The 56626-nt window shown below is 71.9% G+C and carries 50 protein-coding genes (2 of these 50 running past the window's edge); 26 read left to right on the forward strand and 24 right to left on the reverse strand.

The window, feature by feature from the left end; all coding sequences use genetic code 11:
* From LQ222_RS06095 to LQ222_RS06110, 4 genes are all read left to right on the forward strand, one after another.
* Nucleotides 1-586: the 3' portion of a tripartite tricarboxylate transporter substrate binding protein gene (locus LQ222_RS06095; protein ID WP_230165150.1), read on the forward strand. It extends 392 nt beyond the left edge of the window; 586 of the gene's 978 nt are visible here — the last part of the coding sequence; its start codon lies off the left edge, out of view; it ends in the stop codon at nt 584-586.
* 174 nt (nt 587-760) lie between these two features.
* On the forward strand, nt 761-1714 hold the full coding sequence (locus tag LQ222_RS06100) for a tripartite tricarboxylate transporter substrate binding protein (RefSeq protein WP_230165151.1): 954 nt from the start codon (nt 761-763) through the stop codon (nt 1712-1714).
* 11 nt (nt 1715-1725) lie between these two features.
* Complete coding sequence (locus LQ222_RS06105) at nt 1726-3402, forward strand: thiamine pyrophosphate-dependent enzyme (protein WP_230165152.1); 1677 nt, start codon at nt 1726-1728, stop codon at nt 3400-3402.
* A gap of 135 nt (nt 3403-3537) precedes the next feature.
* A complete protein-coding gene (locus tag LQ222_RS06110; protein WP_230165153.1) occupies nt 3538-4275 on the forward strand; it encodes a TorF family putative porin in 738 nt (245 codons plus the stop codon).
* Nucleotides 4276-4420: 145 nt separating this feature from the next.
* Here LQ222_RS06110 and LQ222_RS06115 read toward each other — a convergent pair whose 3' ends face one another.
* Nucleotides 4421-5851 (reverse strand): NAD(P)-binding domain-containing protein, encoded by a 1431-nt coding sequence (locus LQ222_RS06115; protein ID WP_230165154.1) that lies wholly within the window; start codon nt 5849-5851, stop codon nt 4421-4423.
* Between the two features lie 248 nt (nt 5852-6099).
* Between LQ222_RS06115 and LQ222_RS06120 the strand changes: the two genes are divergently transcribed.
* On the forward strand, nt 6100-7065 hold the full coding sequence (locus LQ222_RS06120) for a tripartite tricarboxylate transporter substrate binding protein (protein WP_230165155.1): 966 nt from the start codon (nt 6100-6102) through the stop codon (nt 7063-7065).
* Nucleotides 7066-7148: 83 nt separating this feature from the next.
* Nucleotides 7149-8156 carry a glycosyltransferase family 2 protein gene (locus LQ222_RS06125; protein WP_230165156.1) on the forward strand — a complete coding sequence of 336 codons (1008 nt, stop codon included), beginning with the start codon at nt 7149-7151 and terminating at the stop codon, nt 8154-8156.
* On the opposite strand, the gene LQ222_RS06130 is transcribed toward LQ222_RS06125, so the two are convergent.
* Entirely contained in the window at nt 8075-9697 is a 1623-nt protein-coding gene (locus LQ222_RS06130; RefSeq protein ID WP_230165157.1) for a DUF6311 domain-containing protein, read from the reverse strand. The genes LQ222_RS06125 and LQ222_RS06130 overlap by 82 nt on opposite strands.
* Nucleotides 9698-10028: 331 nt before the next feature.
* Between LQ222_RS06130 and LQ222_RS06135 the strand changes: the two genes are divergently transcribed.
* From LQ222_RS06135 to LQ222_RS06175, 9 genes are all read left to right on the forward strand, one after another.
* A complete protein-coding gene (locus tag LQ222_RS06135; protein ID WP_230165158.1) occupies nt 10029-10742 on the forward strand; it encodes a sugar transferase in 714 nt (237 codons plus the stop codon).
* 386 nt (nt 10743-11128) lie between these two features.
* Complete coding sequence (locus LQ222_RS06140) at nt 11129-12565, forward strand: flippase (RefSeq protein ID WP_230165159.1); 1437 nt, start codon at nt 11129-11131, stop codon at nt 12563-12565.
* Complete coding sequence (locus LQ222_RS06145) at nt 12562-13638, forward strand: glycosyltransferase family 1 protein (RefSeq protein WP_230165160.1); 1077 nt, start codon at nt 12562-12564, stop codon at nt 13636-13638. Before LQ222_RS06140 ends, LQ222_RS06145 begins: the two co-directional genes overlap by 4 nt.
* The gene (locus LQ222_RS06150; RefSeq protein WP_230165161.1) at nt 13635-14732 is read left to right on the forward strand and encodes a glycosyltransferase; all 1098 of its coding nucleotides are present in this window, start codon (nt 13635-13637) and stop codon (nt 14730-14732) included. The genes LQ222_RS06145 and LQ222_RS06150 overlap by 4 nt, the downstream gene beginning before the upstream one ends.
* On the forward strand, nt 14729-15604 hold the full coding sequence (locus LQ222_RS06155) for a glycosyltransferase family 2 protein (RefSeq protein ID WP_230165162.1): 876 nt from the start codon (nt 14729-14731) through the stop codon (nt 15602-15604). Before LQ222_RS06150 ends, LQ222_RS06155 begins: the two co-directional genes overlap by 4 nt.
* Nucleotides 15604-16464, forward strand: coding sequence for a glycosyltransferase family 2 protein (locus LQ222_RS06160; RefSeq protein WP_230165163.1), 861 nt, complete (start codon nt 15604-15606; stop codon nt 16462-16464). The genes LQ222_RS06155 and LQ222_RS06160 overlap by 1 nt, the downstream gene beginning before the upstream one ends.
* A 117-nt stretch (nt 16465-16581) precedes the next feature.
* Nucleotides 16582-16998 (forward strand): Zn-ribbon domain-containing OB-fold protein, encoded by a 417-nt coding sequence (locus LQ222_RS06165; protein ID WP_230165164.1) that lies wholly within the window; start codon nt 16582-16584, stop codon nt 16996-16998.
* Nucleotides 16999-17002: 4 nt separating this feature from the next.
* Nucleotides 17003-18154 (forward strand): thiolase C-terminal domain-containing protein, encoded by a 1152-nt coding sequence (locus tag LQ222_RS06170; RefSeq protein ID WP_230165165.1) that lies wholly within the window; start codon nt 17003-17005, stop codon nt 18152-18154.
* A 68-nt stretch (nt 18155-18222) separates the two neighbouring features.
* Entirely contained in the window at nt 18223-19188 is a 966-nt protein-coding gene (locus LQ222_RS06175; protein ID WP_230165166.1) for a tripartite tricarboxylate transporter substrate binding protein, read from the forward strand.
* Nucleotides 19189-19286: 98 nt separating this feature from the next.
* Here LQ222_RS06175 and LQ222_RS06180 read toward each other — a convergent pair whose 3' ends face one another.
* Together LQ222_RS06180 and LQ222_RS06185 are read right to left on the reverse strand one after the other, a co-directional pair.
* The gene (locus LQ222_RS06180; RefSeq protein ID WP_230165167.1) at nt 19287-20492 is read right to left on the reverse strand and encodes an LLM class flavin-dependent oxidoreductase; all 1206 of its coding nucleotides are present in this window, start codon (nt 20490-20492) and stop codon (nt 19287-19289) included.
* A 14-nt stretch (nt 20493-20506) separates the two neighbouring features.
* Nucleotides 20507-21214: an NUDIX domain-containing protein gene (locus LQ222_RS06185; protein WP_230165168.1), complete on the reverse strand. Its 708-nt coding sequence runs from the start codon at nt 21212-21214 to the stop codon at nt 20507-20509.
* Between the two features lie 174 nt (nt 21215-21388).
* On the opposite strand from LQ222_RS06185, the gene LQ222_RS06190 reads away from it, so the two are divergent.
* Entirely contained in the window at nt 21389-22918 is a 1530-nt protein-coding gene (locus tag LQ222_RS06190; RefSeq protein WP_230165169.1) for an AMP-binding protein, read from the forward strand.
* Here the strand turns inward: LQ222_RS06190 and LQ222_RS06195 are convergent.
* The 8 genes from LQ222_RS06195 to LQ222_RS06230 all read right to left on the reverse strand — a co-directional run bounded on the left by LQ222_RS06195 (nt 22905) and on the right by LQ222_RS06230 (nt 32169).
* A complete protein-coding gene (locus LQ222_RS06195; RefSeq protein WP_230165170.1) occupies nt 22905-23873 on the reverse strand; it encodes a tripartite tricarboxylate transporter substrate binding protein in 969 nt (322 codons plus the stop codon). The genes LQ222_RS06190 and LQ222_RS06195 overlap by 14 nt on opposite strands.
* Before the next feature lie 34 nt (nt 23874-23907).
* Nucleotides 23908-25068 carry an acyl-CoA dehydrogenase family protein gene (locus LQ222_RS06200; protein WP_230165171.1) on the reverse strand — a complete coding sequence of 387 codons (1161 nt, stop codon included), beginning with the start codon at nt 25066-25068 and terminating at the stop codon, nt 23908-23910.
* A gap of 29 nt (nt 25069-25097) precedes the next feature.
* Nucleotides 25098-26222 carry a CaiB/BaiF CoA-transferase family protein gene (locus LQ222_RS06205; RefSeq protein WP_230165172.1) on the reverse strand — a complete coding sequence of 375 codons (1125 nt, stop codon included), beginning with the start codon at nt 26220-26222 and terminating at the stop codon, nt 25098-25100.
* Between the two features lie 3 nt (nt 26223-26225).
* Complete coding sequence (locus LQ222_RS06210) at nt 26226-26966, reverse strand: enoyl-CoA hydratase/isomerase family protein (protein WP_230165174.1); 741 nt, start codon at nt 26964-26966, stop codon at nt 26226-26228.
* A 1-nt stretch (nt 26967) separates the two neighbouring features.
* Entirely contained in the window at nt 26968-27936 is a 969-nt protein-coding gene (locus LQ222_RS06215) for a tripartite tricarboxylate transporter substrate binding protein (RefSeq protein WP_230165175.1), read from the reverse strand.
* Nucleotides 27933-30014, reverse strand: a complete 2082-nt coding sequence (locus LQ222_RS06220; protein WP_230165177.1) for an acetate--CoA ligase family protein — start codon at nt 30012-30014, stop codon at nt 27933-27935. Before LQ222_RS06220 ends, LQ222_RS06215 begins: the two co-directional genes overlap by 4 nt.
* A gap of 80 nt (nt 30015-30094) precedes the next feature.
* Nucleotides 30095-30967: an MBL fold metallo-hydrolase gene (locus LQ222_RS06225; protein WP_230165179.1), complete on the reverse strand. Its 873-nt coding sequence runs from the start codon at nt 30965-30967 to the stop codon at nt 30095-30097.
* The gene (locus tag LQ222_RS06230; protein ID WP_230165180.1) at nt 30964-32169 is read right to left on the reverse strand and encodes an MFS transporter; all 1206 of its coding nucleotides are present in this window, start codon (nt 32167-32169) and stop codon (nt 30964-30966) included. Before LQ222_RS06230 ends, LQ222_RS06225 begins: the two co-directional genes overlap by 4 nt.
* A gap of 249 nt (nt 32170-32418) precedes the next feature.
* On the opposite strand from LQ222_RS06230, the gene LQ222_RS06235 reads away from it, so the two are divergent.
* Nucleotides 32419-34695, forward strand: a complete 2277-nt coding sequence (locus LQ222_RS06235) for a heavy metal translocating P-type ATPase (protein WP_230165181.1) — start codon at nt 32419-32421, stop codon at nt 34693-34695.
* Here LQ222_RS06235 and LQ222_RS06240 read toward each other — a convergent pair.
* The gene (locus LQ222_RS06240) at nt 34692-35432 is read right to left on the reverse strand and encodes a dienelactone hydrolase family protein (RefSeq protein WP_230165182.1); all 741 of its coding nucleotides are present in this window, start codon (nt 35430-35432) and stop codon (nt 34692-34694) included. The two genes, LQ222_RS06235 and LQ222_RS06240, sit on opposite strands and share 4 nt — an antisense overlap.
* A gap of 170 nt (nt 35433-35602) precedes the next feature.
* Here LQ222_RS06240 and LQ222_RS06245 point away from each other — a divergent pair, with 170 nt between their 5' ends.
* A complete protein-coding gene (locus LQ222_RS06245) occupies nt 35603-36196 on the forward strand; it encodes a glutathione S-transferase C-terminal domain-containing protein (protein ID WP_230165183.1) in 594 nt (197 codons plus the stop codon).
* Nucleotide 36197: 1 nt separating this feature from the next.
* Here the strand turns inward: LQ222_RS06245 and LQ222_RS06250 are convergent, their stop codons facing one another.
* Nucleotides 36198-36899 (reverse strand): creatininase family protein, encoded by a 702-nt coding sequence (locus tag LQ222_RS06250; RefSeq protein WP_230165184.1) that lies wholly within the window; start codon nt 36897-36899, stop codon nt 36198-36200.
* On the reverse strand, nt 36896-38488 hold the full coding sequence (locus tag LQ222_RS06255) for an ABC transporter substrate-binding protein (protein WP_230165186.1): 1593 nt from the start codon (nt 38486-38488) through the stop codon (nt 36896-36898). Before LQ222_RS06255 ends, LQ222_RS06250 begins: the two co-directional genes overlap by 4 nt.
* A gap of 85 nt (nt 38489-38573) precedes the next feature.
* Here LQ222_RS06255 and LQ222_RS06260 point away from each other — a divergent pair, with 85 nt between their 5' ends.
* From LQ222_RS06260 to LQ222_RS06280, 5 genes are all read left to right on the forward strand, one after another.
* On the forward strand, nt 38574-39548 hold the full coding sequence (locus tag LQ222_RS06260; RefSeq protein ID WP_230165187.1) for an ABC transporter permease: 975 nt from the start codon (nt 38574-38576) through the stop codon (nt 39546-39548).
* Complete coding sequence (locus LQ222_RS06265; RefSeq protein WP_230165189.1) at nt 39545-40405, forward strand: ABC transporter permease; 861 nt, start codon at nt 39545-39547, stop codon at nt 40403-40405. The genes LQ222_RS06260 and LQ222_RS06265 overlap by 4 nt, the downstream gene beginning before the upstream one ends.
* Complete coding sequence (locus LQ222_RS06270) at nt 40402-41361, forward strand: ABC transporter ATP-binding protein (protein ID WP_230165190.1); 960 nt, start codon at nt 40402-40404, stop codon at nt 41359-41361. The genes LQ222_RS06265 and LQ222_RS06270 overlap by 4 nt, the downstream gene beginning before the upstream one ends.
* Nucleotides 41358-42335, forward strand: coding sequence for an ABC transporter ATP-binding protein (locus LQ222_RS06275; RefSeq protein ID WP_230165192.1), 978 nt, complete (start codon nt 41358-41360; stop codon nt 42333-42335). The genes LQ222_RS06270 and LQ222_RS06275 overlap by 4 nt, the downstream gene beginning before the upstream one ends.
* 62 nt (nt 42336-42397) lie before the next feature.
* On the forward strand, nt 42398-44011 hold the full coding sequence (locus LQ222_RS06280) for a GMC family oxidoreductase (RefSeq protein WP_230165194.1): 1614 nt from the start codon (nt 42398-42400) through the stop codon (nt 44009-44011).
* On the opposite strand, the gene LQ222_RS06285 is transcribed toward LQ222_RS06280, so the two are convergent.
* The 3 genes from LQ222_RS06285 to LQ222_RS06295 all read right to left on the reverse strand — a co-directional run bounded on the left by LQ222_RS06285 (nt 43992) and on the right by LQ222_RS06295 (nt 47668).
* A complete protein-coding gene (locus tag LQ222_RS06285) occupies nt 43992-45347 on the reverse strand; it encodes an MFS transporter (RefSeq protein WP_230165196.1) in 1356 nt (451 codons plus the stop codon). The two genes, LQ222_RS06280 and LQ222_RS06285, sit on opposite strands and share 20 nt — an antisense overlap.
* A gap of 66 nt (nt 45348-45413) precedes the next feature.
* Nucleotides 45414-45746: an FKBP-type peptidyl-prolyl cis-trans isomerase gene (locus tag LQ222_RS06290; RefSeq protein WP_230165197.1), complete on the reverse strand. Its 333-nt coding sequence runs from the start codon at nt 45744-45746 to the stop codon at nt 45414-45416.
* A 95-nt stretch (nt 45747-45841) separates the two neighbouring features.
* Nucleotides 45842-47668, reverse strand: coding sequence for an AMP-binding protein (locus LQ222_RS06295; RefSeq protein WP_230165240.1), 1827 nt, complete (start codon nt 47666-47668; stop codon nt 45842-45844).
* Nucleotides 47669-48447: 779 nt separating this feature from the next.
* Between LQ222_RS06295 and LQ222_RS06300 the strand changes: the two genes are divergently transcribed.
* The gene (locus LQ222_RS06300; RefSeq protein ID WP_230165198.1) at nt 48448-48630 is read left to right on the forward strand and encodes a hypothetical protein; all 183 of its coding nucleotides are present in this window, start codon (nt 48448-48450) and stop codon (nt 48628-48630) included.
* A 73-nt stretch (nt 48631-48703) separates the two neighbouring features.
* Here the strand turns inward: LQ222_RS06300 and LQ222_RS06305 are convergent, their stop codons facing one another.
* Both LQ222_RS06305 and LQ222_RS06310 read right to left on the reverse strand, forming a co-directional pair.
* A complete protein-coding gene (locus tag LQ222_RS06305) occupies nt 48704-49801 on the reverse strand; it encodes an isocitrate/isopropylmalate dehydrogenase family protein (RefSeq protein WP_230165199.1) in 1098 nt (365 codons plus the stop codon).
* A 130-nt stretch (nt 49802-49931) separates the two neighbouring features.
* On the reverse strand, nt 49932-50465 hold the full coding sequence (locus tag LQ222_RS06310) for a hypothetical protein (RefSeq protein WP_230165200.1): 534 nt from the start codon (nt 50463-50465) through the stop codon (nt 49932-49934).
* A gap of 133 nt (nt 50466-50598) precedes the next feature.
* On the opposite strand from LQ222_RS06310, the gene LQ222_RS06315 reads away from it, so the two are divergent.
* Nucleotides 50599-50913 (forward strand): hypothetical protein, encoded by a 315-nt coding sequence (locus LQ222_RS06315; protein ID WP_230165201.1) that lies wholly within the window; start codon nt 50599-50601, stop codon nt 50911-50913.
* Nucleotides 50914-50921: 8 nt separating this feature from the next.
* Here LQ222_RS06315 and LQ222_RS06320 read toward each other — a convergent pair whose 3' ends face one another.
* The gene (locus LQ222_RS06320; RefSeq protein WP_230165202.1) at nt 50922-51557 is read right to left on the reverse strand and encodes a cysteine hydrolase family protein; all 636 of its coding nucleotides are present in this window, start codon (nt 51555-51557) and stop codon (nt 50922-50924) included.
* Between the two features lie 290 nt (nt 51558-51847).
* The gene (locus tag LQ222_RS06325; RefSeq protein ID WP_230165204.1) at nt 51848-52069 is read right to left on the reverse strand and encodes a hypothetical protein; all 222 of its coding nucleotides are present in this window, start codon (nt 52067-52069) and stop codon (nt 51848-51850) included.
* A gap of 420 nt (nt 52070-52489) precedes the next feature.
* Here LQ222_RS06325 and LQ222_RS06330 point away from each other — a divergent pair, with 420 nt between their 5' ends.
* The gene (locus tag LQ222_RS06330; RefSeq protein ID WP_230165206.1) at nt 52490-53911 is read left to right on the forward strand and encodes an alkaline phosphatase family protein; all 1422 of its coding nucleotides are present in this window, start codon (nt 52490-52492) and stop codon (nt 53909-53911) included.
* A gap of 71 nt (nt 53912-53982) precedes the next feature.
* Here LQ222_RS06330 and LQ222_RS06335 read toward each other — a convergent pair whose 3' ends face one another.
* Both LQ222_RS06335 and LQ222_RS06340 read right to left on the reverse strand, forming a co-directional pair.
* Nucleotides 53983-55656, reverse strand: a complete 1674-nt coding sequence (locus tag LQ222_RS06335; protein ID WP_230165208.1) for a putative 2-aminoethylphosphonate ABC transporter permease subunit — start codon at nt 55654-55656, stop codon at nt 53983-53985.
* 7 nt (nt 55657-55663) lie between these two features.
* Nucleotides 55664-56626, reverse strand: partial view of a putative 2-aminoethylphosphonate ABC transporter ATP-binding protein gene (locus tag LQ222_RS06340; RefSeq protein ID WP_230165210.1) — the 3' portion only. It continues 150 nt past the right edge of the window; the window shows 963 of its 1113 coding nt (coding positions 151-1113); its start codon lies beyond the right edge, outside the window; the stop codon is at nt 55664-55666.

Here is a 56626-nt window from a genome sequence, read left to right on the forward strand (position 1 = left end):
GCATCCGTCCGTGCAGGCGACGAACCTGCGCGAATTGCAGGCGGTGGCGAAGGCCGCCAACCCGCCGCTGAACTACGCCTCGCCGGGCGTCGGCAGCACCGGGCATGCCGCCGGCGCGCTGATCACGCAGGTGCTGGGCGCCGAGATGGAGCACGTCCCCTATCGCGGCACCGGCCCCGCCATGAACGACGTGGTGGCCGGGCGCATCCAGGTCTTCACCAATGCGCTGGCCCCGATGCAGCCGCAGATCCAGGCCGGCACGGTGCGTGCGCTGGCCATCGCCGGGCCGCGCCGCAACGCCGCGATACCGCACCTGCCGACCACGACTGAGGCCGGCTTCCCCGACATCCAGGCCGCCACCTGGTACGCCATCCTGACCACCGGCGGCACGCCGCCCGACCGCGTGCAGCGGCTGTTCGCCGCGCTGACGGCCGCGATCAACGACCCGACCATCCGCGGGCGCCTGGAAGCCGGTGGCCTCGATGTCGAACCGAGCGAAAGCCCCGCCGCCTTCGCCCGCTTCGTGGCCGAGGACGCGGCGCGCTGGGCACCCGTGGTGCGCCGCGCCGGGGTCAGCGTGGAATAGCGTACGGCACCACCGCGCGGGCGGCCCCGGCGCCTGGCGACCTGGTGAACCGGCGCCGACCATCGCACCGCCTTGCGGCGGTCGGCCGTTGCGCCAGGATGGCCGGCAGGGAATGAGGACCACGTCCATGATCGAACGCCGCCACCGCGCCTCGGCATGCCGCAGACCCGCCGCATGAAGCGCCGCACCGCCTTCGCGCTGGGCCTGCTGCCGCTGGCCGCGCGCGCGCAGGGCGCCTGGCCCACGCGCCCCATCCGCCTGGTGGTGCCCTTCGCCCCCGGCGGCACCACCGACGTGGTCGGGCGCATCGTGGCGGAACGGCTCGGCGCACGGCTCGGCCAGCCGGTGGTGGTGGAGAACCGCGCGGGGGCGGGGGCCACCCTCGGCGCGCAGCAGGTCGCGCGGGCGGAACCGGATGGCTATGCGCTCGTGGTGTCGTCCTCCACCTCGCATGGCGTCTCGCCGGCGCTCTATCCGAACATTCCCTATGACGCGCTGCGCGACTTCACGCATGTCGCGATGATCGCGCGCTCGCCCTCGGTGCTGCTGGTCAACCCGAACAGCGCGGTGCGCACGCTGGCCGATTTCTCGGCGGCCGCGCACGCGGCGGGGGAAATCCGCTTCGCCGTCGCCGGCATCGGGACATCGTCGCACCTGGCCGGCGTGCGGCTCGCGGCCGCGCTCGGCGTGCGGACCGAGAGCATCCCCTATCGCGGCGCCGGACCCGCGCTGACCGACCTGATCGGTGGCGTGGTGCCGGCCATGCTCGACAGCCTGCCCTCCGCCGGGGCGCATGTGCGTGCGGGTGCGCTGCGCGCGCTGGCCGTCAGCGGCGCCGAACGCGCGGCCGGCTTCCCCGACCTGCCGACACTGCGCGAGGGCGGGCTCGATGTCGTCTCCTACGCCTGGTTCGGCATCTCCGGCCCCGCCGGCCTGCCCGCAGCCATCACGGACCGCCTGTCGCGCGAGATCCGCGCGGTGCTGACCGACCCCGCGACACGCGCACGGCTGGAAGACCTCGGCGGCGCGCCGCCCGACACCACGCCCGAATCCTACACCGCCTTCGTGCGCGACGAACTCGCCGCCTTCGCCCCGCTGGTGCGCGCCGCCGGCCTTCAACCGCAATAGGAAACGCCCCCATGACCCGCACCGTCGGCCACCTGCTGGCTGAAAGCCTCGCCGCGCACGACGTCGATCTCATCTATTGCGTGCCGGGCGAATCCTACCTCGGCCTGACCGATGCGCTGACCGAATTCCCGCAGATCCGCCTGGTGGTGTGCCGGCACGAAGGGGGTGCGGGCTTCATGGCCGCCGCGGATGGGCGCATGCGCGACGGGCGCGCCGGCGTCGCGCTGGTCTCGCGCGGGCCGGGTGTGACCAACGCGATGATCTCGCTGCACACGGCCTATCACGACGCCACGCCCTTGGTGATCCTGATCGGCCATGTGGAACGCAAGGATGTCGGCCGCCTGGCGCTGCAGGAACAGAACTATTCCCGCCTGCTGTCGGACGTGACCAAGGCGGTCTTCGAAGTCATCCAGCCGATCCAGGCCAGCGAAGTCATCGCCCGCGCCTTCCACCTGGCGCAGACCGGCACGCCCGGCCCCGTGGCTGTCATCCTGCCCGAGGACATCTTCGACGAACCCGCCGAAGGCCCCGTGGTCGCCCCGCGCATCCAGCCCAAGCCCGGCCCGCGCGCCGAGGACCTCGACCAGCTGGCGGAGATGATCGCCAATGCCGAGCGCCCGCTGGTGCTGGTGGGTGGTGCCATGGCCGCGACCGGCGAGCAGGGCCTGGCCGACCTCAAGCGCCTGGCCGAGGCCTGGTCCCTGCCGATCAGCCCGACCCATCGCCGCCCGCATCTGTTCGACGCCGACCATCAGAACTACGGCGGCTACATGGGCATCCGCGTGCCCAAGCCGCTGCTCGACGAGATGAAGAAGTCCGACCTGATGATCTGCCTGGGCGAACGCCTGTCGGACAGCATCAGCCAGTCCTACACCTTCCCCGCCGCGCCCGACCCGCAACTGCCGCTGGTGCAGGTCTGGCCGGATGCCAACGAGATCGGCCGCGTCTGGCGCGTGGACCTGCCGATCGCCGCCGACCCGCATGCCGTCATCCGCGGCCTGCTGGCGCGCAATGCGCCGGAGGCCAGTGCCGCGCGCAAGGCCTGGGTGAAGGGGCTCAACACCATCCATCGCGGCCTGCTGGCGCCGGAATGGGACGCGACGCCGGATGGGGTGAATTTCGCGGCCGTCTGCGCCGCCATGGCGCGGCACATTCCGGCCGATGCGGCGGTGACCTCGGATGCGGGGAACTTCTCATCGTTCCTGCACCGCTACTTCCCGTTCAAGCAGACGCACATGTTCCTTGCCTCGAACGTGGGCGCGATGGGGGCGGCGGTGCCCATGGCGGTGGCAGCCGCGCTGCGCCGGCCCGGCAAGCGCGCGGTCGCCTTCGTGGGCGATGGCGGCATCCTGATGACCGGCAACGAGATCGCCACCGCCATGCGCGAAGGCGTCGCCCCGGTCATCATCCTGTCGGACAATGCCGGCTACGGCACGATCGGCATGCATCACGAAGGCCGCTACCCCGGCCGCCCCTATGACCAGGCCACCAGCCTGGTGAACCCGGACTTCGTCGCCTGGGCGCGGGCCTTCGGTGCCGCCGGCCTGTCCATCACCGCCGAGGACCAGATCGATGCCGTGCTGGCCGAGGCCTTCGCCATCACCGACCGGCCGGTGCTGGTGCATGTGAAGTCCTCGGCGATCCAGGCCTCGGCCTGGAAGAAGCGGACCATGCCCCTGCCGGCCTGATCCGCCACCCCCGTGCCGTGACAGTTTCGCGGCACGGGAGTTGCTGTGCCCCTGATCCAACGGAAGCCGTCCGGGACCGGCGACCGCCCATGGCCGCGCAGCCGCCGGCCCAGGATCAGGATCGGACACGCACGCATGCTGAAGAAGATCGCCGGTTTCGCCCTCGGCCTCGGATTGCTCGCCGCGCCTGCCACCGCGCAGGTCGAACTCGGCAGCGGCTTCACCGCCACCGGGACAGTCATCGGCACCACCGACTACGTGTTCCGCAACATCAGCCAGACGCGCAGCCGGCCGGCCGTGCAGGGTTCGGTCGAGCTCTCGCACGAGATCGGCCTGTATGTCGGCGCCTTCGCGAGCAACGTCACCTTCCCCAACACCAATGCGCGCCAGGAAGTCGACGGCATCGTCGGCTATCGCCGCACGATCGGCGCCTTCACCTTCGACATCAGCGGCGTCTACTACGGCTATCCGGGCTACAGCGCGCAGCCGGGCCAGTATGACATCGACTTCGCCGAGGCCGTGCTCAAGCTGAAATACGACCTGGACCCGGTCACCATCGTCGGCACGGCGGCCTGGTCGCCGGACTATTTCGGGTCCTCCGGCAACAGCGTGTGGCTGGAAGCCGGGATCGACTGGAAGACCCCGGTGCTCGACGCCGTGGTGTCGGGGCGCATCGGCTACCAGTGGATCGACAACAACGCCCGCTTCGGCGCGCCGGACTACCTCGCCTACAGCATCTACCTGACGGTGCCGATCCGCTACGGCTTCTCGGTCGGCGGCGGCTTCTACGGCACCGACATCAGCCAGAGCCAGTGCGGCGGGCTGAAGGTCTGCGACAACCGCTTCATCGCCTTCGCGAGCTGGACTTTTTAGTTTGACCCTCAAGCGGCGGGCGGCGGGCATCCGCCCGCCTTGCCTGCGCGCCACGCACTGCTGCGCCGGGGTCGACTGACGGTCTGGGCGCGGTCGCGCCTTGCGCTCCCGGATCGCGCCGTCGCGCGATCCGAAAGGCGGATCTCTATTCCGCGGCGACGCGCGTCAGGTCGAGCACCACCTGCGGGATCGCATAGGCTTCCAGTTCCGCGTGCAGCCTGGGCAGGTCCGCTTCGAACAGCCCACGCGTGACGCCGGCGGCAAGCCTCGGGGCGGCGATGCTCATGGCATTGATCGACGACCCCGCCGGGCCGAAGGACATGCTGGTGCCGATGCCGAACAGGTGGATGTCGCGCACCCAGGGCGTCTCGCCCGGCCGCTTCTCCACGAAGGACGAATCGGGCGCGAGGTAGGGAAACGCCGCCAGCCTTTCGTTCGCCTCCTCGGTCGGCGGTGCATAGCGGTCGCGCCACAGCGCGATGTTGTCCGCGCAGCTCGCCAGTTCCGGCACCAGCGCCGGGTCCATCCGCACCCCTGTGCCACAGATCGCGAAATCCGCGGCGAAGTCGCCCCGCGCCGTCTCCAGCACCACCCGCCCATGCTCCATCCGCGCCCCGGTCCACGGCCGACCGATATGCATGGTGAAGTTCGGATGCGCGTTGGCGCGGTCGTAGGTGTCCTGCGCGAAGCCCTCCCGCATACCCAGGATCTTCGCCATGAAACGCCAGCGCCAAGCGTCAGGCATCTCGTGCAGGTGGCGCAGGAAGCCGGCGAAGGTCAGCCAGCGATACGGCTGCACGATCATCGGTTCGGCGCGCCGGCAGAACAGGTGGACCTCCGCCGCGCCGGCCTCCAGCGCCACCGCGGCATTGTCGAAGGCCGAGGCCCCCGCCCCCAGCACCGCCACCACGCGCCCGCGCAGCGCGGCGAAAACGATCTCGTCCCAGGCATGGGCGCGCAGCGCCGGCGGCAGGTCGCGCACGAAATCCGGCATCCAGGTGCCGCCCACGCCCTGCTGCCCGGTCGCCATCACCACCTTGCGCGCCAGCCTCGGGCCGTCGCTGGTCTCGACCGAAAGGCAGGGCAGGCCATCATCGGTGCGCGCGGGGGCGATGCGCCCGGCCGTGACACCATTGCGCACCGGCACGCCGGTGACGCGGCGGAACCACAGCAGGTAGTCGTTCCACAATTCCTTCGGGATCCAGCGCATGGCGGTGAAATGCGCGGCGCCGAACTGCGCCTCGTGCCAGGCCTGGTAGGTCAGCGCCGGGATGCGAAGGTCCGGCCCGGTCTGGTCCTTCAGGGACCGCAGGTTGTGCATCCGCGCATAGGTCACCCAGGGCCCTTCGCGGCCGTGATGGGCGCGGTCCAGCACCAGGATATTGTCCACCCTGTCCCGCTTCAGCGCGAAGGCCACCGCGACGCCGCATTGCCCGCCGCCGATCACCAGGCAGTCCAGCACCGGCCTGCCGCCGCTGGTCTTGGCCTCGAGCCAGGGCGCGCGCGGATGCGCTGTCAGTTCCAGGTCGCGACGGACATCGGCTTCGAGCTCAGGCAGGGTGCGCGGTGCGGACATGGGGGTGAGGATAGTGCCGCTTCGCCCCGCGGCAATCCGTGCGCCGACTGGGCAAGGCGAAGGCAGGATGCCGCATCGCGCAGCACCGCGCCGCACGAGCGCGGCGCCACCCCGGCCACCGCCGCGGTCCGCCACCCGCCGGCAGCCCCACCACGCCGGCGCGCACACTGCGCGCCGGCGCCACATCACGGGCGTTCCCGTCGCCGGCCCGCCTGATCTACGATTGTTCCAACGAAAGGGAGGACATCATGATCGATCGCAGGACGCTGCTCGGCCTTGGGGGCGCCATGGCGCTGGCACGGCCGGGAATCGCGCAGTCCTGGCCGGACCGCCCGATTCGCTGGATCGTGCCCTTCCCGCCCGGCGGGTCGACCGACCTGTGGGCGCGGCTGGTGGCGGAACCCATGGCGGCGGATCTCGGCCAGTCGATCGTGATCGACAATCGCGGCGGCGCCGGCGGGCTGATCGGCACCGAGGCCGCGGCGCGCGCCACGCCCGATGGCCACACGATGCTGTTCACCATCACCACGCATGTGACCTCGCCCGTGGTCCTGCGGCGCTTCCCCTACGACCCGGTCGCGGATTTCGCCCCGATCGGCAAGCTGGGCGTGACGCCGCTGGTGCTCTGCGCCTCGCCCTCCACGCAGGGCAATACGGTGCAGGACTTCGCGGCCTGGGCGCGCGGCAAGGATCTCTCCTACGCCTCCTACGCGCCGGGGTCGTCGGGGCATGCCTATGGGCAGATGTTCTCCGACGAGGCGCGGCTGAACATGACGCATGTCGCCTATCGCGGCGAAGGGCCCATGCTGCAGGACATGCTGGCCGGCAACGTCGCCTGCGCCTTCCATTCCATGGCGGCGAGCGGCGGGGCGATCCGCGCCGGGCGCATCCGCCCGCTGGCGTTGTCGGGCACGCTGCGCCTGCCGTCATTGCCGCAGGTGCCGCTGATGCGCGAGAGCGGCTTCTCCGAACGCTTCGCCTTCGCCGGCTTCATCGGGCTGCTCGCCCCTGCCCGCGTGCCGCAGCCGATCCTGGACCGCGCCGTGGCGTCCTTCCGCAAGGTGATGGAGACCCCCGCGACGCTCCAGCGCCTGAACGAGATCGACACCATCCCGCAATACCTCGGCCCCGACGCCTTCCGCGCGGACATCGCCCGTGCGCTGCGCGACTGGACGGCGCTGGCGACCGAGCTGAACCTCCAGGTCACCGGTTGACCGCAACTCCGCCTTGATTTGGCCCGCCGCGTGCTGTTCCTGGCAGGCGACGGGCGGTGGCCGCCCGCCGCCCGGAACCCCCCATGACCGACGCCCCTGCCCTGTCCATCGTCGTGCCTGCCTATAACGAGCAGGAGGTCCTGCCCGAATTCCATCGCCGCCTGGCGGCGGCGCTGGCCGGGATCGGGCTGTCCTGGGAGGTCGTCTATGTGAATGACGGCTCCCGCGACACCACGCTGGAGGTCATGTCCGGCCTGCAGCGCGACGACCCGCGCGCCGCCGTCGTCAACCTGTCGCGCAATTTCGGCAAGGAGATCGCGCTGACCGCCGGGCTCGACCATGCCCGCGGCACCGACGCCGTGGTGGTGATCGACGCCGACCTGCAGGACCCGCCGGAGGTCATCCCGGAGCTGGTCGCCGCCTGGCGGGAAGGCTTCGACGTGGTCTATGCCCAGCGCAACACGCGGCAGGGCGAGACCTGGGTGAAGAAGGCCACCGCCGCCGGCTTCTACCGGGTCATGCAGCGCCTGGGCGGCAAGGTGCAGTTGCCCCCTGACACCGGTGATTTCCGGCTGATGAGCCGCCGCGCCACCGATGCGCTGCTGAAGCTGCGCGAACACCACCGCTTCATGAAGGGGCTGTTCGCCTGGGTCGGCTTTCCCTCGCGCGCGGTGCGCTACGACCGCGCCCCGCGCGCCGCCGGCGAGACCAAGTGGAACTACTGGAAGCTGTGGAATTTCTCGCTGGAGGGCATCACCTCCTTCACCGTGGCACCGCTCAAGGTCGCGACGTATTTCGGCTTCGCCATCGCGGTGCTGGCGTCGTGCTACCTCGCCTTCATCGTCGGCGGCACGCTGCTGCACGGCAATCCAGTGGCGGGCTATCCGTCGCTGCTGGCGGTCACGCTGTTCCTGGGCGGCGTGCAGATGATGATGCTGGGGATCATCGGCGAATACCTCGGGCGCATCTTCAACGAGACCAAGCAGCGCCCGCTGTATTTCACCGAACGCTATTCGCCGAGCCGGCAGGCCATCAGGTCGCCGAGCGGCGCGCAGAGCGACGCGAACCCCGGCATCAGCGCCGCCGCCTGATCCCGCGCGCCGGGCAGGATCACGCGCAGCTCGCCGCGCGCCAGCGGCGTGGTGAGCCTCGTTGCATCCGTGCAGACCGGCCGTTCGCGCCAGCGCGCCACGTACATGGTGTTGGCCGGCACCGGGCGTTCCGCCGCCAGCGACAGCACCTGCAACTGGCGCGCATGGTCGCCGAGCGGATCGCGCGGCGGCACGCAGGGCCAGCTCGGCAGCAGCGTCAGTGTTTCGGCGCGCGCCAACATCCCGCGCAGCGCCGGCGCATCCACCACCCAGCTTGGCCGTTCGCCCGCCCAGGCCGCGATCGCCCGCCGATTCGGCGTGGCATCCGCGAATTGCACCAGGCCCAGCGCCAGCACCGCCAGCGACCCGATATGCGGCGCCCGCGCCAGCAGCGCCGCGACGCCCACCAGCAGCGCGCAGCCCACCGGCCAGAAGAACCGGCCCGAGGCGCGGAACTGCTCGAGGAAGCCCGGCGCGGGCCCGAGGTCGACCAGCAGCGTGCTGCCCGCGCCGACGCGGAAGGACAGCGCCAGCAGCGTCAGCCCCAGCAGCGCCATCGCCAGCCCGCCATGGTGGCGCAGCGCCGCCATCGTCGCGCGGGGCCGCAGCGCCAGCACCGCCACCAGCCCCAGCAACAGCCCCAGCCCGAGCCAGTTGTAGCCTTCCCACCCGCCATGCCCGGTGGCGTCGATCTCGCGCGGCGCCAGGCCGCCCAGCGCCCATGACCGGTAGGGCCAGAAGGGCGAGAGCAGGTTCAGCGCGAATTGCCCGAAGCCGCCATCGCCCTGCGCGCCGATGTAGCCGAAGGCCAGCATCACGCCGCCCACCAGCGCGATCGTCGCCGCCATCCCGGCCGCGGCGCCGACCCAGCGCCCATCGCCGCGCAGCAGCAGCGTCAGCGGCGCGGCCGCCAGCACCGCCAGCGCCATCGCCGCCAGATACGGATGCACCAGCAGCGTCGCGACCATCGCCAGCGCCGCCGCCGCCCACAGCCCGGCCGAGGGCGCGCGCACCAGCCGCAGGTAGAAGCCGAGCGCGATGAACAAGGCGAACTGCCCGGTCAGCGCCGCATGGCCGTAGCGGTTGATGAAGGCGGGCATCGAGACGGCGGCGAGCGCGATGCCGATGGCCGGCAGCAGCCGCGTCTCGCCCGCCGCGCGCAGGCACCACACCGCCGCGACCGGCTGCGCCACCCAGGCGACCGCGTACCACAGCCCGATGCCGTGGAAGCCCGCGGGCAGCCAGGCGCGCAGCGCCTTCAGCAGCATCGCCTGCAAGGGGATGCCGTCGGAGAAGGCGATGTTCAGCCCCTCCGGCGGGATCAGGTTGCGCGCGACCAGCGGCGGCCAGCGCCAGGCATCGCCGATGAAGTACCGCTGCGCGATGGCGTGCTGCGCCGCATCGCCCTGCGGCGCCCAGCCCTGGCCGGCGCGCGGCACCAGGAACTCGACAGGGAAGATGGTGCCCGCCAGCGCCAGGCCGATCGCCAGCGCGAAAAAATAGGGCAGGACCGTGGACAGCCTGGACGACAGGGCGCGCACTCCGCGGGACACCCGCGTCTAGACCAGGATCCGGCCGGGTGAAATGGGCTGTTCGCGCTTCTTGATGCGGCGCCTCAACTGCGGGGCCCGTGCGGTGCGGGGAATTCGCCGTTCGGCCGGGCAGCGATGCGCAATCGTAATGCTGCGCCGCCACAATCCCGCCGCAAGCCGGTCCCACATCCGCCCACGCCAAGGGTCATTGATGCGTTCACCCGAGGATCGGGTCGCCCCCGGCCGCAATCGCGGCGAGGGCCTCACGTTCCAAAGGGACCCCCCTGGCCGCCGCCGGCCCCCCGCCGGCAGCGGTACACCCAGAAGGCCGAACTCGCTCATGTCCAGCGTTCCGGTTGGTCCCCTTCCCCCGCAGGATGCGGCGTCGCGCGCGATCGCCGCGCTGTCGGGCTTCCTTGGTTCCGCCGACCGTGCCGCGGCGCGGCTGCCGATGGCCAAGCGCGCGGCCGACATCGCGATCGCCGGCACCGCGCTGCTGCTGGCCGCGCCCTTCTTCCTGGTGGTCGCGCTGCTGGTGCGCGCCGATGGCGGCGCGGTGTTCTACGCGCATCCGCGCGTCGGCCGGTTCGGGCGCATCTTCGGCTGCCTCAAGTTCCGCTCGATGGTGATGGACAGCCAGGCGCGGCTCGATGCGCTGCTGGCCGCCGACCCCGCGGCGCGCGCCGAATGGGACGCCACCCGCAAGCTGAAGAACGACCCGCGCGTGACCCGCATCGGCGCCTTCCTGCGCGCCACCTCGCTCGATGAGCTGCCGCAGCTGATCAACGTGCTGCGCGGGGAGATGAGCATCGTCGGCCCGCGCCCGGTCACCCAGGCCGAGCTCGACCGTCACTACGGCGCGGCGGCGGCGCATTACGTCACGGTGCGCCCGGGCATCACCGGCCTGTGGCAGGTCAGCGGGCGGTCCGAGACGACCTACGACCAGCGCGTGGCGCTCGACGTGGCCTATGTCTCGCAGCCCTCGATGATGGCGGATGTCCGCATCCTGCTGAAGACGCCGTTGGCCGTGCTGTCGCGCCGCGGCGCGCACTGAGCTTCGGCCTGCAAGGCAGGCCGACGCCCAGTTTGATTCTTCATGACCCTCGGATGGCGGGCGGGCGGCATCCGCCGGCCTTGCCTTCGCGCCGCGCACTGGTGCGCTGGGGGCAACGGACGGTCTGGGCGCGGTCGCGCTGTGCGCTCCCGGATCGCGCCTGGCGCGATCCGCAGGGCCTGCTGGTTGCGAGTGTCGTCGCGGATCGGCAGGGCGAGGCTCGCCTCCGCGCTCCCTGAAGCCTCGCAGCGCCATCGGGCCTAGTGTCTGCCTCCCATGATCTTCCCCGCGCCCCGATTCGGACCCACCCCATGACAGCCACGGCGCCCCGTAGCGCGGAGGAGCGCGCAGACGAGCGAACGGGCGGCCGCAGGCTCGTCTCCGGCGTGCTGTGGAACGCGGTCGGGCGCGGCGTGCCGCTGCTGCTGGCGCTCGCGCTGACGCCGGTGCTGGTCCACCTGATGGGGACGGATCGCTGGGGGTTGTTCACCCTGGCGCTGGCGCTGGTGGGCATTTTCGGGGTGTTCGACCTCGGCCTCGGCATGGCGCTGACGCGCGCGGTGTCGGAGCGCATCGGCGAAGGCCGCGGCGCCGAGGCGCCGGCGCTGGTCGGCGCCACGCTGTGGTCGCTGCTGGGCGTGTCCATCGTGATGGCGGCGCTGGCCTGGGCTGTCATGCCGCTGCTGATCGGCCGCGTGCTGCTGGTGCCCCCCGCCCTGGAAGCCGAGGCGCTGGCCGCCTTCCGCGTGCTGGCGGCGGCCGCGCCGCTGGTGGTCATCAACGCCGCGCTGTGGGGCGTGCTGGCGGCCTGGCAGCGCTTCCGCGCGGCCAACCTGGTGAACATGCCGGTCAGCGTTTTCTACTACCTCGGCCCGGTGATCGCCCTGCTGGCCTTCGACAGCCTGGTCGCGGTGATGGTGGCGCTGGTGTTGGTGCGGCTGGTGAGCGGCATCGCCTATGCCGCGCTGGCCTGGCGCGACGTGCCGGGGCTGGGGCTGGCGCGGCCGGGCTTCGGCCTGCTGCGGCCGCTGCTGCGCCAGGGCGGGTGGATGTCGCTGTCGGGCGCGCTGACGCAGGTGCTGTTGTATGCCGACCGCTTCCTGGTCGGCGCGCTGATCGGGCTGACGGCGGTGGCCTTCTATGCGACACCGCTCGACTTGGTGATGCGCATGTGGATCCTGCCGGTGGCGGTGGCGCAGGCGCTGCTGCCGGCCATCGCTTCCTCGTTCAGGTCCGCGCCGGAGCGCACCGCGCTGCTGCTGCGCCGCGGCGCCTTGATCGTGGCGGGGCTGGTGCTGCCGGCCTGCCTGGTGATCGTGGCCGGCGCCGAATGGCTGCTGTGGCTGTGGCTGGGGCAGGACTTCGCGCAGGGCGGCGGGATGGTGCTGCGCATCCTGGGCGTGGGGATCTTCTTCTCCTGCCTGGCCTTCGTGCCGGGGGTGCTGCTGGATGCGATCGGCCGGCCCGAGGTGGTGGCGACCTTCTCCCTGGTGCAGGCGGCGGTATTCCTGCCGTTGGGCGCGGCGCTGCTGGTGCTGATGGGAATCGAGGGTGCCGCGATCGCCTGGGCCGCACGCGCCGCCACGGATTGCGCCGGGCGCTTCCTGCTGGCGGCGCGCTTCTTCCCGCCGGCGAAGGATGCCGGGCGCGCGCTGCTGCCGCTGCTGGGCGCGGCGGGCGTCGGGCTGGCGCTGATGGTGCCGCTGGGGTTGGGCTGGGCTGTCGCGATCGGCGCGGTGACGCTCGGCGTGGTGGTCGCGCTGGGCTGGCGCATCGCGCCCATGGAGGACCGCGCCATGCTGCTGCGGCGTGTGCGCGCATGACCGGCATTGCGATCAATGGGCGCTTCCTCACGCAGGGGATGACCGGCGTGCAGCGCTTCGCCACCGAGATCACCGCCGCCGCCGATGCGCTGGCCGCGCGCGGCGAATGGCCGGCGGCGCGCGTGCTGCACCCGCCCGGCGCGCGCGATGCCGGGCTTCGCGCCTGGCGTGCCGAGACGGTGGGTTCGCGCGGCGGCCAGGCCTGGGAGCAGGTCGATCTGCCGCGCGCGCTGCGTGGCGATCTGCTGGTGAACCTGGGCAATACCGCGCCGATCCTGGCCGGCGCCCGGCAGGCCGTGGTGATCCACGACGCCGGCGCCTTCGACACGCCCGAGAGCTACTCCTTCGCCTTTCGCAGCTGGTACCGGCTGCTGCAGCGCCTGCTGGCGCGGCGTGGCGCGCGCATCCTGACGGTGTCGGACTTCTCGCGCGGGCGGATCGCGGCCGCGCTCGGCATCGATGCCGCGACCATCGGCGTGCTGCCCGAAGGCGGCGAGCATGTGCTGCGCGCGCCCGCCGATGGCAGCGTGCTGGGCCGGCATGGGCTGGCGCCGGCGCGCTACGCGCTGGTGGTGGGCAATCCGGCGGCGCACAAGAACCTCGCGGCACTGACCGCGGCGGCCGAGGTGCTCGGGCGTCACGGGCTGACGCTGGCGGTGGCGGGCGCCGCCGACCCCGCCGTATTCCGCGCCGGCGGCGGCGTGGCGGCGGACGCCGCGCGCGTGCTGGGCCGCGTCAGCGATGCCGAGCTGCGCGCGCTGTACGAGAACGCGCTCTGCCTGGTATTCCCCTCGCGCTACGAGGGCTTCGGCCTGCCGCCGCTGGAGGCCATGACCTGCGGCTGCGCGGTGGTGGCGGCCCATGCCGGCGCGGTGCCGGAGGTCTGCGGCAGCGCCGCGCTGTATTTCGACCCGGCGCAACCCGCCACGCTGGCCGAGTCGCTGGATCGCCTGGTCACCGAGGACGGTCTGCGCGACGGGTTGCGCGACGCCGGGCTCGCGCGCGCCGCCACCTTCACCTGGGAAGGCGCCGCGCGCGCATTGCTGGCGCTGCTGAAGGACCGCATCGCATGAAGGTCGCCATCGTCCATGAATGGCTGGACAGCTTCGCGGGATCGGAGCGCGTGGTGGAACAGTTGCTCGCCGAATGGCCCGAGGCCGACCTGCACGTGCTGGTGGATTTCATGCCCGAGGCCGAGCGCGGCTGGCTGCGCGGGCGGACGGTGCGGACCAGCTTCCTCCAGCGCCTGCCCTTCGCGCGCCGGCACTTCCGCAAGTATCTCGGGCTGATGCCGCTGGCGGTCGAGCAGTTCGACATGACCGGCTATGATCTGGTGCTGTCGTCGTCGCATGCCGTGGCCAAGGGCGTGATCACCGGGCCGGGGCAGTTGCACGTGTCCTACGTCCACAGCCCCATGCGGTATGCGTGGGATTTGCAGCACCAGTACCTGCGGGAATCCGGCATGGAGCGCGGGCTGAAGGGCCTCTATGCGCGCCGCCTGCTGCACCGGCTGCGGCAATGGGACCGCAGTTCCGCCGCCAGCCCGGACGTGGTGGTGGCGAATTCCACCTACATCGCGCAGCGCATCGCCAAGGCCTGGCGGCGCGAGAGCATCGTGGTGCATCCGCCGGTCGATGTGGAGCGCTTCACCTTGCAGGAGATGAAGCAGGACCACTACCTGACCGCCTCGCGCATGGTGCCCTACAAGCGCATCGAGGTGATCGCCGCCGCCTTCGCGCGCATGCCCGCCCGCCGCCTGGTGATCGTGGGCGACGGCACCAACGAGGCCCGCGTGCGCGAAGCCGCCGCCGGCGCGCCGAACATCGAATTCCGTGGCCGTGTCGGCACGCCGGAGCTGGTGGCGCTGACGCAATCCGCCCGCGCCTGCGTCTTTGCCGCCGAGGAGGACTTTGGCATTGCTACGGTCGAAGCGCTGGCCTGCGGCACGCCGGTCATCGCCTATGGCCGCGGCGGCGCGCGGGACATCGTGACGCCCGACACCGGCCTGTTCTTCGACACCCAAACGCCCGAGGCGATCATCGCCGCCGTGGAGCACTTCGAGACGCTGATGATCAGCCCCGCCGCCTGCCGCGCGCAGGCCGAGCGCTTCTCCCGCGCCGCCTTCCGGTCAGCGATGCGCCGCGTGGTCGAGGAGGCGCGGCGATGAGATTCTCGCTGGTGGTCGCGACACTCGGGCGCGATGCGGAAGTCGGCGAACTGCTCGACAGCCTGCTCGCGCAGGGGCGCTCCGACTTCGAGGTCATCATCGTCGACCAGAACGACGACGACCGCCTCGGCGCGATCGAGGCCGCCTATGCGCCGCGCATCGCGCTGCGGCGGCTGCGGTCTTCCGTGCACAACGCGAACCACGCGCGCAACCTCGGCCTGCGCCACGCGCGCGGGGCGATCGTGACCTTCCCGGATGATGACTGCCTCTATCCGCCCGGCGTGCTGGATCGCGTGGATGCGGCCTTCATGGGCGATGCAACGCTGGCGGTGCTGACCGGGCCGGCGGCCTCGCCCGATGGCGGGCTGGGGTCGGGGCGCTGGCGCGATGCGTCAGGGCCGATCGACCTCGTGACCGTCTGGACCAGCGTGATCGAGTTCAACATCTTCCTGCGCCGCGACGCCGCGCTCGCGCTCGGCGGCTTCGACGAGGGCATGGGGCCGGGCAGCCCCTTCGGCTCGGCCGAGGGCAACGACCTGGTGTGCCGCGCCATGGCGCGCGGGCTGCGCGCGCAGTACGACCATGCGCTGCGGATCATCCATCCCGACAAGCGACTGTCGGATGTCGCGATCGAGCGCGCGGAACGCTACGGGCGTGGGCTTGGCTTCGCGCTGCGGCGCAATGGCGCGCCGCTGTCCATGCGCATGACCTTCCTGGTGCGTCCGCTTGGCGGCGTCGCGGCCAGCCTGCTGCGCGGGCGGATGCACGATGCCGGCTACTACGGGATGACCTTCCGTGGACGGCTCGCCGGCATGCTGGCACCGGAGGCGCGCCGCCCCGCCGCCATCGCGCCGCTGACGGAAGCCGCGTGATGCGGATCGCCATCGGCATCGCCACGCGCGGGCGCCCCGCCATCCTCGCCGGCGTGCTGGCAGACCTGCGCCGACAGACCCGCGCGCCGGATCGCATCATCGTCTGCCACGTCACGCCGGACGACGTGACGGGCTGCAGCGGCGCCGACTTCATCACCGCCCCCGCCGGCCTGCCGCGCCAGCGCAACGCCATCCTGGATACCGCGACCGATTGCGACGTGGTGCTGTTCCTCGACGATGATTTCCTGTGCGCGCCGGACTACCTGCGCGTGCTGGAGGCCGCCTTCGCCGCGCGGGCCGACATGGTGGTCGCGACCGGCACGGTGGTGGCCGATGGCGCGAGTGGCCCGGGCTATTCGCTCAATGAAGGCGCCGCGCTTCTCGCCGCCGACACGCCGCCCGCCGATGCCATGGCGATGGCGCCGCACTTCAACGGCTATGGCTGCAACATGGCCTTCCGCATGGACGTGGTGCGCGCGCACGCCATCCGTGTCGATGAACGCCTGCCGCTCTATGCCTGGTACGAGGATATCGACGTGACGCGCCAGCTCGGCCGCCACGGCAGCATCCTGCGGCTGGCCGGTGCGCGCGGCGTGCACCTCGGGTCGAAGTCGGGGCGCGTGGCGCAGGTGCGGCTGGGCTATTCGCAGGTGGTGAACCCGGTCTACCTGGCGCGCAAGGGGACGTTTCCCTGGAGCCACGCGATCCCCTCCGCGGCGCGGCATTGCCTGGCGAACCTGGTGCGCTCGCTCAGGCCCGAACCCTGGGCTGACCGTTGGGGCCGCTTCCGCGGCAACATGCTGGGACTGTGGGACCTGCTGCGCGGCCGCGCCGCGCCGGAGCGCATCCTGGACCTGTGAGACCGGCGGCGGGCGCGCCAGGACGCCGGCATCGGGTGGTGACGGCATGACGCCCCCTTCCGCCGCGGCCCGCTTCGCGCAACCATGCCGGCAAGCCAAGGCAGGAGGAAGCGCCAGATGACACTCGAACCGGGCCGCGCGCGGCCGGAACCCACGCCCGAGACCAAGCATTTCTGGGACGGCACGCGCGAGGGAAAGCTGCTGCTGCAGCGTTGCGGCGATACCGGCAAGGCGTATTTCCCGCCGCGCCCCTTCAGCCCCTATACCGGCACGCGCAACGTGGAGGTCTTCGAGGCCTCGGGCCGCGGCACGCTGCATTCCTACGTCATCCACCACCGGCCTGTGCCGGGCTTCAAGCCGCCCTACGCCATCGCGGTGGTCGAGCTGGAAGAAGGCCCGCGCATGATGACCAACATCGTCGACTGCCCGCAAACGCCCGAGGCGCTGGTGCTCGACATGAAGCTGGAAGTCGCCTTCACCAGGATGGACGACGACATCACGCTCGCCCTGTTCCGTCCGGCGAAGGAGGGCTGAGCCCATGACCATCAAGCCAGGTGAGATCGCCATCGTCGGCGCCGCCGAGACCACGAAGCTCGGCGCCATCCCCGGCATGGCGCAGATCATGCTGCATGCCGATGCCGCGCTGAACGCGATGGAGGATGCGGGGCTGAAGCCGTCGGACATCGACGGCGTGGCCTGTGTCGGGCCGATGATGCCGCAGCAGATCGCGCATTACCTCGGCATCACGCCGAAATGGGTCGATGGCACGGGTGTGGGCGGCTGTTCCTTCATGCTGCATGTCCGCCACGCGGCGGCCGCCATCCATGCGGGCTATGCCAAGACCATCCTCATCACCCATGGCGAGAGCGGCAAGTCGCGCGTCAACGCCACGCCCCGCCCGCCCGAACCGCAATCGCTGAACGGCCAGTTCGAAGCGCCCTTCGGCCCGATGGGACCGCCCACGCTCTTTCCCATCCCCGTGCTGCGCTACATGAAGACCTACGGCGTCACGCACGAACAGATGGCGATGGTCGCCGTCGTGCAGCGCGAATGGGCGGCGAAGAATCCCCGCGCCGCCTTCCGCGACCCGATCACGGTCGAGGACGTGCTGAACAGCAAGATGATCGCCTACCCGTTCCGGCTGCTGCAATGCTGCCTGGTGACGGATGGCGGTGGCGCGCTGATCCTCACCTCCGCCGACCGCGCCAAGGATTTCCCGACCAAGCCCTGCTACATCCTGGGCAGCGGTGAATCCGTCGAGACCACCATGGTCAGCCAGATGGAGGACTTCACGTCGTCCCGCGCCTTCCGCGTCGCGGGGCCGGAAGCCTTCCGCATGGCCGGCATCAAGCACAGCGATGTCGACCACCTGATGATCTACGACGCCTTCGCGCACCTGCCGATGTACGGGCTGGAAGACCTCGGCTTCGTCGGCCGTGGCGAGGCGAAGGACTTCATCTGGGAGGGCAACACCCGCCCCGGTGCGAAGCTGCCGCTCAACACCAATGGCGGCGGGCTGTCCTACACCCACACCGGCATGTACGGCATGTTCGCCCTGCAGGAGAGCGTGCGCCAGGTGCGCGGCACCGCGCCCGCGCAGGTGCCGGATGTGAAGATCAGCGTCGCGCATGGCGTGGGCGGGATGTTCTCGGCCTCCGGCACCGTGGTGCTGTCCAACCAGCGGCCCTGAGCCGCGAACCCGGCCCCGCGCAACGACGCGGGGCCGGCACGACGAAGAATCGAAGGGAAGAACACGCCATGACGACGACACGCCGCGCCCTGCTGGCCGCCGGAGGCACGCTGCTGGCGGCCCCCACCATCGCGCAGTCCGGCTTTCCGAACCGCCCGATCCGCCTGATCGTTCCCTGGCCGCCGGGCGGGTCCACCGATGGGCAGTTGCGCTCGCTGGCGGAGCTCGCGCAGCGTCATCTCGGACAGGCGGTGATCGTCGAGAACCGCTCCGGCGTGTCGGGCACCATGGCCGCGCAGCTGATGGCGGGCGAGGCGCGCGGCGATGGCTACCTGGTCGGGCAGATGCCGGTCACCGCCTTCCGCGTGCCGATGATGACCTCGCGTCCCGGCTGGGATCCGCTCAAGGACTTCACCTATATCATCCACCTCACCGGCTACCTGTTCGGCGTGGTGGTGCGTGCCGACAGCCCCTGGCAGACCTGGCAGCAGTTCATCGACGACGCGAAGGCCAATCCGGGCAAGATCGCCTATGGCTCGCCGGGTGTCGGCAGCACGCTGCACATCACCATGGAACGCATCGCGGCCGAGCGCGGCATCGACTGGCTGCACGTGCCCTTCCGCGGCGGTGCGGACAATATCCAGGCGGTGCTGGGCGGCCAGACGCAGGCGAATGCCGATTCCACCGGCTGGGCGCCGCTGGTCGAGGCCGGGCAGCTGCGGCTGCTGGTCACCTGGGGGGCCGAGCGCGCACGCCGCTTCCCCAACGTGCCGACCCTGCAGGAGCTCGGCTACAACATCGTCTCGGCCTCGCCCTACGGCGTCGCGACGCCCAAGGGCACCGACCCCGGCGTGGTTCGGGTGCTGCACGATGCCTTCAAACTGGCGCTGCAAAGCCCCGAGCATGCCGAGGTGCTGGCGCGCTACGACATGCCGGTGATCTACAAGAACAGCGCGGACTACACCGCCTATGTCGGGCAGGTGATCGAGGAGGAGGGCGCGATGATCCGGCGGCTGAATCTCCGGATGAACTGACGTCGTTCGCGCGCCCTTGGTCGCTGCAACGGCGCCGGGCCGTTGCCTTCGCGACCATCTTCGCCCGGTCGGATGAACCCATCCGATCGGGATGCTCCCTACACCTTCGGCAGTTCGACCTTCCCGGTGTGCAGTTCCAGGCGCGAGAATTCCGGCGCCTGCTGCCCCGCATCGCGGAAGGCCTGCTTCAGCGCCTGCATGTTCGGCGCGAAGATGCTCTCGCGGTTCGCGCTGACCCAGTCGCGCGACTGCTGCGGCATGGCGAGCGTGCCCTGGAAGCGCGGCATGACCCAGCGGGCGAACAGCTCGAAGGACCGCCAGGTGGCCTCGCGATCGGCCCATTCATGGGCGCGGAACAGGATCCCGCCGGCGCCGCCATCGGTGAAGGACAGCAGCCGCTCGATCCCCGCCGCGACCGTCTCGGGCGAACCGACCAGCGTGGAGCCCATCGCCAGCCCGTCGCGCAGCGGGTCCTCGGAGCGCATCGGCGGGCGGCCAAGCGTCTCGCTGAAATAGGCGAGCGTCTCCTGCACCTCGCCCACGCGCACGTCGCGCAGCGCGCGCTCGTCGTCCTCGGCGCAGTGCAGGTTCACCACCAGGCGCCAGTTGCGGCGGTCCATCGCCTTGCCGTGCTTCGCGGCTTCCGCTTCCGCCATGCGCCATTGCTCCGCCAGCGCCTTCGGCCCGCCATGCAGCCCGGCCCCCAGCGAGAGCAGCCCCAGCCCATGCTTCGCCGCGGCCAAGGCGCCCGATGGCGTGGTCGAGGACGCCACCGAGATCGGGAAGCAGGGCTCGGAATACGGCGCCAGATGCAGCCGTGCCTCGCGCAGCGTGAACCAGTCGGTCTCCATCGTGACCGGTTCCTCGCAGGCCAGCAGGCGGGTGATGGCGGTCAGCGATTCGTCCATGCGGCGGCGCTGGTGCGCCGGGTCGATCCCCATCATGTAGGCGTCAGAGACCAGCGCGCCCGGCCCGCAGCCCAGCATCACCCGGCCGCGCGTCATGTGGTCGAGCTGCACGAAGCGCTGCGCGACCAGCAGCGGGTGGTGGTAGGGCAGGCTGGTGACGCCCGACCCCAGCCTGATGTGCTTGGTGCGTTCCGCCGCGGCGCCGATGACGATCTCGGGGCTCGCGATGGTCTCCCAGCCGGCGGAATGATGCTCGCCCACCCAGGCCTCGTCGTAGCCGAGGTGGTCGAGCCATTCGATCAGGTTGATGTCGCGTTCGATCGCCAGCGTTGGATTGTCCCCCACGCGATGGAAGGGGGCCAGGAAGATGCCGAAGCGCATGCGGCGCGAAGCCATGGGCTGATCCCTCATCACATCGACGGCGGGTCGCCCGCCAGGAATTCCTCGCCGCCGTAATCCGCCGCGGCGGGGATGCGCAGCACGCGCCCGGCGGGCGACATGCTCATCTGCGGCATCACGGTCACCACCGGCGTCGCCTGGGCGACCGCGAAGGCTTCCGCCACGCTGCGATGGCGCGCGAGCTTCGTCAGGTTCATCCGCGTGGGAAAGACAAGCTTGCGCGAACCGGCGGCGCCGGCGGCCAGCGCATCGGCGGGGCGGATCCAGACGCTGTCCACTGCCTCATGCCCGTCATGCACCGCATCCTGGCCCTCGGGCGCGGCGGCCAGGAAGAAATGCGTGTCGTAGCGCTTGGGCACGGGCTCGGGCGTGATCCAATGCGCGAAGGGCGCCAGGCCGCCGATGTCGGGCACCAGGGCGCGCGCGGCCAGCATGGCGGCGAAGTCGCCCTCCGCCGCCACCGGGCTGCCGGGGATCGTGAGGAGGATGCCGCATTCCTCCCAGGTCTCGCGCACCGCCGCGACGCGAAAGGCGCCGGCGGGGTCGCCGCCGGCCAGCACGGTGTCGGCGGCCTCGACCCGCCCGCCGGGAAACACCAGCGCGCCGGAGGCGAAGTCGATCTCGTGGTGGCGCACCACCATGAAGACCTCGAGGCCATCCCTGCCGTCGCGCAGCAGCAGGACGGTGGAGGCGGGACGCGCGGGGGCGGGGTCGGGCATGGGGCCATTGCAGCGCGGCGGCGCGCGCACCGCAAGGCGCGTCGGCGCAAAAGCGCCACACGTCATGACGTCGCAGAAGCGCCGCAGGCCATGACGTCGCGCAAGCACCGCATGTCTCGTTGACGCGGCGATGCCACGACAGCAGGCTTGCGCCGAGCGAAGGGGAGAAACGGCATGGCGCTGCTGGCGCGCTGGGCGCAGGCGACGCCCGACAAGATCGCGGCGCAGTTCCCAGATATCGGGCGATCCATCACCTTCGGCGACCTCGATGCGCGCGCGACACGCATCGCGCAATGGCTGGTGTCGTTGGGCCTGCAGCCCGGCGATGGCATCGCCATGCTGATGGACAACCGCCCGGAATTTTTCGAGATCGCCTTCGCCTGTCGGCGCGCCGGGCTGTACTACACGCCGCTCTCCGTGCACCTGCGGCCAAACGAGGTCGCCTACATGCTGGGCGATGCGGGGGCGAAGGTGGTGATCGTCTCGCCAGGCGTGGCCGACCTCGCATCCGCCATGCTGCACGAGGGCGCCACCGGTGCCGTGCCGTGCTTCGCCGTCGGCGAGGGCCTGCCCGGCTACCAGCGCTTCGAGGCCGCGCTCGCCGCCGCGCCGGACGCGCCGCTGGGACCGCGCCCGGTGGGGCGGGAATTCCTGTATTCGTCCGGCACCACCGGGCTGCCGAAAGGCATCAAGCGCCCGCTGGTGCCCTTCGACAGCCGCCTGGCGCCGGATTGGGACATGACCTGGAAGGCGCTGTACGGCTTCGGGGAGGGGACGGTCTATCTCTCGCCCGCGCCGCTTTATCACGCCGCGCCGCACGGCTTCACGATCCGCCGCACCATCGCCGAGGGCGGCACCGTGGTGGTGATGAACAAGTTCGACCCGCTGCGCGCCCTGGCGCTGATCGAGCAATACCGCGTCACCCACAGCCAATGGGTGCCGACGATGTTCGTGCGCCTGCTGGCGCTGCCGGAGGCGGAGCGCAACCGCTTCGACCTGTCGTCGCACCGCGTCGCGATCCATGCCGCGGCGCCCTGCCCGGTCGGCGTGAAGCAGCGGATGATGGACTGGTGGGGGCCGATCCTGTGGGAATACTACGCGGGGTCCGAGAGCGTGGGCACCACCGTGGTCTCGCCGCAGGAGTGGCTCGCGCGGCCGGGCACGGTGGGCCGCCCGGTGAATGGCGTGACGCTGCATATCCTCGACGATGACGGCCGCGACCTGCCGCCTGGCGAGGTCGGCCGCATCTGCTTCGCCGGCGCGCCGCGCTTCGCCTATCACAACGCGCCGGAGAAGACCGCCGCCGCCTATGACGCGCAGGGCCGCGCGACGCTGGGCGACCTCGGCCGCGTGGATGAAGATGGCTGGCTTTTCCTGTCCGATCGCCGCGCCGACCTGATCCTGTCCGGCGGCGTGAACATCTACCCGGCCGAGATCGAGGCGGTGCTGGTGCGCCACCCCGATGTCGCGGAAGCCGCCGTGGTCGGCATCCCGCACGCGGAATTCGGCGAACAGGTGCACGCCGTGATCGTGCCGCGCGCCGGAGCGCACGCCCTACAGCCTGCGCTGGAAGAACTGTGCCGCGAACACCTGGCCGGCCCCAAGCGCCCGCGCAGCTACGAATTCGGCGACGACCTCCCGCGCAGCGAGGCCGGCAAGCTGCTGCGCCGGATCCTGAAGGAGCGCTACCTCAACCCGTCCTGAGGCCGAGCCGTTCCACGCGCTGGCGTTCCTGCTCGTAGACCTCGAGCATGTTCCGCGCATAGGCCTCGCTGTCGAGGTATTCCAGCGGCTGGTCGAGCCGGCGCAGCGTCGCGATATGCGCCGGGTCATGCAGCGCCGCCTTGAAGCCGTCATGCAGCGTGCGGCGGATGGCCGGGTCGAGCCCCGCCGGCGCCACCAGCCCATAGGGCGAGGTCACCACCATGTTGGCGTAGCCGAGTTCGATCAGCGTCGGCACGTTCGGCCAGCGCGGCGAGCGTTCGCGCGACCACACGTTCAGGAAGCGCAGCCTGCCCTCGTCGACCAGCTGGCCAACGCCCGAACCGCTGGCGCCACCCTCGATATGCCCGCCGAGCAGCGCGGGCGTCATGTCGCCCTCGCCGCGGTAGGGCACGTGCACGAATTCCAGCCGCTCGCGGTCCGCCAGGTCGACCAGCGTGAGATGCGGCGTGCCATTCGCCCCGGTATTGCCCAGGCGCACCTGGCCCGGGCGGCGGCGCGCATCGGCCACCAGGTCGGCCCAGCTCTGGTAGGGGCTCTCGGCACGCACCACCACGGCGAAGAGGTAGCCGGTCAGGTGGATGATCGGCGTGAAGTCCTTCGTCACGTCATAGGGCATGCGCTGCATGTGCGGCAGGCGCAGCGCGGGCAAGGTCATCTGCGTGACGGTGTAGCCATCGGGCCGCGCACGCGCGACAGCCGCGGCACCCAGCGTGCTGCCGGCGCCGGGGCGGTTCTCGACCAGCACGGTCTGGCCGAAATGGCGCGTGGCGGCTTCGGCGAAGGAGCGCATCTGCACGTCGGTCGCACCACCGGCGGGGAAGGGCACGTAGATGGTGATCGGCCGGCTGGGGAAGCGGTCCTGTGCGATGGCAGGGCGCGCGAGCGGCGCGGCCAGCGCGGCGCCCAGCGCGGCGCGGCGGGTAATGGTGGTCATGCGTCGTCTCTCCCGGTTGTTGTCGTCCCGCGCGTCACAGCGTGCGCGCGATGATTTCCTTCATGATCTCGGAGCTGCCGCCGTAGATGCGGCCCACGCGCGCATCGGCCCAGGCGCGGCCGATCTCGTAGTCGGCCATGTAGCCATTGCCGCCATGCATCTGCAGGCAATCGTCCAGCAGGCGGTTCTGCATCTCGGTGCCGAGCAGCTTGGCCTGCGCCGCGAGGTCGATCGACAGCCCGCCATTCATGTGCAGCGCCAGGCAGTGGTCGGAGAACACCCGGAACATGTTCGCCTGCGCGCGGAGTTCCGCCAGCTTGAAGCGGTTGTGCTGGAAGTCGAACACCGTCTGGCCGAACACCTTCCGGTCCTTGGCGTAGTCGATGGTCTTCTGCAGCATCACCTCCATCGACATCGCCGCGCGGATGGCGATGACCAGGCGTTCCTGCGGCAGGTTCCTGATCAGGTAGGAGAAGCCGGCATTCTCCTCGCCCAGCAGGTTCTCCGCCGGCACGCGCACATCGTCGAAGAACAGTTCCGAGGTGTCGGCGGCGTGCATGCCGATCTTCTCGAGGTTGCGGCCCTTGGTGAAGCCCGGCGTGCCTTCCTCGACGCAGATCAGGCTGATGCCCTTGCGGCCCGCGCCGGGGTCGGTCTTGCAGACCACGATCACCAGGCCGCAATTCTGGCCGTTGGAGATGAAGGTCTTCGATCCGTTGATGATCCAGTCCGACCCGTCGCGCCGCGCATGGGTCTTCACCGCCTTGAGGTCGGATCCCATGCCGGGTTCGGTCATGGCGATGGCGGTGATGATCTCGCCCTTCGCCATGCGCGGCAGCCATTCGCGGCGGCGGGCGGGGGTCGCGAATTCCTCGATATAGGGCACCACGATGTCGGAATGCAGCGGGAAGCCGATGCCCGAGGCGTTGGTGCGCGCGATCTCCTCGATGATGATGGCGGCATAGCCGAAATCGGCACCCGCGCCGCCATGTTCCTCCGCCATCATGGGGCAGAGCAGCCCCTCGGCGCCGGCCTTCAGCCAGACCTCGCGCGGGACGATCTCGGCGCGTTCCCAGTCGCGGTGGTGGGGCACGATCTCGCGTTCGAAGAAGCGGCGCACCTGCGTGCGGAACAATTCGTGGTCGGCATTGAAGACGCTGCGCGCGGTTCCCGCGGGCGGGGCGGCGGTATCCATGGACGTGTCCTCGATTGGTTGGCGCCAGCCTACCCCGCGGCGGGTGCGGGTGTCAGCCTTGCGATCACCGCCGGATCGACCCCCCATTCCGCCAGGGCGGCCGCGCCATCCGCGCCGCGCCGGGGTGCGGGCGCAGGTTCGGGCGCCGGCGTGCGGGAGAAGCGCGGGCTTGGCGCCGGCAGCCCGCCACCGAGGAACGTCCCGCGCGCGACATTGTGCGGATGGCGCGGCGCTTCCTCCAGGTCGAGCACCGGTGCAACGCAGGCATCGCTGCCGTCGAACAGCGCGGCCCAGTGGTCGCGCGGCCGGCTCGCGAAGATCGCCGCGAATTCCGCACGAATCGCCGGCCAGCGCGCCGGATCGGTGCGATCCGCGAAGCGCGCCGCATCCAGCCCCAGCCCCTTCAGCAGCAGCGCGAAGAATTGCGGCTCCAGCGCACCGACCGCGACGTACTTCCCATCCGCGCAATCATAGGTGTCGTAGTACGGGCAGGCGCCATCGAGCATGTTGCTCTCCCGCGCATTCTTCCACCGCCCCTGCGCGAACTGCCCGAAGAAGGCGCCCATCAGCGTGGCGGAGCCATCCGTCATCGCCGCATCCACCACCTGGCCGCGGCCGCTGCGCTGCGCTTCGAACAGCGCGGCCATGATCCCATAGGCCAGCAGCATCCCGCCGCCGCCGAAATCGCCGACCAGGTTCAGCGGCGGCACCGGCCGCTGCCCGGCACGCCCCATCGACCACAGCGCCCCGGTCAGAGCGATATAGGTGATGTCGTGCCCCGCCACCGGCGCCAGCGGCCCGTCCTGCCCCCAGCCCGTCATGCGCCCGTACACCAGGCGCGGATTGCGCGCGTGGCAGTCGGCCGGCCCAAGGCCGAGGCGTTCCGTCACGCCGGGCCGGAAGCCCTCGACCAGCACATCGGCGCGTTCCACCAGTTGCAGCACGGCGGCGATCGCCTCCGGCCGCTTCAGGTCGAGCGCCACCGACCGCCGCCCGCGCCCCAGCACATCCGCCGGGTGCCCGCCGGGCGGCCCTTCGGGGCGGTCGATCCGCAGCACCTCCGCGCCAAGGTCGGCCAGCATCATGCAGCAGAAGGGCCCGGGGCCGATCCCCGCGAGTTCGATCACGCGCAGCCCGTGCAGCGGCCCCGGCATGGCTCAGCGCCCCTCGAAATTCGGCGGGCGCTTTTCGCGGAACGCCGCCACGCCCTCGACGAAATCCGTCGAGTTGCGGATCGCCGCCATGCGCTGGCCATGGATCGCCATCTGCTCGGACGGGCCGCGCGGCAGGATCTCCTCGGTCACCATGCGCTTGATCTCACCGAGGACCATCGGCGCCATGCCGCACAGGTCGCCCGCCCATTGCCGCGCGGTATCGAGCGCCTGGCCGTCCGGCACCACTTCGTTCACCAGGCCCACGCGCTCGGCGCGCTGGGCGTCGATGGTGCGGCACAGCAGCGCGATCTCCATGGCGATCTTGTGCGGCACGCGGCTGACCAGCCCGGCGATCATCCCACCGGTCAGGCCGAGCTTCGCCTCGGGGTAGTAGAACTTCGCGCTGGCGCCGCAGACCATCAGGTCGCACATCATCGCCAGCACGATGCCGCCGCCGACGCACCAGCCCTCGACCGCGCAGATCACCGGCTTCAGCGGCTTGAAGCCGACGGTCGGGATGGCGCGCCACAACTCCGGCGGGTCCGAGACATCAGCGCCAAAGGTGAAGGCGCGCAGGCCCTCGGCGGTGATGATCGCGACACGCAGGTCGGCGCGCTGCTCGAATTCCTGCATGGCGCGCTGCACCTGCTCGGCCATCGGCTTGCTGATCGCATTGCCCTTGGCCGGGTTGTTCAGCGTGACGATGCGGACCGGACCCTCATCCGAAACCTTGACCAGTTCCACGTCAGTTCACTCCTGCGCCGGTGCGGCGGATGATCTCGGCGAAGATGGCCCGCTCGCCGGTGATGCGGTTGGCGAAGGCCTCGCCGGTCTCGAAGGCGGGGCGCAGCCCACCGATGGCAAGCCCGCGCGCGACATCCTCCGACTTCAGTGCCTGTTCCAGCGTGGCGGCGATGCGGCTTCGCACCGGCAGCGGCGTTGCCGCCGGCACGGCCACGCCGAACCAGGACATCGCGCCGCGATCCGCCAGGCCGGACTCCATCAGCGTCGGCAGGTCGGGGAATTCCGGGTGGCGCTGGTCGCCGAAGGTCGCCAGCGCGCGCAGCCGTCCCTGGCGCACCATCGGCAGCGTGGCGGGGTCGCACATCATCTGGATGTGCCCCGCCACCAAGTCGTTCACCGCCAGGCCCGACCCGCGATAGGGCACGTGCTCGAAGCGCGCCTGCGCGTGGTCGCCCAGGATCTCGCATTGCAGCTGCGTGATGGTGCCATTGCCGGCCGAGCCGAAGCGCAGCGCGCCCGGATTGGCCTTCGCGTAGGCGATCAGCTCCTGGATGCTGCGCGCCGGCACCGACGGATTGACCACCACGAAGGCATCGGAGGCCGCGACGCGCGCGATCGGCGCGAAGTCCCGATCCACGTCGTAGGGGTTGCGCATCATGGTCGGGCTGATGGTGAAGACCGCGGTCGGGAACAGCAGCACCGTGTAGCCATCGGGCCGCGACCGCGCGACATGTTCGGCACCGATCGTCCCGCCGGCGCCGCCGCGATTCTCGATGACGATGGTCTCGCCGATGATGCGCGACCATTCGACCATCAACGGCCGCGCGACATTGTCGGTGGACCCGCCGGGCGGATAGGGCACGACCAGCGTGACCTGGCGCTGGGGCCAGGTGCCCTGCGCCAGCGCCGGCGCGGCCAGCAGGGATGCGCCGAGCAGCGGCAGCGCGCGGCGACGGATCGGCGGGCTCATGGCATGTCCTCCAGCGTCGCGCGGCCATCGACGGCGATGACCCCCTGCCCTGCCGCGCGCAGGATCAGCGGGTTGATATCGAGTTCGACAAGCCGCGGCCCGAGATCGGCCGCGAGCCAGGACAGGCGCGACAGCGCATCCGCCGCCACGTCGACATCGGCGGGGCGCCCGCGCCGCCCGGCAAGCACCTGGGCGACGCGAAGCGCCGCGATCATCGCGCGCGCCTGCGCCACGCTGACCGGCGCCGGCGCCATGCGGACATCCTGCAGCACTTCCACCAGCACGCCGCCGGCGCCGACCAGCACCATCGGGCCGAAGTGCGGATCGTGCATGGCGCCGAGGAACAGTTCCGCGACGCCGCGCGCCATTTCTTGCACGACGCAGCCTTCGGCATCCGGGCCGAGGCGCGCCGAGACCTCCGCGAAGGCCGCACGCAAAGCATCGGCGTCGCGCAGGTCCAGCCGTACCAGGCCGGCATCGGACTTGTGCACCACCGCGCGGCTGACGCCCTTCAGCACGACCGGATAGCCGATGGCCTCCGCGGCCGCGACGGCGTCGTCGGCGGATCGCGCCGCGGCTTCGCGCGTGGTCGGAATGCCGGCCGCTGCCACCAGGCGCTTCACCTCGCCTTCCGTCAGCGCGCCTGCGGGCAGCGCGGGCAGCGGCGCCATGCCGGCAGGACGCACCGGCGCTGGCGCCACCACACGCCCCGCCGCCGCCGCATCCAGCGCGCGCATCACCGCCAGCGCATCGCCCACCCGGTCGAAGAACGGAAAATCCGCGGCGCGCATTGCGGCGCGCGAGGCATCGCCCACCGCGCCCGCCGACATGACGTAGAACAGCGGCTTGCCGCCCGCGCGCGCCAGCGGCGGCAACAGCGCCGCGCGCCCCGCCATGTCGGGCTGCGTCGTCATCGGCACCGCGACGGCGCCGATATCGGGGTCGGCCATGAAGGCGCGGATGCAGTCCGCCAGGCCGTCGCCGCTGGTGCCTTCGTGGAAGGATCCGGTATCCACCGGCAGGTGGATGTGGCTCTCGGGCATCCAGCGCGCCAGCACGGCGCGGGTCGCATCCGCCATGGTCGCGAGCCGCAGCCCCTGCCCCGGCAGCATGTCCGCGAAGGTCACGGTGCTGCCGCCGGAGGAAGCGATCGGCGCCAGCCCCAGCCCCGCTGCCGGCCACGGCGGCAGGCGCAGCGACGCATCGGCCGCCAGCACCATCGCCTGCGGGTCTTCCATCACGACCGCGCCCGCGGTGCGACAGGCGGCTTCGAAGGCGGCGAAGGCGCCGGCCAGGCTGGCGGTGTGGCTGCGGGCGGCGGCGGCGCCGGCCTCGCTGCGCCCGGCCTTCACGATGAAGACCGCCTTGCCCGCGCTGCGCGCGGCACCGAGCAGCGCGCGGAAGCGGCGCGGGTCGCGCAGGCCCTCGATGTACAGCGCGATCGCGCGCGTGGCGTCGTCGGCCACCAGGAAATCCAGGAAGTCCTCCAGCGCCAGGTCCGCCTGGTTGCCGACCGACACACAGCGGCTGAAGCGCGCGCCGTGATGGTGGCCGAAGGACAGCAGCGTCCCCATCAGCGCGCCCGACTGGCTGACCATGCCGATGCCGCCGGGGCGATAGTCATCCTCCTCCAATGCCAGCGAGGAGGACAGCATCGCGCGATCGACCGGGTTGAAGATGCCGAGGCAATTCGGCCCGACCAGCCGCATCCGCGCCGCCCGCGCGATCCCCAGCACGCGGTCCTGCAAGGCCGCGCCTGCCGGCCCCGCCTCCGCCAGCTTGCCGGTGATGACGATGCAGGCGCCCACGCCCGCCGCCGCGCAATCGGCGACCTGCGCTTCCAGCGCCGACGCCGGCACGGCCAGGATCGCGACGTCCGGCGGTTCGGGCGCGGCGGACACGCGCGGGAAGGCCGGTAGCCCTCGGATCGTCGCGCGGTTCGGGTTGATCGGCAGGATGCGGCCTGGAAAACCGTGCTTCAGCAGGTAGTGGATGACCCGCCCGCCGAACTTGCCGACATCGTCCGAGGCACCCACGACCGCCACCGATCGCGGCGCGATGATGCGCGCGATGGGCAAGGGGCGCCCGGTTCCTGCTTCCTCCAAACCCGTCTCCATCCGCGGGATGGCGGACAGGCTAGGGCAGGAATGCACCCGCGTCAGCCCACCGCTTCGGCGCGGAAGCCATCGCCCCAGCGCGCCAGCCGCGCACGCGACGGCGAAGGGAAATGCGCGAAGCACAGCAGCGTGCGCGCCTCGCAGGCGCATTCCAGCACGCGGCGGCGCGTCGCGGCAGCCTGCACCGGGTCGTAGTCGGCGCGCATCGACAGTTCCGGGTAGCGCGCCTGCAGGGGCGAATGGATCAGGTCGCCGGTGAACAGCGCCTCGGTGTCGCCGCGGCCGACGCGCAGCGCGACATGGTGCGGCGTGTGGCCGGGCGTCGCCTCCAGGCGGATGTCATCGGTGATGGCGTGGTCATCGGCGACCATCTCGGCGCGCCCGGCGGCGACGATGGGCAGCACGGAATCGACGAAGGGCAGCACGGGCGCGCGGGCGTTTTCGGCATTCCAATGCGCGAATTCGCCCGCCGAGAACACGTAGCGCGCCTTCGGGAAGGTCGGCACCCAGACGCCGTTCTCCAGCCGCGTGTTCCACCCCACATGATCGACATGCATGTGCGTGCACATCACGACATCGATGTCGTCCACGCTGAGCCCCAACGCCGCCAGGCCGCGCATGTAGCCATCCCCGCGCAGCCGGTTCCAGAACGGATGCGCCGGCCGGTCCTTGTCGTTGCCCACGCAGGTATCGACCAGGATGGTGTGGTGCTTCGTGCGCACCACCCAGGACTGGATCGCCAGCACCAGCTTGCCCGTGACGGGATCGAGCGCCGCGGGTTCGAGCCAGGCGCGGTTCGCCTCCAGCACGTCGCGCGTCAGCGTCGGGAAGAAGGTGAGCGGATCGAACAGCGGGCTCTCCTCCTCGATGATCCGCTGCACCGTGATGTCGCCCAGCGCGAAGCCATTGCTCATCGGTTGTCCGCCTCCCGTTCCGCGCGCAGCAGCGCGAGTCCCACCACCAACGCCGGCAGCCCGCAGACCGCGAAACCCAGCCCGTAGCTGCCCGTCGCGATCAGTACGCCCGAATAGACCAGCGGCAGGATCAACCCGCCGAGCTGCCCGAAGGACAGCACGCCACCGGTCGCCGCGCCGGCCTGGCCGGGCACGGCCAGCCGCGCCGCCTCCGACAGCAGGATGCCGTGCCACGACATGACCGTGGCGCTCAGGATCGTCGCCACCACGCCGATCAGCAGCAGCGGCCAGGACGGCCCGAGCAGCGCCATCATCGCCGTGCCCCCCGCCATGCCGAGTGCGAGCCAGCACATCACCACCACCGGGTCGACGCGCCCGCTGCCCAGCCACCCCCAGAAGATGCGCCCCGGCACCGCGATCACCATCGCCACCGAGAACACCAGCCCCGCCGCCACCAGCCCATGCCCGAGTTCCACCAGCGCCACCACGAAGTACGAGGTGAACACCGTCTGCAGCCCGTTGAAGGCGAAGCAGGCGAAGGACAGCCGCCGCAGGTCGGCGCGCGCCATGACGCTGACGATGGTGGTGTGGAAATCCGACAGGCGGAAGGATTGCGTCGGCTCGCGGTCGGCGTCGAATTGCGCGCGCAGCGGTTGCAGCATCGCGGCGAAGACCAGGCAGGACAGGGCCGCGATCAGCAGCGCGCCACGCCACCCGGTCAGCCCGGTCAGCCACGGCCCCAGGATGCCCGCCACCAGCAGCCCGGCCGGCACCGCCGTCTGCTTGATGGAAAACACCAGCGGCGCCTGCCGCGGCGGCGAATACCGCCCCAGCAGATGCGAACTTGCCGGCGTCGACATCGCCGCAGCACCCCCGCCGATAACCGCCGACACCAGGAACAGGAAGGCCGGCCCCGCCGTCGCCACCGCCATGCCGATGCCCAGCAGCACCAGCGCCACCTGGCTCATGCGCATCGCCCCGTAGCGCCGGATGAAGGATCCGCAGCCGAGCTGGAACAGCAGCGCCGAGAGTGCGGCCGCCGCGACATAGATGCCCAGCCAGGCCGGGTCGATCGCGAGATCCGTCAGGATCGCCGGCGCGATGATCGGCGGCAGCGACCGGCCGAGCGTGGCGAAGGTCTGCTGCAGGAACATCGCCGCCAGCACGATCAGCAGCAGCTTCATCGGTCGATCGGCGCGCATGCGGCTCCGCGGCGGTGGCAGGTGCCGCCACGATAGGCCCAGCCGCGCCACCCTGCGAAGGCCCCGCCCTGCGCCGCGAATTGATGCGCGACAAGGCCGCGTGTCGCAGTCGATGCTATCCGACCGACGGACACGCCCGGCGCCCGCATCCCGTGGCCGATCGGGCAGTTCGGGAGCACCCCGTCTCCGGCAGCAGGACCCGCGCCGCGGATCCTCCGGCCGGATCACACTGCGGAGACGCCGCCGCCGATGCGCCGCTTCCTCCTCCTCGCCTGGGTGCTGGCCGCCTTGGCCGCCGGCCTCGCGGCGCAGCTCGCCGATGCCGCCTGGGTCGCCCATTGGCTGTGGCGTGCCGCCGCGCTGCCGGTCGCGCTGCATGTCGCGGTCGGGCTGGTGCGCGCACTGCTGGGCGGGCGGCTCGGCGTGGATGCGGTCGCCCTCGCCGCCATCCTCGGCGCCATCGCGCTGGACGAGGCCGCCGCCGCCGCCGTGATCGGCCTGATGGTCGCCGGCGGCGAGGCGCTGGAGGCCTGGGCCGAAGGCCGCGCCACCAGCGCGCTGACCGACCTCATGGCCCGCGCGCCCCGCCATGCCGCGCGGATCGAAGGCGACGCCATCGCCGAGATCGACGTCGCCGCCATCCGCCCGCAGGACCTGCTGCTGGTGCGCCCCGGCGAGACGATCCCCGCCGATGGCACGCTCGAGGACGATGCCGCGACGCTCGACGACAGCGCACTGACCGGCGAGGCGCTGCCGGTCAGCCTCCGGCGTGGGGCGGCGTTGCGCAGCGGCGGCGTGAATGCCGGCCCGGCCTTCCGCCTGCGCGCCACGCATGATGCCGCGGCCAGCACCTATGCCGCCATCCTGCGCCTGACGCAGGAGGCCGCGGCCGCGCGTGCGCCGCTCGCGCGGCTGGCCGACCAATGGGCACTCGGCTTCGTGATCGCCACCGGCGCGATGGCCGGCGGCGCCTGGGTCGCGACAGGCGATCCGCTGCGCGCGCTGGCGGTGCTGGTGGTGGCGACGCCCTGCCCGCTCATCCTCGCCGCGCCGGTCGCGCTGATGGCCGGCATCGGGCGTGCGGCGCGGCGCGGCATCGTGGTGAAGGGCGGCGGCGCGCTGGAACGCCTGGCGCGCATCCGCACGGTGCTGTTCGACAAGACAGGCACGCTCACGCCCGGCCACCCGCGCCTGGCCGCCATCGATGCCGATCCCGTGCTGGGGCGCGACGGGGCGCTTCGGCTGGCGGCGGCGCTGGCGCAGGGCTCCACGCATCCGGTCTCGGCCGCGCTGGTGGCGGCGGCCGGCGCGCGCGGCATCGACGTGCAGCTGCCGCAGGACGTCACGGAGGTCGCCGGCGGCGGCGTGACCGGCATGGTCGAGGGCCGGTCGCTCATGCTGGGCGCGGAAGCCTTCCTGCACGAGGCCGGCATCGACCCGCAGGACGGCTTCGGCCTGGTCGCGCAAGTTGCCGCGGCGGCGGGGTCCGTCGCCTGGCTGGCGGTGGATGGCCGCGCCGTCGCCGCCTTCGTCATGGCGGACGGGATGCGGCAGGAGGCACCGCGCGCGGTGCGGCGGCTGCGTGCGCTCGACATCCGGCGCATCGCGCTGGTCACCGGGGATCGCGCGGCGGCGGCGCAATCGATCGGCCGCGCGTTGCGGCTCGATGCCGTCTTCGCCGGGCAGTCGCCGGCCGACAAGATCGCGGTGGTGCGGGTCGAGGCGAGCACCGCGCCGACCGCCATGGTGGGCGACGGGGTGAATGATGCGCCGGCGCTGGCCGCCGCCGATGTCGGGATCGCGATGGGCGCGCATGGCACCGCCGCCGCCGCGCAGGCGGGCGATGTCGTGCTGCTGGTGGACCGCGTGGATCGCGTGCCGGAGGCCATCGCCATCGCGCGGCGGTCCCGGCGCGTGGCGCTGCAGGCCATCGCGATCGGCATGGGGATGTCGGTCATCGCCATGGCCTTCGCCGCCGCCGGGTTGCTGGCGCCGCTGGCCGGCGCGCTGCTTCAGGAGGCGATCGACGTCTTCGCGATCCTCTATGCGCTGACCGCGCTGCGCCCGGCGCGCGACGACCAGGCTGGCGGCGCCCTGTCGCCGGAGGCAGGGTTGGACGAACGCCGCCGCGAACATGCCGGGCTGCGCGACCTGGCCGAGCACCTGCGCAGCGCCGGCGAGGCGATCGGCACCGCCACGCGCGCGCCGGACCTCGCGGCGATCGCGGCGCGGCTGCGCGGCGAATTGCTGCCGCACCAGCGCGAGGAGGAGCGCGCGCTCTATCCCGAGGCGGCGGCGCGGCTCGGCGGCCAGGACCCGATGGCGCCGCTGGTGCGCATGCATGCGGAGATCGAGGCGCTGGCCGAGCGCGTGGCGGTGCTGCTGCGCCTGGGCGCAGCGCCGGAGGGATGGCATGCCGCCGCGCCCGAGCTGCGCCGCACGCTGTTCGCCCTGGAGGCGCTGCTGCGCCTGCATCTGTCGGTCGAGGAGGAGATGCTGGCCGGCCTGGACGCGCCGCCGCGCTAACCCAGCCGCCGCCGATACAGCGCGACCAGCCTTTCCCAATGCCGCTCCGCCGCCGGCTTGTCGTAGCACCAGCGTTGCGGGAAGGCGAAGCCGTGATGGACGGCGGGGTGGAGTTCCAGTTCACCGGCGGCGCCCGATGCATCGAACAATGCGCGCAGTTCGGCGACCATCGGCAGCGGCGCGAGTTCGTCATGCTCGGCGCAGGCAATGTAGAGTTCGGCGCTGCCCTTGCCGAGCGTGAGGTGCGGGCTCTCCTCGGCGTCGGAGACCAGCCAGGTGCCGTAGAACGACGCCGCGGCGGCGATGCGGTCCGGGTGGCGCGCGGCGGCGGCCAGCGCATAGGGGCCGCTCATGCAGTAGCCATGCACGCCGACAGGCCCGGGCTTCGCGACGCCCGCGCGGTCGAGGAAGGCCAGTATCGCAGCGACATCCTCCATCACTGGCGGGATCGTCATCCTGGTGCGGATGGCGCGCATGCGGTCGCGCTCGGGGTCGCCCACGGTCAGCACGCCGGGGCCGAACGTCGTGTCGCGGCCGGCGCGGTAATACAGATTGGGCAGCAGCACGCAGTAGCCGCTGGTGGCGAGGCGCCGCGCCATGTCGCGCAGTTCCTCGCGGATGCCGGGCGCGTCCATCAGCATCAGCACGGCGGGCGCCGGCTCGCCGCGCTCGGGGCGCACGATGAAGGTCTCCATCCCGCCGTCGCGCGTGGGGATGTCGGTGGTGGTCTCGATCATCGGCGTGCCCTCCGTTCCGCGCGGGCCAGGGCGGATCGCCGCCCGGTGGAACCCTCCGCGCCGGTGACGGTGACCTGCGCCATGGCGAACCGCAATGCCGCGCAGCGCCGACTGGACGGATGGCGAAGCCCAGTGGACAGTCCCGCCATCCCCAATGGAGGAAATGCCCGATGAAGCTGACCATGTCCCCCGCCAGCCCCTATGTCCGCAAGGCGCGCGCGCTCGCGATCAAGCGCGGCGTCGCCGACCGGATCGAGATGTGGACCGTCGCGACCTCCGCGCCCGAGCTCGCGGCGCTGAACCCGCTGTCGAAGATCCCGACCTTCGTGACCGATGACGGCCAGGTGCTCTACGACAGCCCGGTGGTCTGCGAATACATCGACAGCCTGGGCGATGCGCCGCCGTGCATCCCGCCCGCGGGCCCGGCGCGCTGGCGGGCGCTGACGCTGGCGGCGCTGGGCGACGGGATCATGGACGCGACGCAGCCGCGCCGGCGCGAGATCGCGCTGCCGCAGGATGACGGCCGCAAGGAGTACATCGCGGGCCAGCAGGCCAAGGTGACCCGCGCGCTGGATGCGCTGGAGCAGGAGACGCTCGGCGAGCTGGAGACGATCGGCGACATCACGGTGGCCTGTGCGCTGGGCTACCTCGATTTCCGCTACCCGAACGAGCCGTGGCGGCCCGGCCATCCGAAGCTGACGGCGTGGTACGAGCGCGTGGTGAAGCTGCCGCCGATGGCGCAGACCATGCCGCCGGCCGGCTGAGTCAGGCCCAGGGCCCTTCGAGGGCCGCGCGCGTCTCCGCCACGCCCGTGGCCCAAAGGCGCAGCATGGTGGCGTCGGGCTTCTGCCAGGCGCCACCGAAGCTGCCATCGCCCAGCAGGTCGCGCACGCGCGCGGGCGGGCTGGCCTTCATCAGCGCCAGGTCGACCGGCGGCTTCGCGCCCTCGGGCGCAGGGGCATGCGCCAGGCGCGTCCAGGGAAAATTCTCGAACCAGTTGCCGTGGCTGGCGGTGGGGTCCTCGGCCTGCGCGGCGGCCCAGGTGGCGGGCGCGTTCCACCAGCTGTGGAACTTGATCGACAGGCGCGGGTCCTCGGCCATGATCTGCTGCGCCAATGCGCCGACCGGGGCATTCCCGCCATGGCCGTTGACCACCAGGATGCGGCGGAAGCCCGATGTCGCGACGGAGGCGATGAGGTCGCGCGCCACCGCCAGCAGTGTTTCCACACGCAGGCTGATGCTGCCGGGGAAGCCCGCGAAATACGGCGCAAGGCCGAAGGGCATGGCGGGATACACCGGCACGCCGAGCGGCTCCGCCGCTTCCAGCGAGACGCGCTCGGCCAGGATGGCATCGACGCAGAGCGACAGCCCGGCATGCTGCTCGGTGCTGCCGAAGGGCAGCACGCAGCGGTCGTCCTGCGCGAGATACGCCTCGATGTCGCGCCAATTGCTGTCGGCGACCCTCACCGCGCGACCGGCGCCACGTCCCAGGCATAGGTCTCCTCGTCGGCGCGGCCGACGCGAAGCGTCGCGCGGTCGCGGCGCGTCGCCCAGGCGGAGCCCACAGCGGCGATCGGGATCACGACGCGCTGCGCGGTGAACAGGGCGCCGACCTGGCGCAGCAGATCCTCGCGCTTGCTGTCGTCCAGCTCGACATTCGCCGCCTGGATCAGTCGGTCGATATTCGCGTTGGCGAAGCCGTTCCAGTTGAAGGCGCCGAGGCGCAGCTCGCGGTTGTTCGAATGCGCGTTCGCCGCGTAGTAGTAGTTCGCCTCGCCCGTCAGCGTGCCCCAGCCGGCCATGATGTTGGAGAGTTCGCCGCGCGCGCGGGCGGGAAAGATCACCGCCGCGGGCTGGCCGGCGGCCTGCACCTCGATGCCCACGCGGGCCAGCATCTGCGCCATCGCGGTGCCCACGCCATTGTCGCCCGGCAGGCGGTTGTTGGTGAAGTTCAGCACCATGCGGAAGCCGTTCGGATAGCCCGCTTCCGCCAGCAATTGCCGGGCACGCGCCACATTCGGCGTGGGCACCGTCAGCGTCGGGTTGAAGCCGAAGATGCCGGGCGTGACCATCTGGCTGACCGGCGTGCCGAGGCCCTCCATCGCGACCTCCGCCAACGCGCGGCGGTCGATCGCGAGGTCGATCGCCTCGCGCACGCGGGCGTCGCGATAGGGGTTGGTCGGCAGGCGCGACCCGTCGCGCGCGGTCACCTGCGGCGTCGGTTCGCGCTGGTCGAGTGCCAGGTTGAACACATAGACCGTCTCGGCCTTCAGCACGGCGATGGCGCGGTCGCGTTCCAGCGTCGGCACGTCGGCGGCCGGCACCCGCACGATCATGTCGACCTGGCCGGTGCGCAGCTGCGCCACGCGCGCGGCGGGGTTGGCGATCTCGCGCCGGACCACGCGCGCCCAGGCCGGGCGCGTGCCCCAATACGTGTCGTTGCGCTCGACCGTGAACTGCTCGCGCGGCGTCCAGGACCCGAAGCGGTATGGGCCGGTGCCGATGGCGACACGGCCGCCGTTGAAGGCCTCGTTGGAATTCTCCGGCGTCAGCCCCGCGGTGGCGCGCGCCGAGACCACGAACAGCCGGATGAAATCGTTGGGCAGCGTCGGTGCGGGACCGTCGGTCACCACCCGCAGCGTGTGCGGGTCCACCACCTGCACCTCCCGCACACGGCGGACGTAGATGCTGGTGGGGTTGGGCCCGGACAGCGTCTGCATGCGGCGGATCGATGCCGCGACATCCTCCGCCGTCATGTCCGACCCGTCATGGAACTTCACGCCGCGGCGCAGGCGGAATTCCCAGGTGGTCGGATTCACGACGGACCAGGATTCCGCCAGCCCCGGTTCGATCTGCAGCCGGTCCCCCGAATGGGTCAGCGTGTCGAAGACATGCTTCAGCGATTCCGAATGGGTGCCCGTGGCCGTGTAGTGCGGGTCGATGCTCTCGGGCCCGGCGATCACGCCCATGGTGAGCGTCTGGGCCGTTGCCGCGCCGGCCATCAGCGCCGCGGCGGCGACGGAGGCAAGGGCGAGGCGGCGGAATTCGCGCGTCATCTTCGTTGTCTCCTGTTCGGAAGCATTCCCTGAACGGATGCTGGAATGCCTTGCGTCGCCTGTAAATGGCCGGATAGTCGGGGGGATGCTCGGCTACGTGATCCAGCGCCTTCTCCAGGCAGCCCTTGTGATGCTCGCGATGTCCGCGCTGGTCTTCGCCGGCGTGCATGCCATCGGCAATCCGATCGACGTGCTGATCTCGCCGGACGCCACGCAGGACATCCGCGAGCAGGCGATCCGCCGCCTGGGTCTCGACCTGCCACTGTGGCAGCAATACCTGGCCTTCCTGGGGCGGCTGCTGCGCGGTGATTTCGGCACCTCCTTCGTCTATGGCATGCCGGTGCTGCAGCTGATCCTGTCGCGCCTGCCGGCCACGCTGGAACTGGCGCTGGCCGCCGTGCTGATCGGCACGCTGGCGGGCGTGCCGCTCGGCGTCTATGCCGGCTACCGGCCGGACAGCGTGGCGTCGCGCGCCATCATGGCGGTCTCGGTGCTGGGCTTCTCGGTGCCGACCTTCTGGGTCGGGCTGATCCTGATCCTGACCTTCGCGGTCAACCTCGGCTGGCTGCCGGCCGGCGATCGCGGGCCGCTGCTGGAAGTGTTCGGCATCGGCTGGTCGTTCCTGTCGCTCGAAGGGCTGTCCTTCCTGGTGCTGCCGGCGCTCAACCTGTCGCTGTTCAAGCTGGCGATGATGATCCGCCTGTCGCGCGCCGGCACGCGCGAGATCATGCTGACCGACACGGTGAAGTTCGCCCGCGCCGCCGGCCTGACCGACGCGACCATCCTGCGCCGCCATGTGCTGCGGTTGATCTCCATCCCGATCGTGACGGTGTTCGGGCTCGAACTCGGCTCCACGCTCGCCTTCGCCGTGGTGACCGAGACCATCTTCAACTGGCCGGGCGTGGGCAAGCTGATCATCGATTCCATCACCTCGCTCGATCGCCCGGTGATGGTCGCCTACCTGGTGCTCGTGGCCTTCCTGTTCGTCACCATCAACCTGGTGGTGGACCTGTCCTATGCGCTGCTGGACCCGCGGCTGCGGCGCGGGGCGGCGGCATGAAGGCGTTCTGGCGCGAATATGCCGAGAACCGCGTCGCACTCCTGGCACTGGCCGTGGTGCTGCTCATCGTCGGCGCCGCGCTGTCGGCGCCGATCTTCGCGCCGCAGGACCCCTACGACCTCGCGAGCCTCGACCTGATGGACGCGCGCCGCCCGCCGGGCTTCGTCGGGTCGGGCGGCTATACGCATCTGCTCGGCACGGATGCCCAGGGGCGCGACCTTTTCTCGGCCATCCTCTACGGCCTTCGCATTTCCCTGCAGATGGGCCTCGCGGCGGGCACCGTCTCGCTCGCGGTCGGCGCGCTGCTCGGCATCCTGGCCGCGCAGGCCGGCGGCTGGGTCGAAACCGCGATCATGCGCGTGGTCGACCTGCAACTGTCCTTCCCCGCCATCCTGCTGGCGCTGGTACTGGTGGCGGTGCTGGGCCAGGGCAAGACGCAGCTGGTGATCGCGCTGGTCGCTGCGCAATACGCGTATTTCGCGCGCACCGCCTATGGCGCGGCCAGCGCCGAACGCCGCAAGGATTATGTCGAGGCTGCCGCCGCCACGCCGCTGTCGACGCTGCACATCGTGTTCCGCCACATCCTGCCCAACGTGCTGCCGCCGCTGATCGTGGTGGCCACGGTGCAGGTGGCGAACGCGATCTCGCTGGAAGCCACGCTGTCCTTCCTGGGGCTGGGGCTGCCGCCGACCGAACCCTCGCTGGGCATGCTGATCGCCAACGGCTTCCAGTACATGATGAGCGGGCGGACCTGGATTTCCGTCTATCCCGGCATTGCGCTGATCGTGCTGGTGGTGGCGATCAACCTGGTCGGCGACCAGCTGCGCGACCAGACAAATCCCCGGCTGCGTCGATGACGCTTCTGGACGTCACCGACTTGCGCACGCATTTCTTCACCCGTGCGGGCGTCGCACGCGCGGTGGATGGCGTGTCCTTCTCGCTGGCGCCGGGCGAGATCCTCGGCCTGGTCGGCGAAAGCGGGTCGGGCAAGTCCGTGACCGGCTTCTCGCTGATCGGCCTGGTCGATCCGCCGGGGCGCATCGCCGGCGGGTCGATCCGCTTCGACGGGCAGGAGCTGGTGGGCATGGCGCCGGACCGCCTGCGCGCGCTGCGCGGCCGGCGCATCGCGATGGTCTTCCAGGACCCGCAGGCCACGCTCAACCCCGTGCTGACCATCGGCACGCAGATGGCGCTCGCACTCCAGGCCCATGGCCGCGTGACGGACCGCGCCGCGGCGGACCGCGCGACCGCCATGCTCACGCGCGTCGGCATCCCGGAAGCCGCCACGCGCCTGAACAACTACCCGCATGAATTCTCCGGCGGCATGCGCCAGCGCGTCGCCATCGCCATGGCGCTGCTGAACGGTCCCGACCTGATCGTGGCGGACGAACCCACCACCGCGCTCGATGTCTCGATCCAGGCGCAGATCCTGGCCGAGATGAAGGCGCTGGCGCGCGACTCGGGCACGGCGCTGATCTGGATCAGCCACGACCTCGCTACCGTCTCCTCCCTCGCCGACCGCGTGCTGGTCATGTACGCCGGGCGCATCGTGGAAAGCGGGCCGGTCGGCGCGGTGCTGCGCGCGCCGCTGCATCCCTATACCCGCGGGCTGCTCGACAGCCTGCCCGCCATGGCGCAGCCAGGCCAGCGCCTCGCGCAGATCCCCGGCAGCGCGCCGTCGCTGCTGGCGCTGCCGCAGGGCTGCCCCTTCGCGCCGCGCTGCGCCCACGCCGATGCCGCCTGCACCGCACCGCCGCCGCGCGTCGAACGCGCCGATCGCCACGCGCTGTGCCACCATCCGCTTGCCCCATGACGGACATCGTCGCCGCCACCGCGCTCACCCGCCGCTTCGACCCGCATCTGTCGATCGGCGACCGCATCGCCGCCGCTTTCGGCGCGCGCGTCGAAACCCGCGCGGTGCACGCCGTCACCGACGTCTCCTTCACCATCCGCAGCAACGAGACCCTGGGCCTGGTCGGCGAATCCGGCTGCGGGAAATCGACGCTCGGGCGCCTGGTGGCCGGCATCCTCGGCCCGACATCGGGCAGCATAGCGATCGACGGCGCACCGGTGATGCGCCGCGGCCGCAAGACCACCACGCGCATCCAGACCGTGTTCCAGGACCCCTTCGCCTCGCTCAACCCGCGCCGGCGGATCGACGCCACCATCAGCGAGGGACCGATCGCGCATGGCCTGGTCACCCGCGCGGCGGCGCCGGCCTTCGTGGCGGATTGGCTGGCGCGCGTCGGCCTCGACCCGGCGGTCGCCACGCGCTTTCCGCACCAGTTCTCCGGCGGCCAGCGCCAGCGCGTCGCCATCGCGCGCGCGCTGGCCATGAAGCCCGACATCCTGGTCTGCGACGAACCCGTCGCCTCGCTGGATGTGTCGATCCAGGCGCAGGTGCTGAACCTGTTCCTCGATTTGCGCGCCGCGCTGGGCCTCACTTGCCTGTTCATCTCGCATGACCTGTCGGTGGTGCGGCATGTCTCGGACCGCGTCGCGATCATGTACCTTGGGCGCATCGTCGAGATCGGCCCGGCCGCGCTGGTCTATGCCGCCCCGCGCCACCCCTACACGCAGGGGCTGCTCGACAGCGTGCCGAAGCTGCGCCTCGATGCCGATGCGGTCGGCTTCCGCCCGATCGCCGGCGAACTCCCCTCGCCGCTCTCGCCGCCCAGCGGCTGCGCCTTCCACCCACGCTGTCCGCGCGCCACCGACCTGTGCCGCCGCGAACGCCCGGAACTCGCGGCGCATGGCGCCACCGACGTCGCCTGCCACTACGCCTGAAGGGGGGTGCCAAACGCCGCGCCCGCGCTATCCTCGGCGCAACGACAGCAGGGGATGGAACCGTGACCGACAGCGCGCACGAAGCCGACTACGTGATCCTCGGTGGCGGCTCCGCGGGCTGCGTCATGGCCGCGCGGCTGTCGGAGGACCCGTCCGCAAAGGTCATCCTGCTCGAAGCCGGCCCCTGGGACCGCAACCCCTGGATCCACATCCCGATGGGCTTCGCGCGGCTGTACGTGACGAAGAAGTTCGACTGGAACTACACGACCGAGGCCGAGCCCGAGCTCAACGATCGCGCCCTGTACTGGCCGCGCGGGCGCGTCATCGGCGGGTCGGGCAGCGTGAACGGACTGGTCTTCCTGCGCGGCTCCCCGCGCGACTACGACCGCTGGGCACAATCGGGCGCGCGCGGCTGGTCCTATGACGACTGCCTGCCGGCGTTCAGGAAGCTGGAGACCTTCGCCGGCCCCGACAGCGACTTCCGCGGCAAGGACGGCCCCGTGCAGGTCGGCGAGGTGCCCGAACCCTCCGCCGGCTGCCGCGCCTTCATCGAGGCCTGCGTGAAGCTCGGCTTCGAACGCAACGCCGACAACAACGGCGCCTGGTTCGAAGGCGTGGCGCCCAACCAGCTCAATGTCCATCGTGGCTGGCGCTGGTCGCCGGCGACCGCCTACCTCAAGCCGGCGCTCGGGCGCGCCAACCTCGCCGTGCATGTCGAACAGGTCGGCCAGCGCATCCTGATCGAGAACGGCCGCGCCGTCGGCGTGGTGGTGCGCGGCCCGCAGGGCGAACGCACCTTCCGCGCGCGGCGCGAGGTCATCCTGTGCGCCGGCGCCATCGAGAGCCCGAAGCTGCTGATGCTCTCGGGCATCGGCGACGGCGCCGCGCTCGCCGCCATGGGCATCCCGGTCGCGGTGAACGCGCCCGAGGTCGGGCGCAACCTGCAGGACCACTTCATGGTCCGCTACGCCTTCCGCACCAGGCCCTGCGGCACGCTGAACGAGATCATGGCCAACCCGATCCGCGCCGCGGGCCTTGGCCTCGGCTGGCTGACCGGGCGAAACAACCAGATGGCGGTCGGTGCCTCGGAAGCCAGCCTGTTCGCCCGCGTGCTGCCGGGGTCCGAGGAGCCCGAGGTGCAGTTCCAGTTCGTGAACTTCTCGCTGGGCGACCAGTCGCGCGGCGCCAGCAGCCTGGCGAAGCACCCGGGCTTCACCTTCAACTACTGCGTCTGCCGCCCCGACAGCCGGGGCGAGCTCACGCTGCGCGCGCCCAGCGCCGACGCCAAGCCGGTGATCCGCGCGAACTACCTCAGCGCGGCCTCGGACATCCGCATCATGCTGGAAAGCCACCGCCTGGGCCGCCGCATCGCCGCCACCGACCCCTTCGCGAACCTCATCGAACGCGAGGACTTCCCCGGCGAGGGCACGCAGACCGACGACCAGGTGCTCGACTACATCCGTGCCAATGGCGCGACCGTGTACCACCCCTGCGGCACCAATCGCATGGGCGCGGACGATCGCGCGGTGGTGGACACCGAATTGCGCGTGCGCGGCGTGCAGGGGCTGCGCGTGGCTGATGCGTCGGTGTTCCCGCTGGTGCCGTCGTCGAACATCCACCCGGCCGTGCTGATGCTGGCTGAACGCGCTGCCGAGATCATCCGCCGCGCGGCGTGACGCGCGGCGGCAGGAACAGCAGCGCCACCAGCGGCAGCGGCGCCACCACCAGGAACACGCGGCGGAAGGCGGTCAGGAACGCCTCCTCGGCCGTCGCACCCAGCGCCAGCCGCCCGGCCTCGGTCGCGCCGAACAGCAGCGTCAGCAGCGAAGCCGCGCTGACCACGCCGAGCGTGCGCGTCAGCTGCGTCAGGCTGCCCGCGACGCCGCGGTCCTGCCGCCGCATCGTCGCCGTCACCACATCGGTATAGGCCAGGGTGAACAGCCCGATGCCCATCCCCTGCATGGCCAGCGCCGCCATCAGCAGCCCGACCGGCCCCCCGAGCCCCACCACCAGCAGCCCCGCCGCCGAGAGCACCGCACCCCCCGCCGCCACCGCGCGCGCGCCGCGCCGCGGCACCAGCCAGCCCCCCATCGAGGCCCCCGCCATCGCCCCCAGCGCATTGGCCCCCAGCACCAGGCCAAGCAGCACCGGCGGCAGCCCCAGCACCCGCGCCAGGTAGAAGGGTGCCAGCAGCATCACCGCGAAGCCCGCCAGGTGCACCAGCATGTTCGCAAGGTTGAGCGCCGCGAAGCCCGGCCGCCGAAACAGGCCAAGGTCGATGATGGGATGCGCGCTGCGCCCGCTCCGCCACACGAAGCCGATGCCGCTGCCGGTGGCCGCCGCCGCCAGCACCAGCGACACCGTCGCCGGGGCCCGGTTCACCGCCAGCACGGCGAAGGCGACGGCGGCACTCAGCAGCACCGCGCCGGCCAGGTCGAAGGGTTCGCGCGCGCCATCGCGCGGCGGCGTTCGCAAGCGGCGCGCCAAGGCCAGCGCGACCAGTGCGAGCGGTGCCCGCACCCACCAGACCGCCTGCCAGCCCAGCCCCTGCACCACCAGCCCGCCGAGCAGCGGCCCCAGCGCCCCGCCCGCCGCCAGCCCCGCCGCATAGGCCGCCAGCGCGCGCACGCGCATCGCCTCGGGGAACAACCCCGTTGCCAGCGCCGGCCCGCAGCCCAGCACCAACGCGGCACCCACGCCCTGCAACACCCGCGCAACCAGCAGCGCGCCATAGGACGGCGCCAGCGCGCAGGCCACGAAGGCCAGCGCGCTCCAGGCCAACCCGAAGCGGAACACCCGCGCATGGCCGAAGACGTCGCCGATCCGCCCGACCGCGAGCAGCAGCGCGCCATAGGTCAGCACATAGCAGATCACCAGCCACTGGATCTGCGGCACCTCCAGCCCGAAGGCCGCAAGCACCGAGGGGAAGGCGACATTCACCATCCCGTCCAGCGGCACCACCAGCGTGCCGACGAACAACGGCAGCAGCCGCAACAGGTCGCGCGGCGTCATGCCCGCGCAGATCCGCGCCGGGCCGCCAGGCGGCGATGCGCGCAACGCCGCATCACCGCCACGCCGTCAGCCGACCGCGAGCAGCTCCACATCGAAGATCAGCGTCGCGTTGGGCGGGATCACGCCGCCGGCGCCGCGCGCGCCGTAGCCCTGTTCGGGCGGGATCACCAGTGTGCGGGTGCCACCCACCTTCATGCCGGCAAAGCCATTGTCCCAGCCCTGGATGACCCGCCCGGCGCCGAGTTCGAAGGAGAACGGATCGCCACGATCGCGCGAGCTGTCGAACTTGCGGCCCTTGTTGTCGGGCGCGGATTCGTCGAACAGCCAGCCGGTGTAGTGGACCGTGATGACCTGGCCGGGCGTGGCCTCCGCCCCGGTGCCGATGCTGGTGTCCGTCACGCGCGTTCTCCGCTTCCTGCTGGCGCCGCGCGCGTGAGTGCGCGTGGCCGGGCCGTGGTACAGCCTCGCGCGGGCTGCGGCCAGGGCCGGGCTGTTCAGCTGCGCTGGCCGCCGAGCCCGACGGCGCTGCCCAGCGCGAAGCGCCCCTCCGGCGCGCGCGGCAGTGCCTTCGCGAAGGCGACGCGGCGCGGATAGCGGTGCCCCGCCATGCCCAGCCGCATGAAGTCGCGCAGTTCCTCGGCCAGGGCCGGGCCGGGCGTGGCGTCGCGATGCGGGACGATGATGGCGGTGGCGTCCTCGGCGGCCAGCGCATCGGCCGGGCCGACCACGGCGGCCAGCGCCACGGCGGGGTGGCGGCGCAGGCAATGCTCGACATCCTCCGGCCCCATGCCGTCGCCGGAGGCGCCGGCGCCGGCGCCATCCAGCAGGATCGCGCCATCCGCCAGGCGGGTCGCGCGGTCGCCGGTCGGCAGCCAGGCTCCCGGCCTGCCCGTCGGGGCCCGCCAGTAGCCCAGGCACTCCGCCGGATGCCCGCGGCGCACCGCCAGGATGCCCGCCTGGCCGGCCGGCAGGGGCGTGCCCGCGGCGTCGACCACGGCAACCTGTTGGCCCGGCACGGGATGGGCCGGCGCCGCCGGATCCCCGCCGCCCAGCAGGACCAGGTTGCATTCGGTGGCGCCATGCCCGTGGCGCGGCCTGGCGCCGAGGCATTCCGCCGCCCAATCCGCCAGGGCGGCATCGGGCGGCGCGCCGCTAGTGGCGATGCTGCGCAGGCGCGGCGGCGACGGGTGCGTCGCGGCGGCGTCGCGCAGGGCGCGCTGGGGCAAGGCGTCATGCAGGGCGCGCTCGGGCAGGGCGTCGCGCAGGGCGCGCTCGGGCAGGGCGTCGCGCAGGGCGCGCTCGGGCAGGGCGTCATGCAGGGCGCGCTCGGGCAAGGCGTCATGCAGGGCGCGCTCGGGCAAGGCGTCATGCAGGGCGCGCTTGGGCAAGGCGTCATGCAGGGCGCGCTTGGGCAAGGCGTCATGCAGGGCGCGCTCGGGCAGGGCGTCGCGCAGGGCGCGGTGGGCGACCGCCTCGCGCAGGGCGCGCAGGGCGGCAGTCGGCAACACAGCGTTGCGCACGCCGTGGCGCGCCATCAGGTCGAGCGCGCGGCCCGCATCGAAGCGTGGCATCGGCGCCGCCAGCACCGGCACGCCCTGGCACAAGGCCGGCAGCACCGCATCGAACAGCCCGCTGCGCCAGGCCCAGTCCATTGGCGTCCAGACCCGGTCGCCGGGCTGGGGCAAGCCGCCATGCTGCGCCGCCACGCCCGGCAGGTGCCCGGCCAGCGCGCGATGCGCGTGCAGCACGCCGCGCGGCGGCCCGGCGCCACCGGTCGTATAGAGGATGAGCGCCGGGTCGGCGGGATCGATCGCCGTCCCAGGCGTGCCGCCTGGCGCCCGGCCGGCTTCGGCCCAGAAGGACAGGACCTCGGCGGGCGCGCGGCGCTGGGCGCCCTCGGTGCCCAGCAGCAGGCGCAGGGCGGGCAGCCCGGCCCGCAACCCCTGCGTGGCGCCGAGCCCGGCATCGTCGGTGACCAGCGCGACAGCCCCCGAATGGTCCAGCCGGAACGCCAGCGCGGGCCCGTCCAGCATCCGGGCCAGCGGCACCGCGATGGCGCCCAGCCGCCAGGCGGCGAGCAGCGCGATCACCGCCTCCGGCCCCTGCGGCAACAGGATGGCGACGCGATCGCCCCGGCCGATGCCCTGCGCTCGCAGCACCTGGGCCACGCGGCAGGACGTGGCGTGCAGCGCATCGAAGCTGACCGCCTCCGCCACGGCGTCGGTTCGCGGGCGAAGCAGCGCCAGGCGCCCGCTGCCATCCGCCCAGCGGTCGCAGCAGGCCTCGGCCAGGCTGAGCGCGCCGGGCGCGCCGAGGACCATCACGCCGCCGACCGCCGCCGCGGCGGACCGGGCGCGGTGTCGCGGCGTCGATCCGCGGCGGCGGGCGGTCCGCAGCACATCATGGCGGGGCGTGGTCCTCCGGCGGGCCGCCGGTTGGGCGCGCCACTCCGGGGGGGCGGAAGCGGCGCTGTGGGGGAACCGCGCATCACGATGGATGACGGCTGATGCGAAGTATTCGTGCGGACGACATAAGTGTGCAACGGTGATTCTTTCACCACACAAAGTGCACAATTGGAGTCCGGCGCAACTTCCGCGCGTTCGACGCGCGATCGATTCGCTTGCCGTGGCAGGTTGCCCGCGCCCATGGCGCGTTCCCGCCCAGCCCGCCCCTGCCGATGCCGCGCGTCGCGCCTTGCGGCAGGCCGCACATAACCAGCGGATGCATCGATGCCCCGGCGCCACCGCGGCAATGGCATGGCGCGCGACCACCGCACGCGCGGCGTGGCGGGCGGCGCCGCATCAAGAATTCATTCCACTTGCTGATGGACAATACTTCAACCGGCGGCTGAATCGACGGCACGGCTTCCGCCAAAGGGTCGGCATGGGGTGATTCCCATCTGCAACACTCGCGCACGACAATGACACGACAGGCTCAACACGCCGCGGAAGGGAGTGTCTCGACGCGACTCCGCGAGGCAGGATGCCGACTCGGGCAGGCATGGGGATGCCACCCGGGGATTCACGGTGGCAGGTGCGGGGGCACCACCGGCCGCGGGTCCAGTTCAGGGGAATCTTCGATGAATCAAGTCGTCAGGGGCATGTTTCTCAGCCGGGGGACGAAGGCCGGGCACGGCCTGCCCGAATCCGCGCCCGACCCGATCGGCAATGCCGCCGCCGCGATCGAGCGCTGCCTCGCCATGGCCCATGAAGCCGGCAATGAAGACGCGGTGCGTCTGCTGCATGCCGTCAGCGCCATCCTGCAATCGTCACCCCGCGTGTAGATTCGCCGGAGTAATCTCAACTTTTTGGTTTGTTTCGACAAGGCATTCGACCCGCCACATCGTCAAACCAGCGTCAATTCGTCACGCCGATCCGCGCGGCCACCGCCCGCGCCACCGCCGCCGTGCCGTCCTGCCCGCCAATATCCGGCGTGCGCAGGCCGCCGGCGAAGGCGGCATCCACCGCCGCTTCCAACTCGGCCGCGGCGTCGGTGAAGCCCTGGCCGGCGCCGCGCGCGCCGAGCCATTCCAGCATCATCGCCGCGCTCAGCAGCGTCGCCGTCGGATTGGCCAGGCCCTGCCCGGCGATGTCGGGCGCCGTGCCATGCGCCGGCTGGAACACCGCGTGGGTGTCGCCGATATCGGCGCTCGGCGCGAAGCCCATGCCACCCACCAGCCCGGCGCCGAGGTCGGACAGGATGTCGCCGAACATGTTCTCGGTCGGCAGCACGTCGAAGGCCCAGGGCCGGCGCACCAGGTCCAGCGCCATCGCATCGACATAGTGGCTGCGGCTGTCGATGTCGGGGAAGTCCGCGGCGACCTCGGCGAAGATCCCGCGCATCCAGGCGAAGGCGCGGAACACATTGGCCTTGTCCACCAGCGTCACGACGCCGGGGCGGCCGCGCGCCGCGGCGCGCCGGCGCGCCAGGTCGAAGGAGAAGCGCGCCAGCTTCTCGGTCACCGGGCGGGTCATCCGCAGCGTTTCCTCCGCCATGTCCGGCGTCACCACGCCGCGATCGCGCGAGAAGAACAGCCCCTCGGTGCTCTCGCGCACGATGACCAGGTCGATGTCGCGCGCGCGCGGATCGGCCAGCGCGGATGGCACGCCCGGAATGGCGCGAAACGGGCGGACGCCGGCATAGAGGTTGAGCCGGAACCGCAGGTCGAGCTGCGGCGCGATCTCGGTGCCGTCCGCCGCGCGGATCGCCGGCCAGCCCATCGCGCCCAGCAGGATGGCGTCGGCGGCGGCGGCGGCGGCGAAGGTCTCCTCGCTCATGGCGGTGCCGGTGTCGCGGTAGCAGAAGGCGCCGGCGCGCAGGCTGTCGAAGGCCAGGCCGATGCCGTGGCGCTTCGCCAGGGGTTCGAGCACGGCGAGCGTCGCCTCGGTCACCTCGGTGCCGATTCCGTCGCCGGGCAGGACGGCGATGCGCAGCGTATTGGCGGGCATGGGCATGGGTGGCGCCTTCGCGGGTGGATGCGCGCCACACTACAGCGGTTTCGCCTGGCGTGGCCCTCCCCGGGCTGGCGTCGCACCGTGGGGCGGCCCGCCATCGACCTTGCGGCCGGCGGCGGGCCGATCGGCGTCAGCCGGCGGTCAGCGTCATCATCGGCGCGACCGGCTGCTGCGGGCCCACCGGCGTCGCGCGGAAGGACAGGATCGACGCCGGCTGCCCGTTCAGGCTGACGCGGCAATCGAACTGCCGGTCGGCCGGGGCGAGCTCACGCGACATGCAGGTGGTCGACACCGGCGTGGCGCCGGCCTGGCCTTCCAGCGTGGTCGTGCCGTAGGTCGCCAGCGTGCCGGCGATCACGGGCTGGCCGTTCACGCGCACCACCAGGTCGTGCTTCGGCGCGGTGTTGGTGCCGGTCGGCACGCGGCTGGTCTGCAGGTCGCCGGAGATCACCACCTGCGGGGCGCCCATGACGTAGCCCGGCTGCACCGGCACGGCGGCATGGGGCAGGCCCGGCACCGTCGCGACCGTGCCGGGCGCATAGGCCATCGGCACCGTGGTCGGCACGCCGACCGCCTGGCCAGGCGCGCTCTGTGTGCCAGGCGCCGTCTGGGTGCAGCCGGCCATCGCCAGCAGCGAGGCCGCGAGCACGGGGATCATCTTCATCGCACATCCTCCATTTGGTTCAGGCTGCACGACAACGCCGCAACGGCGCGCAGGGTTGCGGGATCGCAACGCCGGGTTTTTGCCCGCGCGGCGCCTTCATCCGGACATCGGGCGGCGCCATGCTCCTGCTGCCATGCGCCCTTTCCTGCCGATCGCCGCCGCCGCCCTGCTCGCCGCCTGCTCGAGCATGGACACGCACCGCAGCGCCTGTTCCGACCAGCTCGGCCTGGCCGCCACGCTGGCGGTCAAGGACAGCGGCGAGACCGAGCCCGACCCGGCGGTCGAGGCCTGCGCGACGCAGCGCCGCATGGCGGAGGAACAGGCGGTCGGCCAGGGCATCGCGCTCGGCGTCGGTGCCGCGGCGCTGGTCGCGGTGGGCGCGGTGCTGGGCGCGTCGTCCAGTCGCCGCGCCTATCGGCCGCGCCCGTACCATCGCCGCGGCTGGTAGCGGCGCGGTCAGCCGCGGTCGTTGGCGCGCGACCAGCGTTCGATCGCGGCGATGGCGATGTCGGCGTCGATGACGTCGGCATAGCGGCGCTCGACATCCTTGAGGTTCTGGCGATGCGCGACCTCATCCTGGTCGCCCACGCAATCCTCCGGCACCTGCACCCGGAAGCCTAGCGAGAAGGCATCGATGATCGACGCCCGCACGCAGCCCGAGGTGATGCAGCCGGTCACGATCACCGTGTCCACGCGTTCGCGCGTCAGGATGGCGCCCGCGGCGGTGCCGAAGAAGATCGACGGCGCCGTCTTGGCCAGCACCACATCCGGCTGCTCCGCCGCGATGCGCGGGTCGAGCGCGGTGCCGGCGCTGCCGGCCAGCAGGTCATGCACCGGCGCCACCTTCCAGTGCGGCGCGCCCTTCGGCCCATCGAAGGCGACGACGCAGGCGATGATGGGCGCCCCCGCGGCCTTGGCGGCGCGCATCACGCGCGCGGTATTGACCACCGCGCGATCGACCATCGGCGCGCCGCCCATCGGGAAGGCGGGATCGGTGAAGCCGGTCTGGAAATCCACCACCACCACCGCCGGCTTCGCACCGAAGCCGATCGGGCGGACCCCGTAGCCCTTCTCGGCATAGACGTCGCTCATGCTGCCGCTCCCTGGTGTCCTGCCCGCGAAGGGCGTGGGGTTCCCACGCACGCAGCGGACAAGCAGGCCACTGAAAACAATGGCTGGTGGCCCGCAGACGAAGCCCGCAGGACTGCGAACCCGGGACACTGGCCGGCCTGCCGATCCTGCGTGGTGCAAGCCGGCGCCTGGTGCAAGCACGACGATGCGGCGGCGCCGTGGCGGGGTCACCCTCCGGCCGGGGAATCCCCCCCCCCCCCGCCCCGCCGGCGCCGGTGGCATCGGCGCATCCGGGCGCGTCGCGACCCGCGCTATCCTGCCACGGCGCGCGGCCACGCGGCCGCGAGGTTGTCGCCGCCCCAGCCTTGCGGCGCGGGATATCGCTCGATCTGCGCCGGCAGGTCGCGCAGCCATGGCGGTCGTTCCGTCGAGGGCGCGTCGCGCAGCATCGGCAGCCCATCGCGCGGCGACGCGCCGGCGCACGCCGCCACGACCACCGCCACCACGGCCAGGCACAGGCTCCGTGCGATCATCGCTTCGCCTCCGTCATCGGCCCTCCGGGTGCCCGCGCCGCGCGCGACAAGGCAGGGCGTAGCGCGACCGGGCGTGGTTGATCCAGACCCGTGATCGACCGGGCGGCCTGGCGGATCGACACATCCGCCCCGCCGATGTCCCGACGGACCCGCCATCCGTGGGCAGCATGTCCGCGCGCGCCGCTGCGCCGCCCGGGGCGCCGCGCCCCGTGGAGGCAGGCCGGGCCGGGCATTGTCACCGTCCGGTCATGCCTTCATCGGGGACAGCGCCGGGACGGTGTGGCAGACCGCCCTGCGCGAGCCGACGCCATCGCGCCCATCACGCGTGCCACCGCCAGGAAGTGCCATGTCCCCTCCCGAGATCCGCCCCGTGCCCGCCATGGTCACCCTGTCGCGCGACCCCGGCCAGGCAACCGCGTCGTGACCCGCGTCATCATGGTCGCGCTCGATGGGCTGCGGCCGGACATGGTCGACCCTGCGCTGACGCCGCACCTCGCGGCGCTGGCCGCGGCCGGCACGCGCTTCGCGAATGCCCGCAGCGTCTTCCCGTCCGAGACGCGCGTCGCCACGCCCTCGCTCATCACCGGCTGCCGCCCGGGCGGCCACGGCATGGTGGCGAACACGCTGTTCGACGCCGCGGTCGCGCCCGATCGCCTGCTGCGCACCAAGCTGGTCGAGGACGTCCTGGCGATGGCCGCGGGCGCCGAGTCGCCACTGCAGCGGCGCAGCCTCGGCGAACACATGGCGCCCGCGGCGCTGCGCTTCGCGCTGGTCAGCGCCGGCACCGCCGGCGCGGCGCGCCTGCTGCATCCCGCCGCGGATCGCCTCGGCGCGTTCCGCTGGAATGTCGAGGACACCGGGGGCGCGACGGCCGCGGAGGTGCGCGATGCGCTCGGCCCCACGCCCGAGGCCGCGGTGCCGAACATCCCGCGTGTCGACTTCGCCGGCCGCGTGCTGGTCGAGCACGTGCTGCCGCGCCACCGCCCCGATGTCGCGCTGCTGTGGCTGTCGGAACCGGATGTCTCCTTCCACTGGGGCGGACTGCGCGCCGAACACACGTTGCGCGCGCTGCGCGCGGCGGATGCCGTGCTCGGGCGGATCGTCGCCTGGCGCGATGCGCAGCCGGACGCGCAGCAGATCGCGATGATCGTGCTGTCTGACCATGGCCACGTGACCGGTCGCGGCAAGCACTGCCTGCGCAGCGAATTGCAGCGCGCCGGCTTCCGGGCCGGCACCGGCATGGCGGCCGATGTGGATGTCGTGGTGGCACCGGCCGCCGCACCCGGGCTGTGGCTGCGCGATCCGTCGATGGCGCCGCAGGTCGCGGATTTCCTGGCGGCGCAACCCTGGGCGGGGCCGCTGCTCGCACGCGACCCGGCGATACTGCCGCCCGGGCGCGCCGCGCCGCTCGCCCTGCTTGGCAGCGCGCACGCGCGCAGCGCCGACCTGGTTGCGACCTTCGCCGGCACCGAGGATCCGGACGAATGGGGCATGCCCGGCACCGCGCCCTTCGACGCGCCGGACGTGCCCGAGGGCGGCGGCATGCATGGCGGGCTGCACCGGGCCGAGCTCGCGACCGTGCTGGTCATGCAGGGCGGCCCGTTCCGGCGCGGCGCCATCGCGCAGCAGGCCGCCGACCTGACGGACATCGCGCCGACGGTGCTCCACGTCCTGGGGCTCGCGGCCGAGGGGATGGAAGGTCGCCCGCTGCGTGCCGCGGTCGATGCCGCGGCCGACATGGTGCCGGCGCAGGAGCTGCACGCGATGCCGGGCGGCTTCGTGCTCGAGGCGATGCGCAGCGAAGCCGGCCGGCTCTATCCGACGGCGTTGCGCCGCGCTTGACCGGCAGGCCGGTTACGAATGCGCCGCTCGGCGCCTTCCGCGGCGCGGCGGGGGCCGTCGCGGACCGGCTCTCAGCGCCGCCAGGCCTGGCTGGCGCGCCCGAGCACCGCGCCCAGGGCAAGCTGCGCGAGCTTCGCGGTCACGGTGATCGACAGGATCACCACGCCCATCGCCGCGGCGGCGCTGGCCTGGCCGGCCTCGTCCATGTGCACCATCGCGACCGAGGCGGGCTTGGTGTCGGGGCCATATAGGAAGATCACCGCGCTCACCGTCGTCATGGCGTTCACGAACATGTAGACGGCGATGTCCAGGATCGCCGGCAGGCACATCGGCACCGTCACGCGACCGAAGGTCACCCAGACCGGCACGCGCATCGACGCGCCCACGGATTCGAATTCCGGATCGAGCTGCCGGATCGCGGTGACCGCCGTGAGGTGGCCCACCGTGTAGAAATGCACGATCGAATTCAGCACCAGGATCGCCAGCGTGCCGTACAGGACGCCCAACGGATTGGCCGGGTGGTTGAAGAACAGCACGTAGGCGAGGCCGAGCACCAGGCCCGGCACCGCGAGCGGCACGGTGGCGGCGAAACGCCCGATCCCCGGCAATGGCCCCTGTTGCGGCCCGCGCTCGAGGACATAGGCGACGACGAAGACGATGGCGGTCCCGAGCACCGCCGCCACCGCCGCAATGCGCACCGACAGCCACACCGCGCCCCAGCCCGCCGCGTCGAAGCGGGTGAAGTCGTAGTTGTCGAGCGTCAGCGACAGGTTGTACGGCCAGAAACGGATCAACGAGCCCCAGACCGCCGTGCCGACAATGCCCAGCAGCAGCGCGATCACCACCAGGCACAGCGCGAGCAGCGGGCCGTCGCGCGCCGCGCGCGGCGCCGGGCGCAACGGCACGGCGCGCCCGCTCATGGTCGCGGCGCGTTGCCGGCTTGCCCAGCGGTCGAGCACGAAGGCCAGCACCGCCGGCACCAGCAGCACGATCCCGACCACCGCGCCCATGTTGAAGTCCTGCAGCCCGACCACCTGCTTGTAGACATCGGTCGCCAGCACCGGGAATTGCCCGCCGATCACCTTCGGGATGCCGAAGTCGGTGACCACCAGCGTGAAGACCACCACGAAGGCCGAGACCAGCCCGTAGCGCGCGCCAGGCAGGGTCACGGTATGGAAGATCCGCAGCCGCGAGGCCTTGAGCGCCGCGGCCGCCTCGTACAGCCGCGCATCGGCCGTGGACAGCGCGACCGACAGGATCAGCGCCGCCGAGGGAAAGCAGTAGAAGACCTGCGCCGCGACGATCCCGGCCGGGCCGTAGATGCTGCCGCCCATCAGCAACCCGCGCAGCATGCCCTGGTTGCCGAACAGGTAGATCAGCGCCAGCGCCGGCAGCAGCGACGGCGCCAGCAGGGGCAGCAGCATGACCGCGCGGAAGAACGGCTTGCCCGGGATGCAGGACCGCGTCAGCGCATAGGCGAAGACGAAGGCGAGCGGCACCACGATCACCGCGGTCAGCGCCGCGGTCCACAGGCTGTTCCAGGCCGCCGCGAGCAGCGCCGGGGTGGTCGCGTAGGTACGGAAATTGGCGATGCCGGCAAAGCCGCCCTGCGGCGTCTCGAAGGCGCGCAGCAGCAGCGTGCCGAGCGGCAGCGCGAGGAAGCACAGCAGGAAGCCGAGCGCGAGCCACAAGCCCCAGCGCATGACGCGCTGGTCGGCCGAAGGCCGCGCCCGGACCGACGCCATCGCCGCGTCAGACATCCTCGGCGAAGACCATGACGCGCTCGGCCGGCAGGCTGGCCTCGACAACGCTGCCGGGGCCGATGTCGAGTGCCGCGAGCTCGGCCGGCGGCACGGCCGCGAGAAGATGCAGCCGACCGGCCTCGAGCGAGACGCGGCAGACCGGTCCCAGGAACTCCATGCCGGTGACGCGCGCCGTCAGCGCACCCGCGGGCGCGCCGTCGCCGCGATGCAGGCGCACATGCTCGGGCCGGACGAAGCACTTGACCCGTGCGCCGTACAGCAGGGGGCGCGCCGCCTGGGCCGCGATGCGCACACCATGGGCCAGCACCATGCCGACGGACGAATCCACCACAGCGTCGAAATGCGTGGAATGGCCGATGAAGCTGGCGACGAAGGGGCTGGCAGGGCGGTCGTATATATCCGCGGGCGTGCCGATCTGCTCGATGCGGCCGCGGCTCATGACCACGATGCGGTCGGAGACGCCCATCGCCTCCTCCTGGTCGTGCGTGACCATGATGGTGGTGACGCCAAGCCGCTGCTGCAGCGACCGGATCTCCTGGCGCAGGTGCTGGCGCACGATCGCATCCAGCGCCGAGAGCGGTTCGTCCAGCAGCAGCAGGCCGGGTTCGTTCGCCAGCGCCCGCGCCAGCGCCACGCGCTGCTGCTGCCCGCCCGAGAGCTGCGCCGGATACTTGTCGCGCTGGTCGGCCAGGCCGACGATGCCGAGCAGCTCCGCCACGCGGTCGCGCACCCGCGGCTTCGGCCAGGCGGCGCCCCGCAGCCCATAGGCGACATTGGCCGTGACCGTCAGGTTCGGAAACAGCGCATAGGACTGGAACACGATGCCGAAGTCGCGTTCGGAAGGCGGCAGGTGCGTGATGTCGCGCCCCTGCTGGAGGATGCGTCCGGTGGTCGGCGGATCAAGCCCCGCAATGCCGCGCAGCAGCGTGGTCTTGCCGCAGCCCGAGGGGCC

It is taken from the genome of Roseomonas sp. CECT 9278, from assembly GCF_918698155.1.
In the GTDB taxonomy this organism is placed as follows: Bacteria; Pseudomonadota; Alphaproteobacteria; order Acetobacterales; family Acetobacteraceae; genus Neoroseomonas.

Bases quoted from the DNA above. Each gene is read 5' to 3' on its own strand.
- LQ222_RS06165 (WP_230165164.1), top strand. From the start codon at position 16,582: ATGACACTCGAACCGGGCCGCGCGCGGCCGGAACCCACGCCCGAGACC.
- LQ222_RS06335 (WP_230165208.1), bottom strand. From the start codon at position 55,656: ATGGCGTCGGTCCGGGCGCGGCCTTCGGCCGACCAGCGCGTCATGCGC.
- LQ222_RS06285 (WP_230165196.1), bottom strand. From the start codon at position 45,347: ATGACGCCGCGCGACCTGTTGCGGCTGCTGCCGTTGTTCGTCGGCACG.
- LQ222_RS06185 (WP_230165168.1), bottom strand. From the start codon at position 21,214: ATGCCCGACCCCGCCCCCGCGCGTCCCGCCTCCACCGTCCTGCTGCTG.
- LQ222_RS06300 (WP_230165198.1), top strand. From the start codon at position 48,448: ATGTTTCTCAGCCGGGGGACGAAGGCCGGGCACGGCCTGCCCGAATCC.
- LQ222_RS06125 (WP_230165156.1), top strand. From the start codon at position 7,149: ATGACCGACGCCCCTGCCCTGTCCATCGTCGTGCCTGCCTATAACGAG.
- LQ222_RS06325 (WP_230165204.1), bottom strand. From the start codon at position 52,069: ATGATCGCACGGAGCCTGTGCCTGGCCGTGGTGGCGGTGGTCGTGGCG.
- LQ222_RS06315 (WP_230165201.1), top strand. From the start codon at position 50,599: ATGCGCCCTTTCCTGCCGATCGCCGCCGCCGCCCTGCTCGCCGCCTGC.
- LQ222_RS06160 (WP_230165163.1), top strand. From the start codon at position 15,604: ATGCGGATCGCCATCGGCATCGCCACGCGCGGGCGCCCCGCCATCCTC.
- LQ222_RS06205 (WP_230165172.1), bottom strand. From the start codon at position 26,222: ATGCCGGGGCCGCTGCACGGGCTGCGCGTGATCGAACTCGCGGGGATC.
- LQ222_RS06255 (WP_230165186.1), bottom strand. From the start codon at position 38,488: ATGACGCGCGAATTCCGCCGCCTCGCCCTTGCCTCCGTCGCCGCCGCG.
- LQ222_RS06240 (WP_230165182.1), bottom strand. From the start codon at position 35,432: ATGATCGAGACCACCACCGACATCCCCACGCGCGACGGCGGGATGGAG.
- LQ222_RS06100 (WP_230165151.1), top strand. From the start codon at position 761: ATGAAGCGCCGCACCGCCTTCGCGCTGGGCCTGCTGCCGCTGGCCGCG.
- LQ222_RS06200 (WP_230165171.1), bottom strand. From the start codon at position 25,068: ATGGATACCGCCGCCCCGCCCGCGGGAACCGCGCGCAGCGTCTTCAAT.
- LQ222_RS06155 (WP_230165162.1), top strand. From the start codon at position 14,729: ATGAGATTCTCGCTGGTGGTCGCGACACTCGGGCGCGATGCGGAAGTC.
- LQ222_RS06275 (WP_230165192.1), top strand. From the start codon at position 41,358: ATGACGGACATCGTCGCCGCCACCGCGCTCACCCGCCGCTTCGACCCG.
- LQ222_RS06260 (WP_230165187.1), top strand. From the start codon at position 38,574: ATGCTCGGCTACGTGATCCAGCGCCTTCTCCAGGCAGCCCTTGTGATG.
- LQ222_RS06230 (WP_230165180.1), bottom strand. From the start codon at position 32,169: ATGCGCGCCGATCGACCGATGAAGCTGCTGCTGATCGTGCTGGCGGCG.
- LQ222_RS06180 (WP_230165167.1), bottom strand. From the start codon at position 20,492: ATGGCTTCGCGCCGCATGCGCTTCGGCATCTTCCTGGCCCCCTTCCAT.
- LQ222_RS06105 (WP_230165152.1), top strand. From the start codon at position 1,726: ATGACCCGCACCGTCGGCCACCTGCTGGCTGAAAGCCTCGCCGCGCAC.
- LQ222_RS06135 (WP_230165158.1), top strand. From the start codon at position 10,029: ATGTCCAGCGTTCCGGTTGGTCCCCTTCCCCCGCAGGATGCGGCGTCG.
- LQ222_RS06170 (WP_230165165.1), top strand. From the start codon at position 17,003: ATGACCATCAAGCCAGGTGAGATCGCCATCGTCGGCGCCGCCGAGACC.
- LQ222_RS06120 (WP_230165155.1), top strand. From the start codon at position 6,100: ATGATCGATCGCAGGACGCTGCTCGGCCTTGGGGGCGCCATGGCGCTG.
- LQ222_RS06305 (WP_230165199.1), bottom strand. From the start codon at position 49,801: ATGCCCATGCCCGCCAATACGCTGCGCATCGCCGTCCTGCCCGGCGAC.
- LQ222_RS06295 (WP_230165240.1), bottom strand. From the start codon at position 47,668: ATGGTCCTCGGCGCGCCCGGCGCGCTCAGCCTGGCCGAGGCCTGCTGC.
- LQ222_RS06115 (WP_230165154.1), bottom strand. From the start codon at position 5,851: ATGTCCGCACCGCGCACCCTGCCTGAGCTCGAAGCCGATGTCCGTCGC.
- LQ222_RS06235 (WP_230165181.1), top strand. From the start codon at position 32,419: ATGCGCCGCTTCCTCCTCCTCGCCTGGGTGCTGGCCGCCTTGGCCGCC.
- LQ222_RS06195 (WP_230165170.1), bottom strand. From the start codon at position 23,873: ATGACCACCATTACCCGCCGCGCCGCGCTGGGCGCCGCGCTGGCCGCG.
- LQ222_RS06245 (WP_230165183.1), top strand. From the start codon at position 35,603: ATGAAGCTGACCATGTCCCCCGCCAGCCCCTATGTCCGCAAGGCGCGC.
- LQ222_RS06150 (WP_230165161.1), top strand. From the start codon at position 13,635: ATGAAGGTCGCCATCGTCCATGAATGGCTGGACAGCTTCGCGGGATCG.
- LQ222_RS06265 (WP_230165189.1), top strand. From the start codon at position 39,545: ATGAAGGCGTTCTGGCGCGAATATGCCGAGAACCGCGTCGCACTCCTG.
- LQ222_RS06320 (WP_230165202.1), bottom strand. From the start codon at position 51,557: ATGAGCGACGTCTATGCCGAGAAGGGCTACGGGGTCCGCCCGATCGGC.
- LQ222_RS06270 (WP_230165190.1), top strand. From the start codon at position 40,402: ATGACGCTTCTGGACGTCACCGACTTGCGCACGCATTTCTTCACCCGT.
- LQ222_RS06190 (WP_230165169.1), top strand. From the start codon at position 21,389: ATGGCGCTGCTGGCGCGCTGGGCGCAGGCGACGCCCGACAAGATCGCG.
- LQ222_RS06225 (WP_230165179.1), bottom strand. From the start codon at position 30,967: ATGAGCAATGGCTTCGCGCTGGGCGACATCACGGTGCAGCGGATCATC.
- LQ222_RS06215 (WP_230165175.1), bottom strand. From the start codon at position 27,936: ATGAGCCCGCCGATCCGTCGCCGCGCGCTGCCGCTGCTCGGCGCATCC.
- LQ222_RS06110 (WP_230165153.1), top strand. From the start codon at position 3,538: ATGCTGAAGAAGATCGCCGGTTTCGCCCTCGGCCTCGGATTGCTCGCC.
- LQ222_RS06175 (WP_230165166.1), top strand. From the start codon at position 18,223: ATGACGACGACACGCCGCGCCCTGCTGGCCGCCGGAGGCACGCTGCTG.
- LQ222_RS06145 (WP_230165160.1), top strand. From the start codon at position 12,562: ATGACCGGCATTGCGATCAATGGGCGCTTCCTCACGCAGGGGATGACC.
- LQ222_RS06310 (WP_230165200.1), bottom strand. From the start codon at position 50,465: ATGAAGATGATCCCCGTGCTCGCGGCCTCGCTGCTGGCGATGGCCGGC.